The organism is Chromohalobacter sp. 296-RDG (assembly GCF_029889885.1).
Taxonomy (GTDB): Bacteria; Pseudomonadota; Gammaproteobacteria; order Pseudomonadales; family Halomonadaceae; genus Chromohalobacter.
In genome coordinates this window covers 1-57,671 of the sequence record NZ_JARANY010000018.1, presented here as the reverse complement: position 1 = coordinate 57,671, position 57,671 = coordinate 1, and the positions used below count along the sequence as shown (strand labels likewise).

The 57,671-nt window shown below is 57.8% G+C and carries 56 protein-coding genes (1 of these 56 running past the window's edge); 13 read left to right on the top strand and 43 right to left on the bottom strand.

The features are described from left to right. Window positions 1-311: the 3' portion of a YgjV family protein gene (locus OP495_RS09180; RefSeq protein WP_280563432.1), read on the top strand. It extends 217 nt beyond the left edge of the window; the window shows 311 of its 528 coding nt (coding positions 218-528); its start codon lies beyond the left edge, outside the window; it ends in the stop codon at window positions 309-311. A 72-nt stretch (window positions 312-383) separates the two neighbouring features. Here the strand turns inward: OP495_RS09180 and OP495_RS09175 are convergent, their stop codons facing one another. From OP495_RS09175 to OP495_RS09090, 18 genes are all read right to left on the bottom strand, one after another. Continuing rightward, the gene (locus OP495_RS09175; protein ID WP_280568707.1) at window positions 384-1,106 is read right to left on the bottom strand and encodes a FadR/GntR family transcriptional regulator; all 723 of its coding nucleotides are present in this window, start codon (window positions 1,104-1,106) and stop codon (window positions 384-386) included. A gap of 200 nt (window positions 1,107-1,306) precedes the next feature. Next, on the bottom strand, window positions 1,307-2,335 hold the full coding sequence (locus OP495_RS09170; RefSeq protein ID WP_280568705.1) for an Ldh family oxidoreductase: 1,029 nt from the start codon (window positions 2,333-2,335) through the stop codon (window positions 1,307-1,309). Between the two features lie 39 nt (window positions 2,336-2,374). After that, window positions 2,375-3,175, bottom strand: a complete 801-nt coding sequence (locus tag OP495_RS09165; RefSeq protein WP_280568702.1) for an NAD(P)-dependent oxidoreductase — start codon at window positions 3,173-3,175, stop codon at window positions 2,375-2,377. 91 nt (window positions 3,176-3,266) lie between these two features. Next, on the bottom strand, window positions 3,267-4,130 hold the full coding sequence (locus tag OP495_RS09160) for an amidohydrolase family protein (RefSeq protein ID WP_280568700.1): 864 nt from the start codon (window positions 4,128-4,130) through the stop codon (window positions 3,267-3,269). A 2-nt stretch (window positions 4,131-4,132) separates the two neighbouring features. Next, a complete protein-coding gene (locus OP495_RS09155) occupies window positions 4,133-5,269 on the bottom strand; it encodes a mandelate racemase/muconate lactonizing enzyme family protein (RefSeq protein WP_280568697.1) in 1,137 nt (378 codons plus the stop codon). 51 nt (window positions 5,270-5,320) lie between these two features. Continuing rightward, on the bottom strand, window positions 5,321-6,601 hold the full coding sequence (locus tag OP495_RS09150) for a TRAP transporter large permease (protein ID WP_280568694.1): 1,281 nt from the start codon (window positions 6,599-6,601) through the stop codon (window positions 5,321-5,323). Between the two features lie 4 nt (window positions 6,602-6,605). After that, window positions 6,606-7,085, bottom strand: a complete 480-nt coding sequence (locus OP495_RS09145; protein WP_280563439.1) for a TRAP transporter small permease — start codon at window positions 7,083-7,085, stop codon at window positions 6,606-6,608. Between the two features lie 119 nt (window positions 7,086-7,204). After that, window positions 7,205-8,215, bottom strand: coding sequence for a TRAP transporter substrate-binding protein (locus OP495_RS09140; RefSeq protein ID WP_280568691.1), 1,011 nt, complete (start codon window positions 8,213-8,215; stop codon window positions 7,205-7,207). 403 nt (window positions 8,216-8,618) lie between these two features. Next, window positions 8,619-10,208 (bottom strand): ABC-F family ATPase, encoded by a 1,590-nt coding sequence (locus OP495_RS09135; protein WP_280563441.1) that lies wholly within the window; start codon window positions 10,206-10,208, stop codon window positions 8,619-8,621. Window positions 10,209-10,419: 211 nt separating this feature from the next. Continuing rightward, window positions 10,420-11,997 carry an aldehyde dehydrogenase (NADP(+)) gene (locus OP495_RS09130; protein ID WP_280563442.1) on the bottom strand — a complete coding sequence of 526 codons (1,578 nt, stop codon included), beginning with the start codon at window positions 11,995-11,997 and terminating at the stop codon, window positions 10,420-10,422. Window positions 11,998-12,060: 63 nt separating this feature from the next. Further along, window positions 12,061-13,386: an enolase C-terminal domain-like protein gene (locus OP495_RS09125; RefSeq protein ID WP_280568688.1), complete on the bottom strand. Its 1,326-nt coding sequence runs from the start codon at window positions 13,384-13,386 to the stop codon at window positions 12,061-12,063. Between the two features lie 59 nt (window positions 13,387-13,445). Further along, complete coding sequence (locus OP495_RS09120; RefSeq protein ID WP_280568685.1) at window positions 13,446-13,598, bottom strand: hypothetical protein; 153 nt, start codon at window positions 13,596-13,598, stop codon at window positions 13,446-13,448. A gap of 18 nt (window positions 13,599-13,616) precedes the next feature. Continuing rightward, window positions 13,617-14,933 (bottom strand): TRAP transporter large permease subunit, encoded by a 1,317-nt coding sequence (locus OP495_RS09115; protein ID WP_280568682.1) that lies wholly within the window; start codon window positions 14,931-14,933, stop codon window positions 13,617-13,619. Beyond that, window positions 14,933-15,463, bottom strand: a complete 531-nt coding sequence (locus tag OP495_RS09110; protein ID WP_280568680.1) for a TRAP transporter small permease subunit — start codon at window positions 15,461-15,463, stop codon at window positions 14,933-14,935. Before OP495_RS09110 ends, OP495_RS09115 begins: the two co-directional genes overlap by 1 nt. A 66-nt stretch (window positions 15,464-15,529) precedes the next feature. Then, window positions 15,530-16,654 carry a TRAP transporter substrate-binding protein gene (locus OP495_RS09105; RefSeq protein WP_280568677.1) on the bottom strand — a complete coding sequence of 375 codons (1,125 nt, stop codon included), beginning with the start codon at window positions 16,652-16,654 and terminating at the stop codon, window positions 15,530-15,532. A 226-nt stretch (window positions 16,655-16,880) separates the two neighbouring features. Next, entirely contained in the window at window positions 16,881-18,221 is a 1,341-nt protein-coding gene (locus tag OP495_RS09100) for an enolase C-terminal domain-like protein (RefSeq protein ID WP_280568675.1), read from the bottom strand. A 20-nt stretch (window positions 18,222-18,241) separates the two neighbouring features. Next, window positions 18,242-19,159 carry a 5-dehydro-4-deoxyglucarate dehydratase gene (kdgD, locus tag OP495_RS09095; protein WP_280568713.1) on the bottom strand — a complete coding sequence of 306 codons (918 nt, stop codon included), beginning with the start codon at window positions 19,157-19,159 and terminating at the stop codon, window positions 18,242-18,244. 237 nt (window positions 19,160-19,396) lie between these two features. Then, complete coding sequence (locus tag OP495_RS09090) at window positions 19,397-19,564, bottom strand: antibiotic biosynthesis monooxygenase (RefSeq protein ID WP_280568711.1); 168 nt, start codon at window positions 19,562-19,564, stop codon at window positions 19,397-19,399. A 458-nt stretch (window positions 19,565-20,022) separates the two neighbouring features. Here OP495_RS09090 and OP495_RS09085 point away from each other — a divergent pair, with 458 nt between their 5' ends. Further along, window positions 20,023-21,093 carry a beta-propeller fold lactonase family protein gene (locus tag OP495_RS09085; protein WP_280568673.1) on the top strand — a complete coding sequence of 357 codons (1,071 nt, stop codon included), beginning with the start codon at window positions 20,023-20,025 and terminating at the stop codon, window positions 21,091-21,093. Window positions 21,094-21,349: 256 nt separating this feature from the next. On the opposite strand, the gene OP495_RS09080 is transcribed toward OP495_RS09085, so the two are convergent. From OP495_RS09080 to OP495_RS09040, 9 genes are all read right to left on the bottom strand, one after another. Next, window positions 21,350-21,658, bottom strand: a complete 309-nt coding sequence (locus OP495_RS09080; protein WP_280568670.1) for an antibiotic biosynthesis monooxygenase — start codon at window positions 21,656-21,658, stop codon at window positions 21,350-21,352. Window positions 21,659-21,671: 13 nt separating this feature from the next. Beyond that, a complete protein-coding gene (gene sixA / locus OP495_RS09075; RefSeq protein ID WP_280568668.1) occupies window positions 21,672-22,157 on the bottom strand; it encodes a phosphohistidine phosphatase SixA in 486 nt (161 codons plus the stop codon). 2 nt (window positions 22,158-22,159) lie between these two features. After that, window positions 22,160-23,230 (bottom strand): NAD(P)H-dependent glycerol-3-phosphate dehydrogenase, encoded by a 1,071-nt coding sequence (locus OP495_RS09070; RefSeq protein WP_280563451.1) that lies wholly within the window; start codon window positions 23,228-23,230, stop codon window positions 22,160-22,162. 150 nt (window positions 23,231-23,380) lie between these two features. Then, entirely contained in the window at window positions 23,381-24,823 is a 1,443-nt protein-coding gene (locus tag OP495_RS09065) for an NAD(P)(+) transhydrogenase (Re/Si-specific) subunit beta (RefSeq protein ID WP_280568666.1), read from the bottom strand. A gap of 18 nt (window positions 24,824-24,841) precedes the next feature. Beyond that, window positions 24,842-26,413 carry a Re/Si-specific NAD(P)(+) transhydrogenase subunit alpha gene (locus OP495_RS09060; RefSeq protein ID WP_280568664.1) on the bottom strand — a complete coding sequence of 524 codons (1,572 nt, stop codon included), beginning with the start codon at window positions 26,411-26,413 and terminating at the stop codon, window positions 24,842-24,844. Window positions 26,414-27,001: 588 nt separating this feature from the next. After that, window positions 27,002-28,465: a protein adenylyltransferase SelO family protein gene (locus OP495_RS09055; protein ID WP_280568662.1), complete on the bottom strand. Its 1,464-nt coding sequence runs from the start codon at window positions 28,463-28,465 to the stop codon at window positions 27,002-27,004. A 121-nt stretch (window positions 28,466-28,586) separates the two neighbouring features. Next, on the bottom strand, window positions 28,587-29,426 hold the full coding sequence (locus tag OP495_RS09050; RefSeq protein WP_280568660.1) for a glucosaminidase domain-containing protein: 840 nt from the start codon (window positions 29,424-29,426) through the stop codon (window positions 28,587-28,589). Window positions 29,427-29,556: 130 nt separating this feature from the next. Next, window positions 29,557-31,455: a molecular chaperone HtpG gene (gene htpG / locus OP495_RS09045; protein WP_280568658.1), complete on the bottom strand. Its 1,899-nt coding sequence runs from the start codon at window positions 31,453-31,455 to the stop codon at window positions 29,557-29,559. A 152-nt stretch (window positions 31,456-31,607) separates the two neighbouring features. Beyond that, the gene (locus OP495_RS09040; RefSeq protein WP_280563457.1) at window positions 31,608-31,940 is read right to left on the bottom strand and encodes a YkvA family protein; all 333 of its coding nucleotides are present in this window, start codon (window positions 31,938-31,940) and stop codon (window positions 31,608-31,610) included. A 138-nt stretch (window positions 31,941-32,078) separates the two neighbouring features. On the opposite strand from OP495_RS09040, the gene OP495_RS09035 reads away from it, so the two are divergent. After that, window positions 32,079-34,064: a transglycosylase SLT domain-containing protein gene (locus OP495_RS09035; RefSeq protein WP_280568657.1), complete on the top strand. Its 1,986-nt coding sequence runs from the start codon at window positions 32,079-32,081 to the stop codon at window positions 34,062-34,064. A gap of 57 nt (window positions 34,065-34,121) precedes the next feature. Here OP495_RS09035 and OP495_RS09030 read toward each other — a convergent pair whose 3' ends face one another. From OP495_RS09030 to OP495_RS09020, 3 genes are all read right to left on the bottom strand, one after another. Then, entirely contained in the window at window positions 34,122-34,763 is a 642-nt protein-coding gene (locus tag OP495_RS09030; RefSeq protein ID WP_280563459.1) for a LysE family translocator, read from the bottom strand. A gap of 67 nt (window positions 34,764-34,830) precedes the next feature. Further along, window positions 34,831-35,406, bottom strand: a complete 576-nt coding sequence (locus tag OP495_RS09025) for an exopolysaccharide biosynthesis protein (protein WP_280563460.1) — start codon at window positions 35,404-35,406, stop codon at window positions 34,831-34,833. 63 nt (window positions 35,407-35,469) lie between these two features. Next, complete coding sequence (locus tag OP495_RS09020; protein WP_280568656.1) at window positions 35,470-35,892, bottom strand: TM2 domain-containing protein; 423 nt, start codon at window positions 35,890-35,892, stop codon at window positions 35,470-35,472. A 464-nt stretch (window positions 35,893-36,356) separates the two neighbouring features. Here OP495_RS09020 and OP495_RS09015 point away from each other — a divergent pair, with 464 nt between their 5' ends. After that, complete coding sequence (locus tag OP495_RS09015) at window positions 36,357-36,563, top strand: cold-shock protein (protein WP_040242353.1); 207 nt, start codon at window positions 36,357-36,359, stop codon at window positions 36,561-36,563. Window positions 36,564-36,702: 139 nt separating this feature from the next. Here OP495_RS09015 and OP495_RS09010 read toward each other — a convergent pair whose 3' ends face one another. From OP495_RS09010 to OP495_RS08990, 5 genes are all read right to left on the bottom strand, one after another. Continuing rightward, window positions 36,703-37,137, bottom strand: coding sequence for a hypothetical protein (locus tag OP495_RS09010; protein WP_280568653.1), 435 nt, complete (start codon window positions 37,135-37,137; stop codon window positions 36,703-36,705). 96 nt (window positions 37,138-37,233) lie between these two features. Further along, on the bottom strand, window positions 37,234-37,680 hold the full coding sequence (locus OP495_RS09005) for a nucleoside deaminase (RefSeq protein ID WP_280563463.1): 447 nt from the start codon (window positions 37,678-37,680) through the stop codon (window positions 37,234-37,236). Between the two features lie 135 nt (window positions 37,681-37,815). Continuing rightward, window positions 37,816-38,763 (bottom strand): lipid kinase YegS, encoded by a 948-nt coding sequence (gene yegS / locus OP495_RS09000; RefSeq protein ID WP_280568650.1) that lies wholly within the window; start codon window positions 38,761-38,763, stop codon window positions 37,816-37,818. A gap of 72 nt (window positions 38,764-38,835) precedes the next feature. Further along, window positions 38,836-39,126 (bottom strand): YciI family protein, encoded by a 291-nt coding sequence (locus tag OP495_RS08995; protein WP_280563465.1) that lies wholly within the window; start codon window positions 39,124-39,126, stop codon window positions 38,836-38,838. A gap of 59 nt (window positions 39,127-39,185) precedes the next feature. After that, the gene (locus OP495_RS08990; protein ID WP_280568648.1) at window positions 39,186-40,355 is read right to left on the bottom strand and encodes a multidrug effflux MFS transporter; all 1,170 of its coding nucleotides are present in this window, start codon (window positions 40,353-40,355) and stop codon (window positions 39,186-39,188) included. A gap of 229 nt (window positions 40,356-40,584) precedes the next feature. Between OP495_RS08990 and OP495_RS08985 the strand changes: the two genes are divergently transcribed. Both OP495_RS08985 and OP495_RS08980 read left to right on the top strand, forming a co-directional pair. Then, on the top strand, window positions 40,585-41,256 hold the full coding sequence (locus OP495_RS08985) for a hypothetical protein (protein WP_280563467.1): 672 nt from the start codon (window positions 40,585-40,587) through the stop codon (window positions 41,254-41,256). A gap of 14 nt (window positions 41,257-41,270) precedes the next feature. Further along, window positions 41,271-41,837: a FlgO family outer membrane protein gene (locus OP495_RS08980; RefSeq protein ID WP_280563468.1), complete on the top strand. Its 567-nt coding sequence runs from the start codon at window positions 41,271-41,273 to the stop codon at window positions 41,835-41,837. 55 nt (window positions 41,838-41,892) lie between these two features. Here the strand turns inward: OP495_RS08980 and OP495_RS08975 are convergent, their stop codons facing one another. Further along, the gene (locus OP495_RS08975; RefSeq protein WP_280568645.1) at window positions 41,893-42,588 is read right to left on the bottom strand and encodes an MgtC/SapB family protein; all 696 of its coding nucleotides are present in this window, start codon (window positions 42,586-42,588) and stop codon (window positions 41,893-41,895) included. 109 nt (window positions 42,589-42,697) lie between these two features. On the opposite strand from OP495_RS08975, the gene OP495_RS08970 reads away from it, so the two are divergent. Together OP495_RS08970 and OP495_RS08965 are read left to right on the top strand one after the other, a co-directional pair. Continuing rightward, window positions 42,698-43,534, top strand: a complete 837-nt coding sequence (locus OP495_RS08970) for a formate/nitrite transporter family protein (RefSeq protein ID WP_280563470.1) — start codon at window positions 42,698-42,700, stop codon at window positions 43,532-43,534. A 247-nt stretch (window positions 43,535-43,781) separates the two neighbouring features. Then, the gene (locus OP495_RS08965; protein WP_280568642.1) at window positions 43,782-44,762 is read left to right on the top strand and encodes a tripartite tricarboxylate transporter substrate binding protein; all 981 of its coding nucleotides are present in this window, start codon (window positions 43,782-43,784) and stop codon (window positions 44,760-44,762) included. Window positions 44,763-44,829: 67 nt separating this feature from the next. Here OP495_RS08965 and OP495_RS08960 read toward each other — a convergent pair whose 3' ends face one another. Continuing rightward, the gene (locus OP495_RS08960; RefSeq protein ID WP_280568640.1) at window positions 44,830-46,521 is read right to left on the bottom strand and encodes a 2-isopropylmalate synthase; all 1,692 of its coding nucleotides are present in this window, start codon (window positions 46,519-46,521) and stop codon (window positions 44,830-44,832) included. 143 nt (window positions 46,522-46,664) lie between these two features. On the opposite strand from OP495_RS08960, the gene OP495_RS08955 reads away from it, so the two are divergent. The 3 genes from OP495_RS08955 to OP495_RS08945 all read left to right on the top strand — a co-directional run bounded on the left by OP495_RS08955 (window position 46,665) and on the right by OP495_RS08945 (window position 48,696). Next, window positions 46,665-47,174, top strand: coding sequence for an Lrp/AsnC family transcriptional regulator (locus OP495_RS08955; protein ID WP_280568638.1), 510 nt, complete (start codon window positions 46,665-46,667; stop codon window positions 47,172-47,174). A 94-nt stretch (window positions 47,175-47,268) separates the two neighbouring features. Beyond that, window positions 47,269-48,039 (top strand): HpcH/HpaI aldolase/citrate lyase family protein, encoded by a 771-nt coding sequence (locus OP495_RS08950; RefSeq protein ID WP_280568635.1) that lies wholly within the window; start codon window positions 47,269-47,271, stop codon window positions 48,037-48,039. 45 nt (window positions 48,040-48,084) lie between these two features. Further along, a complete protein-coding gene (locus OP495_RS08945; RefSeq protein WP_280568633.1) occupies window positions 48,085-48,696 on the top strand; it encodes a hypothetical protein in 612 nt (203 codons plus the stop codon). A gap of 53 nt (window positions 48,697-48,749) precedes the next feature. On the opposite strand, the gene OP495_RS08940 is transcribed toward OP495_RS08945, so the two are convergent. Next, complete coding sequence (locus tag OP495_RS08940; RefSeq protein ID WP_280568631.1) at window positions 48,750-48,953, bottom strand: putative motility protein; 204 nt, start codon at window positions 48,951-48,953, stop codon at window positions 48,750-48,752. A 261-nt stretch (window positions 48,954-49,214) separates the two neighbouring features. On the opposite strand from OP495_RS08940, the gene OP495_RS08935 reads away from it, so the two are divergent. Beyond that, window positions 49,215-49,508 carry a hypothetical protein gene (locus tag OP495_RS08935; RefSeq protein WP_280563477.1) on the top strand — a complete coding sequence of 98 codons (294 nt, stop codon included), beginning with the start codon at window positions 49,215-49,217 and terminating at the stop codon, window positions 49,506-49,508. 100 nt (window positions 49,509-49,608) lie between these two features. Here the strand turns inward: OP495_RS08935 and pepN are convergent, their stop codons facing one another. The 5 genes from pepN to OP495_RS08910 all read right to left on the bottom strand — a co-directional run bounded on the left by pepN (window position 49,609) and on the right by OP495_RS08910 (window position 56,780). Then, window positions 49,609-52,248, bottom strand: a complete 2,640-nt coding sequence (gene pepN / locus OP495_RS08930) for an aminopeptidase N (protein ID WP_280568628.1) — start codon at window positions 52,246-52,248, stop codon at window positions 49,609-49,611. A gap of 143 nt (window positions 52,249-52,391) precedes the next feature. Further along, a complete protein-coding gene (locus OP495_RS08925; protein ID WP_348521305.1) occupies window positions 52,392-52,871 on the bottom strand; it encodes a YbaN family protein in 480 nt (159 codons plus the stop codon). A 215-nt stretch (window positions 52,872-53,086) separates the two neighbouring features. After that, the gene (locus OP495_RS08920; RefSeq protein WP_280568625.1) at window positions 53,087-54,652 is read right to left on the bottom strand and encodes an AMP-binding protein; all 1,566 of its coding nucleotides are present in this window, start codon (window positions 54,650-54,652) and stop codon (window positions 53,087-53,089) included. Between the two features lie 132 nt (window positions 54,653-54,784). Next, window positions 54,785-55,270, bottom strand: coding sequence for a YajQ family cyclic di-GMP-binding protein (locus OP495_RS08915; protein ID WP_280563480.1), 486 nt, complete (start codon window positions 55,268-55,270; stop codon window positions 54,785-54,787). A gap of 175 nt (window positions 55,271-55,445) precedes the next feature. Next, window positions 55,446-56,780 carry an NCS2 family permease gene (locus OP495_RS08910; protein WP_280563481.1) on the bottom strand — a complete coding sequence of 445 codons (1,335 nt, stop codon included), beginning with the start codon at window positions 56,778-56,780 and terminating at the stop codon, window positions 55,446-55,448. Between the two features lie 181 nt (window positions 56,781-56,961). Between OP495_RS08910 and OP495_RS08905 the strand changes: the two genes are divergently transcribed. After that, the coding region (locus OP495_RS08905; protein ID WP_280568623.1) for a sulfurtransferase at window positions 56,962-57,671 on the top strand (710 nt) is incomplete at its 3' end.

Genomic DNA, 57,671 nt, shown 5'->3' with positions numbered 1-57,671 from the left:
ACCCGGGTAGTAAGCAAGTAATGACTGGCGTGCTTGTCACCAGCGGTGTGGCGGCGCTGTTGACCTGGCAAGGATGGGCGGATTTGCCTGCCATCGTGGCGATGACGGTGGGAACGGTAGGTATGTTTCTATTTCACGGCATATCCATGCGCATCTGCCTGGGGCTCGCAGCATTGTCGTGGTTTCTTAGCCATGCTCTGGTAGGCTCAGTGGGCGGAATGCTCGCCGAGGCGCTGGTATTCGTTACCAACGCCATCACCATTTATCGATTGGAGCGTGCCAGGCGTCGCTACCCACAAGCGTTCGAATGAACATATCGGTCCGGGCGTCATCCGAGACTTCAAGGTCACCGGTTAAGGGTCGCCATGTGCCAACGCACGGTGTCACGCCCGATAGGAAGCATAGGTATTACTCGCACGGCTCAGATGATGACGCATTGCGTCGCGGGCCGCGTCCGAGTCGCCGGTGCCAATCGCCTCGAGAATATCGGCATGCTCCTCGGCGACACGCTCCAGATAACGATGCGTCGCTGCCGTGTCGAGCTCGACGGAAAGCAGCTTGGCGCGTGGAATCGCGCCCAGGTTCAACTGCTCGTACACCGTAGTGAATGCCGGATTATGCGTGGCCTGGGCCACCGCGAAGTGGAACGCGAAATCTTCTTCCCGCGCCTGGGACTGGTGCTGGAACGCCTCGATGAAGCGCCCATGCGCCTGGCGAAGCCGTTCGATATCCGCATCGTCGCGCCGCAATGCCGCCAGGGCAGCGGCTTCTGGCTCCAGGGTCAAACGTAATTCGAGAATTCCTAGAATATCCTCGACCGTGGTCAGGCTGATTTGTTTAGCGGGATACGCTTCCTCCGGTGCCGCACGCAGCACCCGCGTGCCGATCCCGCGACGCGTTTCGACCAACCCCAGCGACTTGAGATGGGTAATCGCCTCCCGAACGACCGTGCGACTGACACCAAACATCTCGCACAAGCCATTCTCTGGAGGCAGCTTGTCCCCCACCGGGATATTGCCCTTTGAAATGATCGCCTCAAGTTGCTGAGAAACCTGCTGAGACAAGCTCCCCTGCTGGGAGACACGTTTAACGTCAAGTGAATTCATAGTGCATATTTCGCATAATGGTCATTTACTCTTGATGCATTCGGCTGATCAACACCAAGCGCGTGAGATCGACTCCCCGCCCCGGAATCAAATACTACATCGCTGTGACAACACTGCACTGCGTGACAGTGAGACTCGCGTAGACGATGGAGCCAGCATCCGTTTTTTTCATCTGCGTGACGAGGGACGCGCGCCCTTGCTCACGCTTGCACGTCACCATCCCTCAACTGAACCAGTTCCGCATACAGCCCAGCGGGAATTGTCACGCCCTCGCTTTGATTACGTTCCCTGGCCGCATGCCGTCGCTGCGATGGTAAGCGAGCGCCTTGGGCGGTGATACCCTCGAACAAGGCTTCGGCCTGCTGTAAACGCGTTTCAGCATCCGTACCGAGGAAAGCCTGAGGGTCCATGACTAGGATGAATTCGCCATGCTGCGGTGTCCCCTCTCCGCTACCATCGGCCGGATGAGTTTGATGCCCCAGTCTGTCACCGATGAGGGGCCCCGCCAGGAGCTCGATCATGATCGACAATGCTGCCCCCTTGTGGCCACCGAAAGGGTGCAGCGCTCCGGCCAACGCCGCCTCTGGATCAGTCGTCGGCTGCCCTGCTGCATCGATCGCCCAATTTTCCGGAATCGACTCACCGGCCCGTCGATGCAGTTCAACCTCGCCGCGTGCGACCACACTGGTAGCAAAGTCGAAGACGAAGGGCACGCCCTCCGGCCGCGGCCAGGCAAATGCGATGGGGTTAGTCCCCAATAATGGCGAGTGGCCACCCGCTGGCGCGACGTAGGCATGGCTCGGCGTCATCGCCAACGCGACCAAGCCCTGTTCGGCCAAGAACTCCACCTCGGGCCACAACGCCGAAAAGTGGAAGGCATTGTTGACAGCAAGCGCCGCCACGCCAGTGGCACGCGCCTTCTCGATCAGAGGTTGCCGAGCGGTCTCGAAGGCCAGTAGCGAACAGCCGCCGCGCGCATCGACATTCACCACGCCCGGCGCCTGGTCAGCCACCTCGGGGACGGCACGCGGATCGACACCACCAAAGCGAACGGTACGTACGCAGTCAAGGAGTCGGTATAAACCGTGTGAATGGCACTCGTCGCGCTGCGCCGCCACTACACTACGCGCAATGGCGGCCGCTTGGTCCTTGGAGAAGCCATTTTGCTCAAGAACATCGACACTCAGCGCCCATGCCTCATCGAGCGACAGCCTTGTTGAGTCATTCATGGACGCCTCCCGTCGGTAGATAGGTCACCATGCAGCATTTCAAGTGTCATCCGGATGTCCGGCCGCAACGAACTTGCCACCCTGATACAGCACCGTCGGGTCATTTGGATCGATCTCGCCGGCCTCTTCCTCGACCTCGATCCGCCAAGGTTCCGAACTATCCTGCGGGGCCCAGCCGAGAAATGCTGATTTGCTGTTATCCCACCACGACTCAGTGTTCGCCGACGCGCCATAAACGACGGTACAACCCAGCTTGGGGGCCACGAAGGCGCGTTTCATCAGGCGCATGAAATCCTCGACGCTCAACCAGGTGGCCATCATTCGCGTATCTTTCGGCTTGGGGAAACAAGAACCGATACGCACGCTGAGGGTCTCGATATCGAATTTGTGGTAATACAGGCTCGCCAGGTCCTCGCCGAAGCACTTGGACAGACCATACAATGAGTCGGGACGACGCGGCACCTCGGTATCGATGCGTGTCGTACGTGGGTAGAAGCCGATGGTGTGGTTGGAGCTGGCAAACACGATGCGCGGCTTTCCGAGGTTTCGAGCCGCTTCGTAAAGATTGTAAGCCCCGATGATGTTGGCCTGGAGAATATCGCTCCAGGGTTTTTCCACCGAGACGCCGCCAAGGTGAATGATCCCATCGCAGTCCCTGACCAGCTCATTCACGGCCTGAGCATCGGCGAGGTCGCAGGGCACCAACTCTTCATGCCCGGCGGCCTCGCCAAGGTCGGCAATATCCGACAGGCGCACTTTTTGTGCCAGTTGATCCAAGTACGGGCGGATCGCTTTACCCACGCCACCGGCCGCACCTGTCACCAAGATTCGATTCAACATGTCATATCCTCCTTCAATATTCAGTCCGCGCGATCAATACACATGAGCGTTACCGCATGCATGCGCGCTCATTCAACGGTGATAGCGATCTCTAGAAGCCGTAAAGACGCGCCGGATTGTCCACGAGAATCCGTTGGCGCTGCTCGGCCGATGCCCACTCGAGCAACACATCGAGTTGCTCGGCGTCGTCGGGGTACTGCTCGCGGGGCACGCCGACATGCGGCCAATTGGAACCCCAGATGATGCGCTCGGGGGCATGTGCGATGACCCGCTTGGCAATTGCCCCGATATCCGCATAGTCGGGACCGCCGGTCTGGCTGGCTTCGTAGCCGGCGCAGATCTTGAACCAGGCATTGCCACGGTCCAGCAGCCGCAGGATTTCGTCGACCCGAGGATCGTCCGGCGCTACGGGTGGCATGAACTTGCCGATATGATCGATGATGTACTCGCCTTCGATACGCCGCAGGTCGTCAAGATAATCGTCCAGCTCGCAGCCGTTGAACTGCACCATCAGATGCCAGCCCAATGGCCGGATGCGCTTCTCGACGGCGAGCATCTCAGCGTTGGTGACCGCACCACCTGGTAGATTCATGATCCGCGCGCCGCGCACGCCCTTTTCATGCCAGGCCTCAAGGTCGCTGTCCGGTGTATCGGGCGTTACCGCAGCAACGCCGCGGGCCGCTTGCGTGCCCAACTGATCGAGCGCCGCTAGTAGAGCGCGATTGTCACGCTGATACGCATTGGGCTGGGTGACGACGACACGCTCGAGCGACAGCCACCGCTGGAGCTTTCGGTAATCCTCGACCGTTGCCAGCTCGGGAATCTTTGGACCACCGGGCTGGGCATCGAAGCCCGGCAGATACAGGTGAATATGACAGTCGGTCGCTCCGGCCGGCGCCGTGAGCTTGGGCGCCGGACCTTCGAGCGGTCGGGTGTTGTCAGGAATCTCTGACACGCTCATGCCTCCTTCAAAGCGAATTGGCGCAATGCATCACGGTCGATCTCAATGCCCAGACCAGGCCCATCGGGGATCTGCATGACACCGCCAGCATGCTCAAGCGGCGTTGTGACGACCGCCTGACGAAATGGATTATGCGTTCGATCAAACTCCATGATCGGCTCCCGAGGGCGACGACGAGGCGGATTAGGTGGCAACGCTGCCATGCTCTGCAGACTCGCAGCCAGACTCACTGCCGTTCCCCACACATGTGGCACCAGGCGAACGCCGAACATCGCCGCCATATCGACGACACGGCGCATTTCCGAAAATCCTCCCACGCTGCAGACATCCGGCTGCACGATATCCACCGCACGGGTTTGCAGCGGCTCCAACATGGCATAACGACCATGCCAATTTTCACCACTCGCCACGGGAATCGGCTGCCCATCACGCACCGCGTGATAGGTGGAAATCTGCTCCGGCAACACCGGCTCTTCGAACCAATCTACGCCCAAGGCCGAGGCACGCTTGCCCACATCTATCGCCTCAAGCAGGTCGTACCCATGGTTGGCATCGATCATCAGGCGCCCCTCGGGACCCAGCGACTCGCGCGCGGCAGCGATGACCTTCAGATCTTCCTCGACATCGAAGCCGATCTTGATCTTCACGCCGTGAAAGCCGTCGCGAACATAACCAGCGACTTCCTCGGCCGTGTCCTGGACACGATCGACACCGTCACGTTTGAACGAGCCAGTGGCATATGCACGTACGGATTCACGAAAACGTCCGCCCAGCAATTCAGATACCGGCGCGTCATAGCGCTTACCCTTGATATCCCAGAGTGCGATATCGATACCGCTTAGCGCCGTCACAGTCAGACCACGTTGTCCCTGATCGCGCAGGCGATTGTAGAGTTCGAGCCACAGCTTTTCCGTTTCCAGCGGATTGCATCCTATGAGTGCCGCCGAATACGCACTCACCACAGCGGCATTGGGCTTGGCAGGTCCCAAGCATTCACCCCAACCGATGGTGCCATCATCACAGACGATTTCGACCAGACAATGTTGGCGTCTGTCAAAACGCATGGACGCGCTTTCAAAGGCCTGTTCGAGCTTATAGTCGAGAATATGTGTATATACTTTTTCGATCTTCATATCGAATAACTCATAAGCGGATAGAAGTAACTCATCACTGGCAGAAACTCACTACTGAAAGAAACTAGGCAACGTCAGCGATATTGACGGCACATAAGTTACTAGCATCAGTACTAGGAAGAGCGCCAGATAGAACGGCCAAATGGTGCGTACCGCGTGTTCGATCTTGATCTTGCCAATCACGCTTCCAACAAAGAGGCATGCCCCAACGGGAGGCGTACAAAGCCCCAACCCTAGATTCATCATCATCATGATGCCGAACTGAATAGGATCCATCCCGAACTGCTGAGCAACGGGCAGGAAAATGGGGGTGCAGATCAAGATCAGCGCCGCCATGTCCATGATCATTCCGAGCCCAAGCAAAAGCAGATTGAGCATCAGCAAGATGACGTAAGGGTTGTCGGAAATCTCAAGCAGCGCATCAGTCAGCAGTTGCGGCACACTGTACAGCGCCAGTAAGTAGGAAAAGGCTGAGGCACATCCCACCAGAATCATGACAAGTGAGGTCGTACGAACGGCCTGATAAACGGCTTGCTTGAAGGACTCCCAACGCAGCTCGCGATAGACCAGCCCTGTCACGACAATGGCATAGATCGCACCAAAAGCACCGGACTCGGTCACCGTCAGAATCCCAGAGAGTACACCACCGACGATGATCACTGCTGTCAGAAGTCCAGGCAACGCTGCCACGAAACTGACGAGCAATGATATCCAGCCAGGGAACGGTTCCCCCTTATAGCCCCGTTTAACCGCCACGAGGTAGGCAGCCACCGCCAATGCCAGACACATCAGTACGCCCGGGACGATGCCAGCGATAAACAGCTGAGTGATCGAGATGCCACCACCCGCCGCGACAGCGTAGAGGATCATGTTGTGGCTGGGCGGAATCACTACGCCAGCAACCGACGAAGTAACGGTCACGTTGACGGCGTAGTCGGCGTCATAACCCTTTTCCTTCATGACCGGAATGAGAATCGAACCAAGCGCCGAGGTGTCGGCAACCGCCGAGCCCGAAATACCGCCAAACAACATTGACGAGCTGACATTGACCATACCTAACCCGCCACGCACACGCCCCACCGCTGCCGAGGCCAGCCGAACCAGACGAGTGGATATGCCGCCATGCAGCATCAGCTCCCCGGCAAAAATGAAGAACGGTATGGCCAGTAACGAGAAGACAGAAATACCCGAAAGAATCCGCTGAAAACCGACGAAAAGCGGTAGTCCCTCGTAAAGGAACGTAACGACTGACGCCAGTCCCACGGCAAAGGCCACTGGTGCACCGACGATCAGCCCCAGAAAGAAAATACCAAACAGAATAATCAGTCCCATGGTGTCACTTCCTCCTGTACTTCATGAGACGTTGGGCGATATTGACAACCGAAAAGAGCACCATCAGTAGGCCACATATCGTCAGCGGTACCGCACGCCAGCTTTCGGAAAGACCGATCATTGGGATTGCACGATCGAGGTTATCCATGACAAGAACCCAACCCTGCCAAGCCATGAATCCCCCGAAAATAGCCACGAAGAAGTCGGCGATATAGCGCATGACTTCGCGCGGCAAAACCGGTAACCCTTCGCGGACGAAATCGATGCTAAGGTGAGTATTATTGCGTACGCCAGCAGCCGCTCCTAAACACGTTACGTAGACGACAATCAGCAGTGAGGACTGCTCCACCCATGTTGGTGTGTCGTTGAGAACGTAACGACCGAATACCAGATAACCAAATGTTACTATCAAAAAAACTAGCAGGATGCCCGAGATAATGATGCACAGCTTCGCAATGCTATCCAGGAGGCGATCTACTGCCATAGGAAGTGGCGGTTCCTCCCCCTGGTCACTCAATTGGTCGGGATATGAGCTCACGGTATTCAATCCTTTCAAGACGCCCCGGAGGAAATACCTCCGGAGCATTTCGTGGAACTAACGGATCACTTCTGGGCGGCTTGGATATCCGTCACCAGCGACTCCAGATCCGGATGCTCCTGGATGAATTCATCGTAAATCGGCTGCATCTTGGCCTGGAATGCCGATTTATCATCTACCTCATTGATCTTCACGTCGGCATCGAGGACCTTCTGCCTACTCTTCTGGACACTTTCTTCCCAGAGTTGCCGCTGCTTTTTGGCGGCCTCTTCAGCCGCTTGTCGTACAGCCTGCTGGTCTTCATCGCTGAGCTCTTCCCAGCTGGCCTTGGCGACACACAAACACTCAGGCAGGATCAGGTGCTCGGTCAGTGAGTAGTACTTTGCCACCTCGTAGTGACCGCTGGACTCATAGGATGGGTAATTGTTCTCAGCACCGTCGATGACCCCGGTCTTGAGCGACTGATAGACTTCACTATAAGCCATCGGCGTCGCGTTACCGCCCATCTCATCGATCATCTGTACATAGAGGTCATTATTCATGACGCGGAACTTGAGGCCCTCGACGTCGTCGGGCGTCTTCACCGGATGATCGGTGTTGTAGAGGCTACGCGCCCCAGAGCCAAACCAAGACAGCGCGATCAGGTTTTTCTTGGCCAGTGCATCGGCGAAGCGGTCACCGATCTCACCATCCATGATGCGGTACATGTCCTCGGGGCTTTTGAAAATGAACGGCAGTGAAAGAACGTTAGTGGCGGGCACGATTGGCCCCATCGGCCCCATATTAAAGTTGGCAAAGTCCAGCGCACCGCTACGAACCTGCTCGATAGCGTCCGGCTGATCGCCCAGCACCGCGTTATGATAGACCTTGGGCTCGACACGACCGTCGGTCTTCTCGGCGACTTCCTTGGCAAAACTTTCCAGGGCTTTACCATTCGGGTAGCTAGGTGGGTGGACATTCCATCCACGCCAGCTGTCCGCTTGTACAGCCGCCGAAATAGAAACACTCAACAGCATACCGATCATCGCTGCTGCTTTTACATGGCTTGTCATCTTGAGTCTTTTGTTGGTCTGCATGACGTTGCTCCTTATGGTTCATATTGTTGCGTTATTTTCAACTGACCATACTGATTAATTAGCGCACTCCTTTATTGCTTAAAACCATCAACGATTAAAAATCAATGCCATCCCGATTTAAATAATTACCTCCCCTGATAAGCTAGGCATTGAGATGTTTCATCTCCCCATAAGTCTAGGTTCTTTAACGCATGTTGTCATACATCATACTGGAATGGCGTATAGACATTAGGCTAAGATAACGAAATGCAGCGTGGAAACCTGGGTTGATATACCCTATCGGCAGTTACGATGCACCAACGCATGCTGCAAGCGGCATGCGTTGGTCGAAAGCTACCCTTTAAGGCCCGTCGTATCCGCTGGTCGCGGGGGAGGGGTGGGGAGAGAAGGACAGCCTTTGCGGTTAAGCGTAGATATCCTGACTGCGCAGATAGTCATCATAACTGCCGCTGAAGTCGGCGATACCGTCGTCCTTCATCTCAATGATGCGAGTCGCCAAGGAACCGACAAACTCGCGGTCATGACTGACGAAGATCAAGGTGCCGGGATAGTTCTCCAGCGCCAGGTTGAGCGCTTCTATCGACTCCATGTCAAGGTGGTTGGTAGGTTCATCCATCACCAGCACGTTGGGTTTCTGCAACGCCAGCTTACCGAACAGCATCCGCCCCTGTTCGCCCCCGGAGATCACCTTGACCGACTTACCGATGTCATCGCTGGAGAACAGCATCCGGCCCAGCGCTCCGCGTACGGTCTGCTCACCTTCCGTGGTCCACTGCCGCATCCATTCGAAAAGCGTCTCACCGCCTTCGAAATCATCGGCGTGATCCTGGGCGAAGTAGCCAACTTCTGCCGCATCGGTCCATTTCACCTCACCCGAATCCGGTGTCATAGTGCCCACCAGACAGTTCAGCAGGGTCGTCTTACCAATCCCGTTGGGTCCGATGATGGCGACTCTCTCGCCGGCTTCGACCTGCAAATCGAAGCGTTCGAATAGCACATTGTCACCCCACGCCTTGGAGAGCTTCTCCGCGTTCAACGCATTTCGATGTATCTTTCTGGTCTGCTCGAAGCGAATGAACGGGCTGACGCGTGACGACGGCTTGACCTCATCAAACTGAATCTTGTCGATCTTGCGTTGGCGCGACGTGGCCTGCTTGGCCTTGGAGGCATTGGCCGAGAAGCGGCTGATGAATTGCTGCAGCTCGGCGATCTCTGCCTTCTTCTTGGCGTTCTCGGCATGCAAGCGCTCCCGTGCTTGGGTAGCCGCGGTCATATACTCATCATAGTTCCCCGGAAACAGCGTCAGCTCACCGTAGTCGAGGTCCGCCATATGAGTGCAGACGCTATTCAAGAAATGGCGGTCATGAGAAATGATGATCATGGTCGAGCTACGTGAACGTAGAATCTCTTCCAGCCACCGGATGGTGTTGATATCCAAGTGGTTGGTCGGCTCATCGAGGAGCAGCACGTCGGGGTCACTGAACAGTGCCTGTGCCAGCAGTACGCGCAATTTCCAGCCCGGCGCCACCACACTCATCGGCTGGGTATGCTGCGCAAGGGGGATACCGAGGCCGAGCAGCAACTCCCCCGCGCGCGCCTCTGCCGTATATCCCTCGAGTTCAGCGTAGCGCACCTCGAGATCGGCGACTTTCATGCCATCTTCCTCGGACATCTCAGTCAGCGAATAGATACGCTCGCGCTCGGCAGTCACCTCCCAAAGTTCCGTGTTCCCCATGATCACGGTGTCGATGACACGCTCGTTCTCGAACGCGAACTGGTCCTGACTCAGCTTACCGAGCCGTGTGGTGGCGTCCTTCATGACCTTGCCGTTGGTAGGCTCCAGGTCGCCACCCAGAATTTTCATGAAGGTAGACTTGCCGCAACCATTGGCACCGATCAGACCATAGCGGTTGCCCTCTCCAAACTTGACGGAGACATTTTCGAATAACGGCTTGGCGCCGAACTGCATGGTTATGTTGGCGGTAGAGAGCAAAATCGGGGTTCTCGCGGGAAACGGCGTGAATGAAGCGACGGCGGAGCCGGTGAAACGAGCCCCAACCTATGTCGAAGCGGCATTGTACGCGCTAGCAACGATCGGCGTCAGCGCCATCCTCCAAGGACACGGTCATGTGGAACGCAAGCAAAAAGGCCACTCCGAAGAGTGGCCTTGAGTACCCGAAGGGCGTCGATAGCGACGCCGGGCATCAACTCTCGCGTTTACCGTCGACCAGGCGATTCAGCTTGAACGGATTGCTCTGCTTCATCGCGTCTGGCAGAAGGCCGTCAGGTAGGTTCTGATAGGAGACCGGACGCAGGAAGCGATAGATCGCCGCCGTCCCCACGGACGTAGTGCGTGAATCCGACGTTGCCGGGAACGGACCGCCATGAACCATCGCATCACACACTTCAACGCCGGTCGGCCAACCGTTGACCAGAATACGACCCGCCTTGCGCTCGAGCGCCGGCAACAACTGCCGCGCCGCATCGAGATCAGCGTCATCCATTTGCAACGTCACGGTCAATTGGCCTTCCAGGTGCTCGGCTACTTTCGCAAGTTCAGCCTCATCGGCACATTCAACGACCAACGAGGTGGAACCAAACACTTCACCCTGTAGCGCTTCGTCGCTCAAGAAGTCCTGCGCTGCGGTCACGAACAAGCCAGTTTGGCACTGGTTCGGACCTTCGCCCTGCTCGCCGCGTGCCACTTCCCTTGCTTTGCCATTACTTACCAGCGCGCGGACACTGTTCTCATAGGCTTCATGAATGCCCGGCGTCAGCATGGTTTGCGGCGCACTGCCCTTGACCGCCTCACCCGCGGCAGAAAGGAACGCATCGAGTTCCGGCCCCTTGATCGCGATGACCAGGCCCGGATTAGTGCAAAACTGGCCCGCGCCCATGTTGAGCGACCCTGCGAATGCCTTGCCCATCTCTTCGCCGCGTGCCTTGAGCGCTGCCGGCAGAGGGAAGACCGGATTGATCGAGCTCATCTCGGCATAGAACGGAATCGGCTCATCGCGCGATTGAGCCGCTTTCCACAAGGCCAGACCACCGCTGCGCGAACCAGTGAAGCCAGCTGCCTTGACGCGCGAGTCAGTGACCAAGGCAGTACCTACCTCGCGGCCAGAACCGAATATCAGTGAGAATACGCCTTCCGGCAGGCTGCACTTCTTGACTGCAGACTGGATTGCGCGGCCAACCATCTCGCTGGTGCCCGGGTGTGCGGCATGCGCCTTGACGATGACCGGACAGCCTGCTGCCAGAGCGGAAGCAGTGTCGCCACCGGCGACGGAAAACGCCAGCGGGAAGTTACTGGCGCCGAAGACGACGACTGGGCCGAGCGCGATGTGGCGTTGGCGCAGGTCGACACGCGGCATCGGCTGACGATCCGGCAGTGCCGGGTCGACACGGACGTCGAGCCATTCACCGGCACGCACGACGCGCGCGAACATGCGTAGCTGACCGCAGGTACGGCCGCGTTCACCCTGTATGCGCGCCTGGGGCAGCCCTGACTCGGCCACGGCGCGCTCGATCAGATCGTCACCGATCGCTTCGATCTCATCGGCGACGGTTTCGAGGAACTTGGCGCGATCCTCGAGCGAGGTCTCGCGATAGGTATCGAAGGCGCTCCAGGCAAGTTCGCAGGCACGTTCGACTTCCACTTGCGTACCGCCCGGATAGGCCGGGTCGAGGCGCTCGTTGGTGGCCGGATTGACCGCTTGGATCGGATCACGGCTGCCTTGGACGAGCTGCTGGCCGATTACCTGCTTTCCTTCTAGATTCATACAGTTACTCCTATCGTAGAGTGCCGAAAGAGGCACCATTCAAATCAAGCTTCACGGAAAGTATCAGCGCACTAGAGCCGGACGCTTGGGATCGAACTCCCACCCCGGAATCAGATACTGCATCGCCATGGCATCGTTGCGCTGTGTCACGTCGAGGCTCTTGTAAAGCTGATGAGCTTCCATCAACTTCTCCTCGTCCAGTTCGATGCCGAGTCCTGGAGTAGACGGCACCTTGAGCTTCCCATCGCGAATCTGGAACGGTTTCTGGGTAATACGCTGTCCGTCCTGCCAGATCCAGTGGGTATCGATGGCCGTGATCTCACCCGGGCAGGCCGCCGCTACATGCGTCATCATCGCCAGCGAGATATCGAAATGATTGTTGCTGTGCGAGCCCCAGGTCATGCCCCACTCATTACACAGCTCGCCGACCATCACCGCGCCCTGCATGGTCCAGAAATGGCAATCCGCAAGGGGGATATCAACTGAATTGAGCTGCACGGCATACTGCAACTGTTTGAAATCAGTGGCGATCATATTCGTCGCGGTAGGCAAGCCGGTGCGCTTCTTGAACTCCGCCATGGTCTCGCGACCGGAGAAACCGCCCTCCTGACCGCAGGGATCTTCAGCGTAGCTCAACAAATGTTTGACCGGCTCCAGCACCCGTACCGCTTCGTCGAGCGACCAGGCGCCATTGGGATCGAGGGTCAGCCGTGCCTCGGGAAATGCCTCATGTAACGCGCGAATGCAATCGGCCTCTTGCTCACCGCTCAGCACGCCGCCCTTGAGCTTGAAGTCCTTGAAGCCATAACGCTCATAGGCGGCCTTGGCCAGATTGGCAACGGCCTCAGGTGTCAGCGCCTCCTTGCGGCGCACGTCATCCCAAGCATCCTGCGGATTATCGGCCTTGGGATAAGGCAAGTCGGTCTTATCCGGATCGCCGAGCAGGAACAGGTACCCCAATGCCTCGACTTCGTCGCGCTGACGACCGTATTGCCCCAATAGATCCGCCACCGGCATGCCCAACGCCTGGCCCAACAGGTCGAATAGCGCGGATTCGATACCCGTGAGCACATGCACTGCCACGCGCAGATCAAACGTCTGACGACCGCGTTCTTCTCGTCCGTTCTTTGCCAAAAGCTGTTTCGCTTGGCTCAGTGTCTTCTTGATATCAGTGACACGCGATCTCTCGACCAGCTCCCGGCACTGCTCCAACCCATTGAGAATACCCGCGCTCGAGGGGATTTCTCCCACACCCTTATTGCCTGCATCGTCTTCGAGAATCACCACACAGCGGATGAACCAAGGCGCGTGGCCACCGCTCAAGTTGAGCAGGAAGCCATCGTAGCCGGCCACGGGGACGATGCGCATGTTAGTCACAATTTGGAGCATGTCTAATTCCTAGCTAAATGGTCCCATGCCGGCATTTAGACTCATACCGACATGAAGAGTTACTGAAAAATCATCCAGACAATAAATAGCGTCATTAAAATCCCGACAACCTCTGGCCAGTAGCCAAACTTGAACGCACTGACTTCTTCCGGAGACTCGTGGACGGCTATTTCGTTATCTTGTCGATCAACCTGATTATCGTCATATTTCATATGCCCGCCTATTTTCACTTAGTTGAACATGAGATTGGGTAACCACAAAGCCAATTGTGGAAAGAAAAGCACCAGCACCATGCCAATCACTTGCAGTGCGATAAACGGCAACACAGCCACAAAAATATGCTGTAACTCAACCCCTTCGGGCGCCACACTCTTAAGAAAGAAACAGGCTGGACCAAACGGCGGTGATAAGTAATAGATCTGAATATTCATGGCAAACAAAACCCCAAACCACACCGGGTCGTACCCTAGACCCACCACTACCGGTGCGAAGATCGGCACAGTAATGAAAATGATCGCAATCCATTCAAGAAATGTCCCTAGCACCATAACAATAGCCATCATGACCGCGATGACTGCCAGGGGAGGCATATCAAGCCCCTTCAGGAATTCCGTCAGGAAACTAACCCCTCCGATTAAATTATAGATACCAACCAGACTTACCGCACCTAATACCAGCCAGATAATCGACCCAACGGTTAGAGCAGTTTGCCTCATAGCATCACGGATCATTCGATAGGAAAACTGTTTCAGAATAACGGAAATCACCATGGCTCCGACAGCGCCCATAGCTGCCGCTTCAGTAACTGTAGTAACCCCTGAATAAATCATCCCGAGCACCATGCCGATCAACAAGAAAGGCAATATCGCTCCCTTGAGATACTTGAGTCGCTTAAGAAATGGTAAGCCTGTCTCAGGGATATCGTTGATCGGTGCCATTGCAGGATTCATCTTGCACCGAACGATAATATAAGTTATGTATATCGTTGCTAAGATCATGCCCGGGACTGCCCCGGCAGCGAAAAGTTTGGTGATTGATACCTGAGCGGCGAGGCCGTAAACAATCATTACCACTGAGGGTGGAATCAACGTAGCCAAGGCACCAGCAGCGCAAATAATGCCGATCGAAAGGTTGCGGTCATAGCCCAAGCGCAGCATCTGGGGTAGCGCGATCAAGCCAAGCATGACTATTTCACCACCCATGATCCCACTCATAGCAGCAAGAATGACTGCTACGATACAGGTCTGTACGGCTACAGAGCCTCGTGCGCGGCCGCCCAAGATCGACATGCTGTCGAAAAGGGCATGCGCGATCCCCGAACGTTCGAGTACGTTGGCCATGAACACGAAGAAAGGCACCGCGACCAACTCGTATTTTTCCAATACGTGATAGACATTGGAGGCGACCAAAAATAGCCCTTTAGGGCCGAAATACAGAAGCGCTGTACACACCGATACCGACAGTGTGGTGACTCCCAGCGGAATACCGAAGGCCATCAAGGCCAATAGTGCCAAGACGATCAACAGCGTAACGACTTCGATACCCATTACTCTTGATCTCCCTGGGCTTCGGATTTCTCACTAGCCCTATCTTCGAACCAGTGAACTACATTGGCCAACAACTGAAGTAGATATAGCGCAGCCCCCACCACCAGCGTCGGCTTGAGATAGGCTGGCAAAAGTGGGTTGAATGAACTGCCACTGCGCTCAGCGCCATGTATGGCCACCATGGCGGGTTCCCAAGTCGCATAAACCAAGGATCCCAAGGCAGCAATCGCGACAACCAGAGAGACCAGTTCCATTTTTTGCCAGACGTGAGTCGGCACCAGTAACTCGACCATGGTGATGGCGATATGGCGTTTACGTTGAGTGACGTATCCACTTGTTAATACCCAACCCGTGGCGCACATTGCCATCACAGTTTCAAAGGTCCACTGGGTAGGAGAATCAAAAATATAGCGCATAACCACTTCAAAGGCAGACAGCGCTATGCAAGCAAAAAAAAGTACGGCACAAGCATACCCAATAAAGGCGCTGACTCGATCCATGCCAGCAGCTAACCGGCTGAGTAATCGCATAGCAAACTCCGGTTATTATCAGAGGGTCACGACCTCACCGCATCGCGACCCCAAGCGGAAAAACGCTTAGCTTTGTGTGTCTTCGGATTTATCATTGTCCGTTTGCGAGGAAGCGTTCTTGAGCAAACCATGTTCCTTCATGTAGGTAACATGTGCATCAAGTGCTTCTTGAGCTAGCTCGCTCTTTTGCGCGTAAGCCTTCCAAGCGTCTCGTGCAACCTCGCGAAACTTGTCACGTTCGGATTGAGGCCAATCGATAACCGTGATGTCCCCCTCAGCCTTGTCACGCGCTACAAGCTGTTCATCCTTCTGATGGACGGCATCAGCCAAATCATTAAAGGCGTTATAAAACCACTTATGTAGTGCCTTCTGATCATTCTCGCTAAGCGAGTCCCAAGTACTCTGGTTCAGTGTAAACTGCTGCGAAGACATGCTGTGGATGCCCGGATAGATCGGATATTTAGCGATGTCATTGAGACCAGACGCATCGTTATTGACGTAGGCGGAGGCATCGGCAGCATCCACCACGCCCTGCTGCAGCGAGGTATAGACTTCTGAGAACGGAATATTAACCGGCGTTGCTCCAGCACGCTTAAAGACGTCAGCTGCCAGACCTTCCGGCGAGCGAATTTTCACTCCTTCCAGATCATCGACACCACGAATAGGCACAGCAGCAACTAGCGCCTCACGCTTGTATGGACCACAACCGACCACATGTACTTTATTGCCAACCTCGGCATCGATAGCCTTTTGAAGCACATGCTCACCGCCTCCATTCTTGCAGAAGTCAAGAAACTGAGAAGGCTTATCGTAACCGGCAATCAAATCCCCCATCAACGCAAAGACCGGATCTTTTCCAGTAAAGTAGGACGGTGCTGTCAGATCACCATCCAATAGCCCCATGGCTACGGCATCCATGGTTTCCTTGTAGGGCACGACACTCCCAGTTGGCATCAAGTTGAGCGTTACATCCCCTCCGGTAACTTCCTTAACTTTAGGTACCCAGTTTTCCTGAAGGTAGTGGTAAGCGTAGTCACCAGAGTTGAAAGAAGTCTGAACTCGAAGCTCCTCTGCTTGAACAGTAGTAGCTGCAAGTAGTGTGGCAGAAGCCAGAGAAATTGAACAAACCAGCGTGCGCATCTTCATGTTTATTACCTTTTTAGCTGTTGTCGTATTCAAAATAGTTGTCATACCGCTCTCTAAGCGGCTTTAGAAGTTCGAAGACTGTCCTTGCCAGCTCGGATCGTACGCCTTCACTTCCATTTCATTATTGCACGAACTAACATCAAACTCTTGGTATCTACGAGATATTACCGAAGACAATTTTACAATAGAGCTAGATTAAAATTCGCGGAATATCAAACTTAGGGTCCAACCTCATCATGAATTAATATATTCGTTAAACTAATTTTAATTTTTAGCGTACCAAAGCAGGACGCTTCGGATCGAAGCTCCAATCATTAATCAAATACTGCATCGCTGTAGCGTCATTACGCCCCCCAGCCGGCAAGCTACGGTAGAGTGCATTGGCCTGTTCGACCTGATCCATATCGATTTCGATACCGAGACCCGGTGCATCAGTAACCGCAACTCTGCCGTCGACGATCTGTGGCGGATTGCGAGTCAAGCGGGTGTCTCCTTCCTGCCAGATCCAGTGAGTATCAAGCGCTGTCGTACGGCCTACCGCAGCTGCACCTACCTGCGCGAACATCGCCAGCGAGATATCGAAGTGGTTGTTGGAATGTGATCCCCAAGTCATGCCATGATCCTGACATAGTTGGGAAACACGCACTGCACCGGAAAGTGTCCAAAAGTGTGGATCAGCTAACGGAATATCCACTGATCGCAGCATCAACGCATGAGCCATCTCGCGCCAATTAGTAGCCACCATGTTAGTGGCCACTGGCAGCCCAGTGGCATGACGAAACTCAGCTAGAATTTCGCGGCCGGAAAACCCCTGTTCCGCGCCGCAAGGGTCTTCAGCATAAGCAATAACATCATGCAGGTTCTTGCAGAGTCGGGTTGCCTCATTCAACGACCAAGCGCCATTCGGGTCGATGGTCGTACGTGCCTTAGGAAAGGCGTGATGAAGAGCGGTGACTGCTTCAATTTCCTTCTCGCCCGGCAGAACTCCGCCCTTGAGCTTAAAATCCTCGAAGCCATAACGATCTTGAGCAGCTTGAGCTTGTTCAACGATACGCTGCGGAGTCATCGCCGCTTTATCTCGCTGGCGATACCAATCGTGACTAACACTTTCAGTCCCTCGGCGGTAGCCCAGCGGTGTGTCCTGCCCATCACCGACGAAGAATAAATAGCCTAATACATCGATACTGTCGCGCAGCTTGCCATTACCCAAGAGTTCCGCTACTGGCACGCTGAGAAGCTTGCCCATAAGGTCGAGCAACGCTGCTTCGAGCGCAGCGACTGCATTGATACGTAGTTCAAAAGTCCAAGAACCTTTCCCAAAATCCTCGAAGTCAGCGCTGCGGCCAGTACTTTGCAACGACGCAACCATTGAACGTAGATTGCCAATCGATTGGTTAATGACGAGTTCACGTGCTTGCTCAAGCGAATGCTGGATCGTCTCGCCGCCCGGCGCCTCACCGACACCGGTGTGGCCGGCACTATCCTTAAGGATGAGCAGATTGCGTGTGAAATAGGGTGAATGTGCCCCACCAATATTGAGCAGCATGCTGTCACGACCAGCGACCGGAATGACTCGCATGTCAATTATCTTAGGAGTCTCATAATTAGGCATAAGTAGTCTCCATCAGTCCTTTAAAGCGTCTTGGACCTGTCGACAAGCACTTTTAACGTGCCCAACTCATCCTCATCAGGCATTGTCAGCGGTTTACGTACACCCCCCGCCGGCATACCAATGATGTCAGCTCCTGCCTTCACAAGGCTGACTGCATAACCTTTCTTGCGATCACGCAGATCGACGAAAGGAATAAAAAACTCTTGAGTAATTTTTTTCACCGTGGCGCTATCGCCTGCACGTAAGGCGCGGTAGAACTTCAACGCCAACTCTGGCACGAAATTGAATACAGCGGAGGAGTAGGTATTGACACCGATGGATAGATACGCCTCGGCGAATATTTCAGCCGTCGGCACGCCACCAACATAGATCAGGCGATCGCCTACTGTCTTGACGATCTTGTTGAGAAGTTGCATATCGCCCTTGCCGTCCTTCAACCCAACCAGGTTAGGGCATTGATCGGCAAGCTGTTGGACCGCCGACGCTTCGAGGACACCATTGCCACGGTTATAGTAAATGACATTGACCGACGTGCTGTCGCAGATCTGGCGAGCGTACTCGACCAGCCCTTCTTGTGGGCATTCAGTCAGATAGGGTGGCATCAGCAAGATGCCGTCAGCACCAGCCTCTTCCGCAGCGCTGGCAAAGGCTTTGCCACTTTCTACACTCAACCCGGCACTCGCGATGACTGGCACCTTGCCGCCGACTTCATCGACCGCGACACGCACGATGTGACGAAACTCATCCAAAGAGAGATTGAAGAATTCACCAGTGCCTCCTGCCACAAAGATGGCGGAGATATCATGGCTTACGAACCATTCAAGCCGTTTACGATAACTACTTTCATCGAATCGACCTGCTGCATCGAAATCCGTGACTGGGAAAGAAAGCAGGCCATCACCCACTGCTTCTACCGTTTTTTCTTTGGAAAAATGCACCGCCATTCCCTCGCATCTGTCTTGTTGAGCGTAATGACATAAAGGCACTATGTCATACATCATACAAGAAAAAAATATAGAGGCATGCTTTCTGTCACACAACATCAACGATGGTCGATAAAACTAAGGTATAAAGAGTTAGCGGTGAGAAGGAACAACGAGGCTCAGCGCATGCAACCGCTGCTACCGGGAACGGAGGTAGCAGCGGGCAATTACGGGGTTAGGCCTGGGTGCCTTCTACAATCTCGAATTGCTCGAGACCACCGCCTCCGAAAAAGCCTCGGCACACATGGGATTGGCGTAGGTTTGCTTGCAGCCATCGCTTTCCACCCAGGCGCGGAAGGCATCCTGGTCTTCCCACTCCGTCTCGACGAGATAGAGGCCTGATTGCTCTGAGGCAGCAATACACGCATGGTCTATCGCCTGGACATCGTGCAGCCTAACCAGCCCAGCTTTATCAAACCGCCCATTGGATCATCAACGAATTGACGATACTTGTCTTGAATATCCCCGGCCGTGTGGCTGGAGTGATTCAGTTGATGTTGAGATGCACCAGTCCTCGCCCTACCGCAGCAGCGATATCGCTCAGGCTGTTAAAAAGCACTCATCATGAGAAAAGCAAGCCAGCGCTAACTGGCTAGCATTAGTAGATCGATTCCCAAGCTTTCGAGAAACCATCAAAGCGCCCAAACATGACCATACGCCAATAGTCTAATTGATGAGTAATAGCAGCGTACTAAGCTTCTTAGTTGTATGATGTATGATATATAAGTTCAATAACCAGCGAGTAAAAGGTAACCATGCAAAAGACAACTAGATTGGCGAGTACTCTACTTACGAGCGTTGCAATCTTCGGAGTAAGCTTGGCTGCCCAGGCAGAAACCTATGTCTACGTATCCAATGCCGATGACGCAGTTATCACAAGCTATACGCTGAACCGAACTACCGACACACTGGAGCCGCTAGAAACCACTAAAGCTGGTGATGCCGTCATGCCAATGGCAATCAGTCCTGACCAGAGGCACCTGTACGCTTCTATACGTAGCAAACCCTACCGAGCCTTAACTTACCGTATTGATGAGGAAACTGGAAAACTGACCCAGCAAGGTAGCGGGTCGTTGCCCGCCAGCATGGCCAATATTGATACAGGCCAGAGTGGGTCTTATCTCTTTTCCGCCTCCTATGCTAGCGATGTCGTCAGTGTCAGCCCAATCGACGATAACGGAATCGTTCAAGACTCTCAACAGACCGTCAAAACAGGACATCATGCTCACGCCATGCATGCTTCGCCGGATAATCATTATGCCTTCGCCTCAAATCTCGGGGATGACCAGATCGCCCAATTCCGCTTTGATTCCGATAATGGACATTTGGTATCAAACGATCCCAGTACAGTTAAGACGCCCGAAAATACTGGACCGCGTCACTTTATCTTTTCACCGAATGATAACTATGTATATGTTCTAGGTGAATTTACTGGCGCCGTCACTACCTACGCTTACGAAGCCAGCACAGGCACATTGACTAAAAAGTTCACCGAGCAGGGCATTCCGGATACTCTTAATCTCACACAGGGTGTAGCGCGCGAGACGATAAAGGAAGGAGATGACACGCCGCGCATATGGTCAGCGGATATCCATATCACACCAGACGGGCGCTATGTCTATATTTCAGAACGAACCAGTAGCACTATCAGCACTTTCAAAGCCAATCCTGAAAACGGAAAACTAACTTATCTACGTAACCAAAAGGTGGAAACTCAACCTCGCGGATTCCAAATTGATGACTCCGGACACTACATGGTCGTCACTGGTCAGCTTGATGATAGCGTAGGCCTTTATCGCATCGACCCTAAAAGCGGGAAGATCAACCGCCTCGATGAGGCACCAACCCGGAAGAATGCTAATTGGGTAGAGATCGTTTCTTACGACTGATACCACTGGGACCATCATTACTAATGGTTATCTTGGACCGCATTAGCCGGAGTTTTATCTCCGACTAATGCAATAAAACCAAAGTTCTATGAAAGAATTTCATATCCAAATCAATCTCGATAACCACGTACCTATGTGCGTGTCAGAACTTGTCACAAGGAATCTGTGGAATAAGACCTTATCTACTATACATCCTCACTGCCTTTCTGAGCTCGTCCATCATTTGAACAACATCGTATATCGGTTGCATCGCTACTCAAACCTGAGTGCCTTCTACAATCTCGAATTGCTCGAGCCCACCACCCTCGGAAAAGGCCTCGGCGGGCATGGGATTGGCGTGAGCTTCTTTGAAGTCATCACTTCCCACCCAGGCACGGAAGGCATCCTGGTCTTCCCACTCCGTCTCGACGAGATAGGGGGCCTGGTTGCCCTGAGGCCGCAATACCCGCATGGCTTTGAAGCCCGGCTGTTTGTCGACCTCGCTGGCACGTTGCTGAAACCGACGCTCGAATTCGGCTTCATACCCCGAATTGACGAAAACACGGTTGATGACGATATAGCTCATCCGATTTTCTCCTTTAGCCAAGTAGTTCATGAGGTGACTGCCAGTGTTTGAGCGTCGCGCACCCCGCCGCCCAGATGTCGGCTTCCAGCATGGCGATGGTGGCCGTCGGCATGGGCTGAGACGCACGCATATCGCCTTCGACCAGACGCCCGACCAGCGCGCCGACCAACGGCATGTGGCTGACCAGCAGGCACGGCGTGTGCGCGACTTCACGCTGCAACCAGTCGATGAGCGGCTCCAGCGGATCATCCGGGGTGATGATCGGCAGCGTTTCGACGGGGCGCCCCAAGGGATCCGCCATCCACTGCGCAGTCTGTTGAGCACGTCGGTAGGGACTGGCGACGATACGCAGTGTCGTACGCATGTCACCGGCAAGCGCCTTGTTCAGCCATGTTCCCATGGCACGCGCTTCCGCTTCGCCCTGGCTTGTAAGTGAACGTTCACTATCCGGCATGCCTGGCACGGCTTCGCCATGACGCATGATATACAGGTTCGACACGATTAAGTCTCCTCAGCGCCGGGTTCCATCCGACGTGCCTCGGATACATCCTGTCGCGGCAGCACGAACTCAACGTCGCTGCTCTGCTCTTGCTGCATGAGCATTTGCGCCATCTGCCGCGCCGGCACGCCGTTGAACAGCACTTGGTAAAGCCCTTCTGCCAGGGGCATGTAAATATCTTCACGGCGCGCTTTCGCACGTACCAGACTGACTGTATTGACGCCTTCCGCCACTTGACCCAGCGACTCTATGGCTTCCTCGAGCGTTTTATTCTCGCCCAGCGCGAACCCGACGCGGTAATTGCGCGAGAGCTTCGACGAGCAGGTCACGATGAGATCTCCCACGCCCGCCAGCCCGATGAAGGTCATCGGATTGGCGCCCAACGCCACTGCGAAACGGCTCATTTCCGCCAGCGCCCGGGTCATCAGCATGCTGCGCGTGTTTTCTCCCATGCCAAGCGCCGCCGCCATCCCCGCGGCGATGGCATAGATGTTTTTCAGCGCACCGCCCAATTCGACGCCATAGCGGTCGTTGCTGGCATAGACGCGGAAATAATCGCAGCCGAGTGCCGATTGTACCCGCGCCCGGGTATAGGGATCGTCGCTGGCGATGACCGTCGCCGTAAGGTGCTTGTCGGCAATCTCGGAGGCGAGATTGGGCCCTGAAAGCACGCCGATATGGGGGAACCCGGTCTCCTCCTCAAGGATCTGGCTCATCAGTTTGAAGCCTTCCTCATGGATTCCCTTGGTGGTACTGACCAGAATTTGCGAAGGCTCGAGCCATGCCCGAGCCTGACGAACGACGGCGGAAAAGGCGCTCGAGGGAATGGCGATGAAGATCACCTCGGCATCCTGTAGTACCGCACGCATATCGTCGGAAGCGACCACCGAAGGATTGATGGCGTAATTTGGCAAGTAGCGTGGATTGCGATGCTCACGGTTGATCTGCTCGATCAAGGCCGGGTCGCGCAACCACTGGCGCACACGGGCTCCATTGTCGGCGGCAATGCTTGCGATAGCGGTGCCAAAGCTGCCGCCGCCAAGCACGGCGACTTGAAGACGTTCGTCGGTCATGGACGTTTCCTGGTGGCCTGCGAAATGACGCCATTGTAGCGAACCTGACGTGTCACGCACGCCCGATCGTCATCTGCCTGCAAACGACGACACCGCCCGTGGGCGGTGTCGTCGCGCTACTCGCTCTGCTCTTGTCATACAGCAGGCCGATCAATCGATCATCGGCAACAAGGCATCGATGCTCGATTTGGCATCGCCATACAGCATACGCGTGTTTTCCTTGACGAACAGCGGGTTCTCGATACCCGAGTAGCCCGTCCCCTGGCCACGCTTGCAGACGAAGACGTTCTTGGCTTCCCAGACCTTGAGCACCGGCATGCCGGCGATGGGACTGTTGGGGTCCTCCTCAGCGGCAGGGTTGACGATGTCATTGGAACCAATGACGATCACCGCGTCGGTCTCGGCGAAGTCGTCGTTGATCTCGTCCATCTCCATTACGATATCGTACGGCACCTTGGCCTCGGCCAGCAGCACGTTCATGTGCCCCGGCAAACGTCCGGCAACCGGATGAATACCGAAACGCACGGTCTTGCCGGCGGCGCGCAACTTGCGCGTCAGTTCGCTGACCGCGTTCTGCGCCTGCGCCACCGCCATACCATAGCCGGGTACGATGATCACGCTGTCGGCCTCGTTGAGCGTACTGGCCACGCCACCGGTATCGATGGCCACCTGCTCGCCTTCGATCTCTGCGGCCGGCCCCTTGCTGCCACCGAAGCCGCCCAGAATCACGTTGACGAAGTTACGATTCATCGCCTTGCACATAATGTAGGAGAGAATAGCACCGGAGGAGCCCACCAACGCCCCAGTGACGATCAGCAGATCGTTGGAGAGCGTAAAGCCGATGGCCGCCGCTGCCCAGCCGGAATAGCTGTTGAGCATCGACACTACCACCGGCATGTCGGCGCCGCCGATGCCCATGATCAGGTGATAGCCGATGAAGAATGCCAGCAGCGCCAACAACAGCAGCGTCCAGAAGCCAGCACCATTGAGGTAGGCGATTGCCAGCAGTAGCGAGGCGATCGCCGCCCCGGCATTGAGCAGATGGCCGCCCGGCAATTGACGCGGCTTGCCGTCCACCTTGCCTGCCAGCTTGCCGAAGGCAATCACCGAGCCGGTAAACGTCACCGCGCCGATGAACACTCCCAACACCACCTCGACCTGCAGAAAGGTCAGCTCGGCCGGTGTCTTCTCAGCCACCAGCGCTGCGAAGGCCGAAAACCGCTCGCTGGCGTCTCCAGCGAGTTGCGCCGCCATGACACGTCGACGTTCCAGGTCAGCGTTGAAGCCGATGAACACCGCCGCCAAACCGACGAAGCTATGCAATGCCGCCACAAGCTGGGGCATCTCGGTCATGTCGACCTTCTTGGCCAGGTAGCCCCCGATCCCGGCGCCGATCACCATCATCGGGATCATCCACCAATAGCCGCCCACATTGGGGCCGAACATGGTGAAGACTACCGCCAGGGCCATCCCGACAATGCCATACCAGACGGCACGCTTGGCCTTTTCCTGATTACTCAGTCCCCCCAGCGAGAGGATGAACAACACACTTGCCGCCACCGCTGCGGCGGACACCAATCCTTGACTCAACATCGTCTTTTCTCCGCCGCGTTAGGATTTCTGGAACATGGCGAGCATCCGGCGCGTCACCAGGAAACCACCCACGATATTAATGGTGGCAATCAGCACCGAAATGCCGGCCAACACGCCTACCAGCCAACTGCCCGACCCGATCTGCAGGACCGCGCCGAGGATAATGATGCCCGAGATGGCGTTGGTCACCGCCATCAGCGGCGTATGAAGCGAGTGACTGACATTCCAGATCACCTGGAAACCCACGAAGCAGGCCAGTACGAACACAATGAAGTGCTGCATGAACGACGTCGGCGCCACCAGGCCCAGTAGGCCCATCACCACACCACCGGCTACGAGCATGCCCACTTGGCGCTTGGTCTGAGAAAGGAAGTTGGCATGCTCAGCAGCCTTCTTCTCTTCAGCAGTGGGCTCCTTGGGCTTCTCCTTGGGTGCCGACTGTCCGATGGCATTGACCTTGGGCGGCGGGGGCGGAAAGGTAATCTCGCCATGATGCGCCACGGTGACGCCACGAATCACGTCGTCTTCCATGTCGTGAACGATCACGCCATCCTTTTCCGGCGTCAGATCGGTGAGCATGTGGCGGATATTGGTGGCGTAGAGCAACGATGCCTGCGTCGCCATGCGCGAGGGGAAATCGGTATAGCCGACGACGACCACGCCGTTGTCGGTGACGGTACGTTCGTCGGGTACGGTGAGATCGCAGTTACCGCCCTTCTCGGCCGCCAAGTCAACGATCACCGACCCCGGTTTCATGGCCTGGACCATGTCCTCGAGCCACAGCTTGGGCGCCGGCTTGCCCGGGATCAGCGCAGTGGTGATAACGATATCCACCTCGGGCGCCTGCTCGCGGAACAGCGCCAGCTGCTTCTCGCGAAACTCGGGGCTGGAGGGGGCGGCATAACCGCCAGAGCCCGAGCCATCCTGGCTGTCCTCGAAGTCGAGGAACAGGAATTCGGCGCCCATCGACTCGATCTGCTCGGCCACTTCGGGGCGTACGTCGAAGGCACGTACCACGGCGCCCAGGCTGGTCGCGGTGCCGATGGCCGAGAGCCCGGCGACGCCCGCGCCTACGACCAGCACCTTGGCCGGCGGCACCTTGCCCGCCGCCGTGACCTGGCCGGCGAAGAAGCGCCCGAACTGATTGCCGGCCTCGATCACGGCACGGTAGCCGGCGATGTTGGCGGTGCTGGAAAGCGCATCCATCTTCTGCGCCCGCGAGATACGCGGCACCATGTCCATGGCCAGAACCGTGGCGCCGGTCGCCTTGCAACGCTCGAGCAAGTCCTCGTTCTGAGCCGGCCAGAAAAACGCGATCAGCGTTTGCCCTTCGCGTAGATAGCCGACCTCTTCTTCTTCGGGTTCGCGTACTTTGATGACAACATCGGCCGTCGACCACAACGCCGTGCCGCCATCGACGACCTCGACACCCGCATCGCGATATGCATCGTCGTCAAAACCAGCCGACCGCCCGGCGCCCGACTCGACGACGCATTCATGGCCGAGTTTCTGGATGTGCTGAGCACTTTCCGGCGTCAGCGCCACGCGCGCCTCGCCCTGGGCACGCTCCCTGGGAGCCCCAATTCTCATGCCGCACCTCCTGTTTCGTGTCGGATGGCACCTTGCCAGGCACCGCTTGTCATATATTCGGTAATGTTCATCCTTGACCCCTTGCTCGTCGCATAGAACTCTCCCTCATGGAATCTTGTTCATGTCGATACATTGGAACGTGGCCATGCAAATAACGTCGTCATACACCGGGAACATCGATGTATCTCGAATAAAAGATCTTATTTATTTAAAGAAAAACATCTTGAAAATCAATAGGAAAAACAAAATTTCCCATCATAATCATTGAGTTATAACAAGCATAACACAGCTCTTATGCTTCATGATTACTCACAACTCCTTGTTTTAGCTTGAAATTATTTTATAAACACGACCTATTCATTCTCTTATAGACATCATAAACGATACATTATTTGCACTCTTCTTCAGTTAAGACTCGCGCATATCGAAAGCACGAACGTCGCTTTTCCGATAACGACATTCAACAATCACGACACAGCTCCTCCACGCTCAGCACCTCGACGCCCTGGCGTTCGAGAAGCGCACGTAGCCCATGCGTTGGTCGAGCAACGGCTATCGCGAGACGCCGTCATACGGCGTCTGACGATGTCACGATGAGCAGGAAAGACAGATGACCGAGGCCTCCGGCGCCGGAGCGGCCGCCCAGTGCTCCATGCCCGGCTGCGGCGTAAAGGGATCTTCGAGCAAGGCACGGAATTCGGACAACGGCGCTGTATCGCCAGCTTCCGCCGCCTCGATGACCTGCTGAATGAGGTGCGTGCGCGGCACATAGAGAGGGTTGACCGCCTGCATGGCATCACGGCGCGACGCGGCATCGCGTGATTCGTCCTCGAGACGCTTTTGATAACGCGACAGCCAGGCCGCCAGACCATCCGCCGGTACCTCTTCATGCAGCCACGCGCCCTCATCGAGGGCCCATTCACCCAAGGCACGAAAGGCGCGATGATAGTCGGCACCGGCGTCGGCCAGCAGCGTCAGCCAGTCCTGAACCAGTTGGGCGTCGCCATCTTGCACGTGCTCAAGCCCCAAGCGTGCCCGCATCAAGCGCGCATACTCCTGTTGTAGCGCCGGTTCGTACTCCGCTAACTGCGTACGTAGCGCTTCTGGATCGGCCAACGGCGTCAGCGACTGGCCCAGCACCGAGAGATTCCACAACCCTACCCCGGGTTGTTGATCGAAGCCGTAACGGCCAGAAGTATCAGTATGGTTGGGTACCAAGGTCGGATCATAACGGTCCATGAAGGCATAGGGCCCGTAGTCCAGCGTCAATCCCAGAATCGACATGTTGTCGGTATTCATCACTGCATGCACGAAGCCATACGCTTGCCAGGCAGCGATCAGGCGTGCCGTGCGCACGACCGTATCGCCGAACAGCGCCTCTGCCGGTGCCTCACATTCCGCCAAGGCTGGACGGTGACGCGTAATGACATGCTCGACGAGACGCTGAAGGTCCTCGGTGCGACGCGCCTGATACAGCCATTCGAAGTGCCCGAAGCGCACATGACTGGGCGCCAGGCGCAACAGGGTCGCGCCGGGCTCGACCCGCTCACGCTGGACCTTCTCGTCGTTAATCGACAGGGCCAGCGCCAACGTCGTGGGAATACCCAATCCCGCCATGGCCTCACCGGCGAGATATTCACGAATCGTCGAACGCAGCACCGCGCGGCCATCACCGAAGCGCGAATACGGCGTTTGTCCGGCTCCCTTGAGATGTAGGTCCCAGAAGCCGTCATCGGCCTCCACCTCTCCCAGCAGCAGTCCGCGTCCATCGCCCAAGGCGGGGTTATAGACCCCGAACTGATGGCCGGTATATTTCTGTGCCAGAGGGTCCATTCCCGATAAGACGGTTTCACCCCCCATGACTTGGCGCAATGTCTCTCGTGATGGAGAGTCGTCGTTGAAAAGCGCAGGGTCGAAGCCTAGCGCACGGGCACCTCGCGGACTGATATCCACCAGTCGCGTGTTTTTCCAGGCGGCGGGGCTGACCCGGGTAAAGAAGTCATTGGGCAAACGCGCCCAAGCATTGTCGAAGCGCAGCGCATCGAGTGTCATGGCGACCTCGCGAAGGGGCATATGGAGCTACTTTACACGCCCGGCAACGACCGATAAAAGCGTGCCGAGCGACCAAAAACGCCGCCCGAAGGCGGCGTCGAAACGCGGCGGAGGCAACGCCTCAGGCCGGGCTATCTTCGGCGTCGCCGCTGCTGTGTTCGCGAATCAATTCAGCATTGGTGCGCAGCAGCGCCAACAGCACGTCGAAGTAATTATCACGCACCGAGTAGCTGTCCAGTGTGCGAATCAAGGACTCGGCACTGGCGGACTCGCCTTGTTCTTTCTGCGCAGCCCGCGTTTGACGCATCGCGAGATAAGCACGGTGCGTGTTCAAATTATGCAGGTACGCGCCGATACTTGCCTGGACGCTATCGAAGTGTTGATAGCGACGCTGGCTTCCTTCTTGAGCCAGACCACAGCCATCACCGAAGCAGCGCAAACCGAACAGGTTGTTGCCCTTGCGTGCGAAGCGCGACGTTCCCCATCCCGACTCTTCGACGGCCTGGATGACCACCATTTCCAACGGCAAAGTATCGACACGCGAGAGAAGGTACTCGAACGTGTTGGATGTGCCGCATTCGATCTGGTAGCTATCGCACAATCGTTGCAGATGCGACCGCTCGGCATCACTCAGCGAATCCCGGCGCTCACGCGCGTCGAGCAACCAATCACGCTGGGCCTGGATGTTGGCGTTTTCGGCTTCGACCAGCGGCACCAGCAGCTCGAGAAATGCTGTCTTGCGCTCGGGACCGGCCGCATATTCGCGCAGGTCCGGCATCTCCTCGACGGGATCGAGAGCCGGCGTATCGACGTTGCTTTCGAGCGTGCGCACGTCCCGCGTGGGAGACGCGGCGTGGGCATCCAGGGGTGGCGGCGCCGTCACGCCAAGCCCCCCCAGCAATACCACCGCGATAACGCCACGCCACCGCCGAGAAAAGAACAAGTCGTGCCGAATCGGCATGAGACGACTCCTTGAACATGACGGCGCCAGCCTAGCAACAACGAACGTCCATGTTGAGTCAATATTGCTGGCATCAAAATGAAACGGGCCAGCCCATGCGGCCGGCCCGGTAAGCGAACGTCAACGCGACTCAGTTGCTCAGGAGCTTGTTGAGACGCTGGACATAGGTGGCGGGGTCCTCGAGATGTCCGCCCTCGGCGATGATCGCCTGATCGAGCAGGATCCGCGCGAGATCATCGAACCCGGCGTCGTCGGCGCTTTCCAGGCGTGTCACCAACCCATGCTCGGGGTTGAGTTCGAGGATAGGCTTGACTTCCGGCAACGGCTGTCCGGCCGCTTCCATGAGGCGGCGCATCTGATAGCCCATATCGTGTTCGGAAAGTACGACACACGCCGGCGAGTCGGTCAGACGATGGGTGATGCGCACTTCCTGCACCTCGTCGCCCAACGCAGTCTTGACGCGCTCGAGCAGCGACGCCTTGGCCTTGGCCGTTTCTTCCTGTGCTTTCTTCTCTTCCTCGTCAGCCATCTCGTCAAGATCGAGATCGCCCTTGGCGACATCGACCAGGGCCTTGCCGTCGTACTCGGTGAGATGGCTCATCAGCCACTCATCGATACGGTCATGCAGCAATAGTACCTCGATGCCCTTCTTGCGGAAGATTTCCAAATGCGGGCTGTGACTTGCCGCATTGAAGCCATCGGCCACCAGATAATAAACCTTCTGCTGGCCTTCCTTCATGCGTTCCACGTAACCGGCCAGCGACCGATCCTGAGTCGCACTGTCGGTATGCGTGGAAGAGAAACGCAACAGCTCGGCGATCTTGTCACGGTTGGCAGTATCTTCCGCCAACCCCTCCTTGAGCACGTTACCAAAGGCATTCCAGAACGTCTGGTAGACGTCATCATCTTTGGCCAGCTTCTTGAGCATGTCCAGCGAGCGTTTAGTCAGCGCGGACTTGAGCTTGTCGACCTGGGGATCTTTTTGCAGCAATTCACGCGAGATGTTGAGCGACAGATCCTTGGAGTCGACCACGCCCTTGATGAAACGCAGATAAAGCGGCAGGAACTGCTCGGCGTCGTCCATGATGAACACGCGCTGCGCATACAGCTTGAGCCCACGCACGCCCTCGCGCTGATTGAGATCGAATGGCGCGCGACCCGGCACGTAAAGCAAGCTGGTGTATTCGAGCGTGCCTTCGACCTTGTTGTGGCTCCAGATCAGCGGATCGCTGAAATCGTGTGCTACGTGCTTGTAGAAAGCTTTGTATTCGTCATCGCTGATTTCTTCCTTGGGCCGCACCCACAGCGCCGTCGCCTCGTTGACGGTTTCCCAGGTGACGGTTTCGCTCCCCTCGATCTCGTTGCCTTCTTCATCGTGGGCCTTCTCGACCTTGGGCATGCGCACCGGGACTTCGATATGATCGGAGTAAGTGCGTACGAGATGCTTGAGACGCTCGGCGTCGGCGAATTCCTTGGCGTCTTCCTTCAAGTGCATCACGATTTCGGTGCCACGTGCGGGCTTGTCGATATCCGCGATATCGAACTCGCCTTCACCACGGGAATGCCATTCTACGCCCTGTTCCTGATCGACTCGGCGCGTGCGCACGGTGATTTCGTCGGAGACGATGAAACCGGAATAGAAGCCCACACCGAACTGACCGATCAGCTTGGCATCTTTCTGTTTTTCGCCGGAAAGCTGCTGGAGGAATTCCGCCGTGCCGCTGCGTGCGATAGTCCCCAGGTTCTGGATGACCTCGTCGCGGCTCATGCCGATGCCATTGTCACGCACGGTGACGGTGCCCGCTTCAGCATCGTGCTCGATCTCGACGCGCAACTCGCTGTCATTGCCGTACAGCGTATCGTCATCCAACGCCTCGTAGCGCAACTTGTCGCAGGCATCCGCAGCGTTGGAAATCAACTCGCGCAGGAAGATCTCCCGGTTGGAATACAGGGAGTGAATCATCAACTGCAAGAGCTGTTTGACTTCGGTCTGGAAGCCCATTGTTTCGGCTTGAGCGGCGGTGGTCATGGTCGAAATTCCCCTGTGGCCATAACGGATGCATGTTAAACGGTGAAAAATGCGACGACAGATGTCGTCATGCGCATCGATATGGGGGCCGCGCGAGACTTTTCAAGCGTTTGCGGCCCAGCCATAGTTTTCCATGGTCAAGGGCTACAATCTCAGGACGTGGTATCGGGCGGATCGATGCCTTTCCAGCGGCGGTAAGGCGCAAGCGAATGGTCGACGCGGGTCAGCAACCAGCCGACGATGAAGACGTCATCGATCACTCCGATGAGCATCAGGAAATCGGGAATGATATCGAATGGCAGGATCAAGTAGGCCACCGCCGCCGTCATCCAGCCGCACGCTGCCCAGGGCACCGGGCGATAACGACCGGCAGTCACGTCGCCCAGCATGGGCACGAACACACGCAGCGCGCGGGCGATGCGCATCAATGCCCCGCTGCGCTGTTTGAGCCGCGACCATAGGGCCAATCCTCGCATGAACTTCATGGCATGCCTCCTTGGCGTTGCGTGCCTGCTGGCGTCATCATGCAGAGTGTCGCCATTCGACAACACTACCCAAGGCGTGTCCCCTGAGCGAGGATGATCACATCATTATCCCGCCAGGCAAGCAAGGAGACATGGAAGATGCTCGCATCGCGGCTTCGCCAACGCTGGCTGACGCTATTATCGGTGGCTTCGCTAGGACTTGCGTTACAAGTCACCGCCGCCCAGGCACACTCCGACACTCAGGCGCTAGACGCCGCAGATCGCGCCATGAAAGACGCACTCGATGCCGCCCGCGATCACCGCTGGTCACGCATCGATAACGCCGCCATCGACGATCATGTGCTGGCCGGCTACGTAGAATATCACCGCCTCAAGGCGCATCTGTCGAGCGCCCCTGCGGTGGAGGTAGAAAGCTACATCGCACGCCATACCGACTCGCCCCTATCGGACTGGATGCGCGGCCAGGCACAGATCGCATTTGGCCGCGACGGCCGCTTCGACGATCTGCTGGCCATCAGCGATGGCAAGCCCTCGGGCACCATCCGGCAATGCTATTACTACACCGCCCTGCTTGATCGCCAACCACAAGAAGCCGCGCAAGGCGGACGCGAACTATGGCGGGTTGGCCATTCGCAACCTAGCGCCTGCGACCGGTTGTTCGACACCTTGCGCGAACGCGGCGATATTGACGAGGGCGATATCTGGACACGGCTGACGCTGGCCTGGCAAGGCGGCGAGAGTCGCCTCGTCGGCTACCTGGCAGACCAGCTCGACGGCGACTGGGACACGGGTATCGACGCACTCGAGCGCCTGCGCAGTAACTATGCGGCAATTACCGAAATCCCCACCGATATCGGCCCCCAGGGGCAAGGCAGCGGCGCACTCTTCACGGCCGCCATGCACAATTTCACGCGCGCCGACACGGAGGCCGCGCTCGAGGCCTGGCGCAAGATCGCCCCCCACCTCTCGTTGAGCGACACGCAACGCCATACCATCGAGCACGATCTGGCGTTTTATTCGATGGTACGCGACGTCGATAACAATCTTGGCTGGGCCGACGACGCCTTGCCCCGTCTCGCGGATGGCGACCTATTCGAATTGCGGGTACGCAATGCCCTGGCCGATCAGGACTGGGGCGAGGTCATCGACTGGATCGATGCGATGCCGAAAGCCACCCGCCAGAAGGCGCATTGGCAATACTGGCTGGGCCGCGCACTCAATCAGCGTGGCGACACCGAGTCCGCGCAAGCCGCTTGGCAACTTGCCGCCCAGGAGCGCGGATTCTTTGCCTTCGCAGCCGCTGACAAGCTCGGCCAGCCCTATGCCTTGAATATGAATATGCCCGACGTCACGCCACTGCAAAGCGAGCTGGCCGCCATGCGACCCAGCGTCCAGCGCAGCGAGGCTCTGCGGCGCATCGATGAGCCAGGGCTCGCACGTAGCGAATGGTTCCACGCCATCGACCAGGCCAGTGCATCCGATACCGCCGCACTCAACGCCTACGCGCTGGAGCGGGGCTGGTACGACCTGGCCGTGCATGGAGCAATCATGGCCCAGCAATGGGATGCCCTGGCGTGGCGTTTTCCTTCAGCGTACAAAGCGAACTTCGATCAGTGGGGCCAACGCAACGGCGTCGACCCCTACCTGCTGATGGCGATTTCTCGGCGGGAGAGCGCATTCAATCGCCAAGCGGTCTCGCCGGTCGGCGCACGCGGGCTCATGCAGCTCATGCCGGACACCGCATCGCATGTCAGTCGCAACCTGGACATCGATGCACCAAGCCGCGGCGAGCTCTTCGAGCCGACCACCAATATTCGCCTGGGGAGCGCTTATATTCGCGACATGATGGAGCGCTATCGAGGCAATCGCCTCGCCGCCGCTGCGGCTTACAACGCAGGTCCCGGAAGTGTCGACCGTTGGCTGCGCGAGGCTTCCGGTAATTTCGATCTCTTCGTGGAGCGCATCCCATACCACGAAACCCGCGCTTACGTGCAAGCCGTGCTGACGTATCGCGTCATCTTCGAGAGCCTCGCCAAACAAGGCGATTCGCAAGGCGTCGCACTGCTGACCCAGGCCGAACGTGAAGGCATTTACGACACCACGTTGCTGGCCCAGAACCCGTAAACGCAAGCGCCGACGCTCCTCAGGGCGTCGGCGCATCACTAAGGCCTGCGGACTTTCTCAGGGGCGCTGAGCCAGCGCCAGCTTGACACCGAAAAGTACCAGCACAGTGCCGGTGGCCCCTTCCATCATGCGCGATACCCAGCGTTTGGCTAGCCATCTGGCGGCACTTCCCACCATCAGTACCACGCCCATCTGCCATATATTGGCAAGTACGAAATGCACGCTTGCAAGCCACAATGACTTGGCCAACGCCGGATCACCCGGCGCAATGAACTGCGGCAGAAACGCCATATAGAACACGACAGTCTTGGGATTGAGCACATTGGAGAGAAAGCCTTCACGCAATGACACCCAAGTGCTGACCCGCTCCTTGCATACGCCCATTTCGGCTACTGGTAAACCGCTACCTCTGCGGGCGCTAACCAGACTCCTGAGCCCCAACCAGATCAAATATCCCGCGCCGAGCAGCTTGAGCGCGTTGAAGGCCCATGCCGATTGCAGCAGGATCAGCGAGATCCCGAGCGCCGAGACGGTGGCATGCACGAACAGGCCAGAGCAGATCGCAACGCTGGTCAAGATGCCATCGCGCACGCCCCCGCGCGAGGTGTTACGAATGACCAGAAGCGTGTCCACGCCCGGCGTCAGCGTCAGCAGTGTGATCGCCACTAGAAACGGCCAAAACTGGGCGTCGAAGAACATACCTGTTTCCTGAGTAGAAGCGTGAAAAGACGCAGTATAGAACCGGACGCGCCAGGCGGCGCGCTGCCTACCAGACCCAGAAGGCAAATACGGCCGTGCCCACGGTCAATAACAGACCGATCAACAGCAGCAGCCCATCGTCCGCAGTCATTCCCAGCCCGATGACGGTGATCGCCAGCGCCGGCATCGCCGCCGCAAAGGGGAGCAATTCCAGAGGAATCATGCCTATCGCAAGCACGATGACCAACACCGCGACGAGGCGGCGCGCGGCCGGTTGCAACAATATGTCCAGGCGCTGTGCCAGCAGCTTATCGATACGTTGCGTCCAGGGACGAACGCGTTTGACGGTGCGGTGCAGCTTGTCATGGCTGATACCCCGCTCACGCAATTTCCTCGGCAACCAAGGCGATTGTCGCCCCAGCAACTGTTGCATCGCCATCAAGACGATGAACACGGCACATAGCGTGGGCACGCCGGGCACACCGCCAGTGGGCAAGAATGCCAGCAATGCAGGCAAGGTAATCAGGGGGCCGAAGCCCCGCGAACGAAACGTCTCAACGATATCCTGCAGGCGGATGGTCTTGCCATCGTTGGTCTCGTCAAGCGTTTCCAGCAACTGGGTCAAACTGATGCGCGACTCCATGCGCGATTTCTCCTTGGGAGCGATTGTCGATGATGGCCTTGCACGGTGGAAGACCGCATACTATCAGCCAAACAGATCACGCCTGGCATGTTTCATCGAAATCTGGTCATTGAGCGTCCAGAAATCGTACAGGATACCCAACATGAACAACCCACCGGTGACGAGATACAACAACCCGGTCAGCCATTTCCCCATGTACATGCGATGCAGACCGAAGATGCCCAAGAAAGTAAGCAATATCCAGGCAAGGGTGTAGCTGGTGGGTCCCGCCTGAAAACGCAGGTCCGCCTGACGATCCATCAACGGGATCAGGAAGAAGTCGACCAACCAGCCGATGCCCAGCAGGCCTAACGTGAAAAACCAAATCGTGCCGGTAATGGGCTTGCCGTAGTAAAAACGGTGCGAGCCGGTAAAGCCAAATATCCACAACAGGTAGCCCACGACCTTGCTATGCGTATCGTTCGCAGCGACGGCGGTATGGGACACGTGACAACTCCTCCAAAATTGAACTGGCGTGATCCGCCCCAACTCCAGGATGCGATATCACCATGACAGACGCCCAGGCTGCGCCAACGTTCCCGCCGCGTCGTTGACGATTTTGCATGCCAGGCGACGACGCTCGTCAGACAGACTCCAGGCAGCAATATGATGCCTTCGATCAAGGCGCCATGCTTTACCCACGGCGTACATACCGACGCTCTGGACGCCCCCCCGAATTTTCGATCTATTGTGCATAGACGGTGCATGGTACCGGGAAAGGCCCCTCGGCAATAACTTGACGCCTACCCTAGGCTAATGCATTTTCCGCTGCGTAGGTTGGCAAGTCGAATGTCGTCAGCTGTTAATCGAATTCTCGATGTCCCTTGCGCATTCCCTCCTCGTCTTACCCACGTACCATGGCCGCCCATGGGTCGGCCCGCATCATTACTTCGCCAGTTAAGGAATTCAAAATGGCAACTGGCACTGTCAAGTGGTTTAACGACACCAAAGGCTATGGCTTCATCTCTCCAGAAGATGGTGGCGATGACCTGTTCGCACACTTCTCCGAGATCCAGGCTGAAGGCTTCAAAACGCTGCAAGATGGCCAAAAAGTGAGCTTTGAGGTCACCCAGGGCAAGAAAGGCCTGCAGGCGTCCAACATCAAGGTGGTCGGTTGATTCCGATACCCCAGCGATCGTGAGATCGATAGCAGGCTCCGAACGCATGAGAGCCCACCGTTAGGTGGGCTCTTTTATTTCCATAGACGTTATAGCTAGCCCCTATAGTGGGCGCCTACCAACGCCCTCAGAGCCGATATCAGGACTGATTGTCACCATCAGCCGCTTGATCCATTTCGTCGGCGGCTTGATCCATTTCATCCGCCGCTTCGTCGGTTGCTTCGTCGGCTGCCTCTTGTGTTTCGTCGGCGGCATTATCCATTGTATCGCCAGCCTCATCGGCAGCGTCTGAGGTGGCGTCTTGCGCTTCGTCGACCTGTTCGCCCGCTTCGTCCATGGCGTTGGAAGTTCCTTCGGCGGCTTCGTCTCCCATTTCTTCCATGTCGTTGCTGGCTTCGTCGCTCATCTCGGCCATTTCATCGCCGGACTCATCAGCGGCTTGCTGGGTTTCTTCAGCCGCCTGTTCGCTATTGTCTGAAGTCTCCTGAGCGGGATCGTCACCGCTATCGCAGGCCGTCAGGCCAAGTGACATCACCAATGCCAACGCACTCATCGTCCATTGCTTATACGTCATCATTTCGCTCCTTGAGTCGCTTATTTTGCCGGGGGCCGGCACTTTCCTAAAAGCCCATGAGGCCATCCAGGCCTCATGGTACAGGGTTGGCAAGCCCTACGTGCCGGGCTCGCCAATATCTTCGTACCAAATCTCGGGACGTTCGGCGATGAACCGTTCCATCAGCGCCTTGCACTGCGGATTGTCGTATACCGTGAGCGTGACACCACGTTGGCGTAATAATGTTTCCTCCCCTTGAAAAGTCGAGTTTTCGCCAATCACGATCTCGGGGATGCCATGGAGCAAAATGGCGCCACTACACATGACACAAGGTGACAGTGTGGTATAAAGCACCGCTTCACGATACACATGCGCCGCCAAACGGCCAGCATCTTCCAAGGCGTCCATTTCACCGTGCAGAGTGGCACTGCCACGCTGCTGGCGTTGGTTATGGCCACGCCCGATGATAACGCCCTGATGCACAAGCACAGAACCGATGGGGACCCCGCCCGCGTCGTATCCTTTGCGCGCCTCGTCGATGGCTGCCTGCATAAATGGGTCCATGTCGATCCTCTTGTCATTCACCTTATGCACCACGTTAAGCTCGTTGGCTTTTGGCACTTACGCATTAATTAATTTCAAGCGTAAGCATCTCGAAGGGCCCTGGGCAAACGAGCACGCAAGACAGATCATCGCGCCTCACCCCTCATCGTTTTGACATGAGTACAGTGCAGACGACGAAGGCGCCGCCAAGGAAAGCGCTCCGGGTATCAACTCAGCGCGAAAGCGCGCGTGGCAACAAGGCTCGCCATCAAGATTCAGCGGCAGGGCCGCTTCACTTGCGAATTCGACCCAAGGCACCTGCAAGTACTCGACGAACTCGCCGCTTTCGGGGAGGTTTTCCAGCTCGTCGATAAGCTGCTTCATCTCCCTGAGCGAGGTGAAATGACGCACGATAAGCAGTTCCAGTAGGCCATCATCTACCTTTGCCAGGGGAGTCAACTGCTGGCCGCCTCCCGCGTGAGAGCCATTGCCCAGAGCGAGCAGGAACAAGGGAACGTTGCGCTCTCCATCGGGGAGCCGCAAACGGCCTTGGTATGGTTGGTAATTCCAGGCCTTGAGCATGCCCATCAACGAATAGGCGCCCCCCCCTAAAAGGCGCTTGAGGGGGGCCGGCGTCGAATTGGTGATCTGGGCGCCGAAGCCGCCCGAGGCAAGGTTGATGAAATAATCCCCCCCCAGACTGCCCACGTCTATATCGTGGGGGCGGGCCTCCAACGCCACGCGCAACGCCTCGAGAGGGGCCAATGGCAATTCCAGGCCACGTGCGAAATCGTTGGCACTGCCCAGCGGAAGGATGCCGAGGGTCGGCCTTGCAGCTTGGGTCAGTTGCATCAAGCCGCCAACGACCTCGTTGACCGTTCCATCGCCGCCGCCGGCGATGATACGTTTAATACCCGCTTCGCTGGCTTCCCGTGCCAAGCGCACGCCATCACCGACTTCCCAGGTCACCCGCACCGCCAGGGGGTGACCCTCTTCACGCACACGCTCCACCGCCTCTCGGATCTCCGGAAGCTGGGCGGATTTACCATTGAGAATTAGCCATGCATCACCATCGCTTGCGGCAGGCTGGAGTGTTTCACTCATCGCTTTATCATCCTCGTTCCCTGAGACACGCCGGCCTCTCGTCTCGCTCTATACACATGGCACCAACAGGCCTCATATTCCCTTGAGCACCTCGAAACCATTGCCTACCGTCGTCGGCAGAAATTCCTCGACATGATATTGCGCCACGCCGGCGACGATAAATGGGTCTTCATCAAGCCAGGCCGTTAAACGCTCCCGCGACGTCGCTCTGGCCAAAATGATGCCACCACTCGGTGGCGATTTACGCCCCGACGCGATGAACACGCCACGCTCGATGCCTTCCCGCACCCATGCCATATGAGCCATTCGATATGGCTCGACCGTGTCCGGATCGACCACATACTCCAGTGATACGATGAACATGGCTGCTCCTTGATGTCTGCCGCCTGGCACGTCACGTTGCCTTGCGTATATTTACAAACTCATGCCGTCGGCGCCACTCGCCAGGAAAGCCACAGCAAGGGCGACACCAACACAACGCCGACCAATGCCAGGGCCCATTGCGGCGATAACGGCATCGCCAGCAATAGCGTAGCCAACAACGCACCGCCGCCCAACTGCAAGGCGCCCAGCAAAGCAGCCGCCGTCCCGGCACGCTCACGAAACGGCTCCAGCGCTAGGCTCGAGGTTGCCCCCAACGCCAGTGAAAAGCCCACGGAGAGCACCCCTACCGGTCCCATGAAGCCGACTGACGACAGCGGCAATGCCGTAACGATAAGCGCCTGCAAGACGCCCGAGACGATGATCAACCCCAGCCCTAGACGCACGGTCCCGACGCGCCCGAGGCGGTGAATGAGGCGGGGTGCGAAGAAAAACGCCAGAATATTGACTACAGCGTTGGCGCCGAACCAACCGCTGAATGCCAGTTCCGAAAGTCCCAGCCGGTCTACCAGTATGACCGGTGCGGTCGACACATACACCAGGATTGCCGACATGATCACCCCGGCCAGCCCCGCGAAATAGACAAAGCGAACACTCGTCAGCACCGGTCGGTAGCGGGCCCAATGATAAAGTCGCCGTTCGGGAACCGTGTCCTGAGGCCGTGTCTCGGTGAAACGCCATAAGGCGACCACTCCCAGCACCGCCGCGAAGACGAACATGAACGCAAAATTGCTGCGCCAACCGAAGGTCACCGCTAAGCTCCCGCCGATGACTGGTGCCAATGCAGGAATGATGCACAGCGCTCCATTGAGATAACTGTAGAGTTTCGCGCCTTGCTCGGCCGTGAAGCAATCACGCACTGCGGCAAAGGCCACCGTCATGCTCGCGCAAGCCCCCAGGCCTTGCAGCACACGCGATACGTAAAGCGGCCCGAGACTGGTCGCCATCATGCCCAGCAGTGCCCCCACCATATACACCACAGTGCCGCAAAGCAGCACCGGGCGACGTCCGAAACGATCAGTCAGCGGGCCGACTAACACCTGCCCCAGACCAACGCTTAGCAAGAGTAATGTCACGGTGAACTGGAGTCGACTGAACCGAACGTCGAACTCATGCGCCATGACCGTCAGTGACGGCAGGTAAATATCGATCGCCAGTGGCGACAACATCACACAGCCCACCAGCAAGGGAAGCAAACGGGCACCCGACATGATACCTCCACGGCGACAAAAAAACGCCACCTTACCCCGAACACGCAAAGATGCAACTGGCCAATGACGCGAGTGTTTTCCTGCTGGGACGTCGCCTGAAAAGTCAACACGCATGGATACCTTCAGAAAAAGGCCTAAAGCTCATGCCCACCCCGCCGATATTTCCTTTCAGGGCAAAACTCCATGCAATGCCTCGTGTCCGCCGATCATCCATCGCACAGGAAACGCCATGCCATTCCGCACCTGGGGGGTCGTGCTAAGCGCCGTCCTATTGGGCGGCTGCTTCGGGGTCAATACCTCGCAGGCCCCCATCGCCACGACCTATCCGATCAGTGAGCAGCAACGCATGCAGGCCGCACACCATTGGGAAGTGCTTGCCGAACACGAGGCAGACGAGATCCTCGCCAAGCGTGATTTGTGGGGCAAGCCGCTCTATGTCGAGGAGCATGAACAGGAGACCGCCTTCAGCCGCGGGTTTCGTTCATTGCTGACCAGTGAACTGGTCGAGCAAGGTGCCATCGTTCGCACCCAGTCGGATGGCGCCGCCCATGTCAGCTTCGACGTTCAGGTGATCACTCACGAGGACCGCGGTTTCATGCGGCCTCCCCAGGGTGCTTTGACTACATTGGCCGCTGGCATCGCCGTGGCGACCATTCCTTTCAATCACTGGACCGAACCCGCTCTAGGCTTGATTCCTGCAGCTGCCTTGGCCGATACGTTCAGCGGTAGCTGGAGCACTACCGGCCAGCAGGAAGTCATCATCACGACCCAGGTCAGTCAGCACGACACACTGCGCTATTCGTCCTCGAACATGTATTACATCAACGCGGGCGATAGCGATCATTACGGTGCGTCCGACACCGGCGATTCCGCCGGATTACCGCTATCATCCGACTGGTGAGGAGAGCGCTCGACATGTCATTCAACCAACGCCACACCAGGTACGTCACATTACGCCTGCTGACAATGGCCATACTGTTGCTGGTTCTCTCCGGTTGCAGCCTTCTTCAGAACCGTCAAGCAACGGCCCCCGAGCCCAGCATGCTGACGCGCGTAGATGACGCCGCTGCTAAATTACTCGCCACCAGCAGCGAGCAGCTCGGCAACCAGGCACCGATCATCGCCACCACGTTCGTCGACATCGACCAACTCGATCAATCGTCGACTCTCGGGCGCACGCTATCCGAGACCTTTACCTCGCGTCTCGTCCAGGGCGGCATGAATGTCATCGAAGTCAAGATGCGCGACAGCCTGTACATCGAGCAGAATACCGGGGAACTGATTCTGTCCCGCAACGTACAGCGCTTGAGCGATAACCACGATGCCCAGGCCGTATTGCTGGGCACCTATGCGCAGGGCGAAAACAAGCTGTTCGTCAACGCCCGTCTGGTACGCATCGCGGGCCGCCAGATCTTGGGTGCCGCGAGCTTCGAAGTACCAATGGACAACGACATCAGGGCATTGCTGCCTTCCAACTGGTAAACGCCTTTCCTGGTAAACGTATCGCCCCTTGTGACTGGCCCCGTCGCGGGCTGCATCAATCACCGGTCGGCGACAGCTGAAATTCCAACAGCGTCTCATGGTTGCGCAAGTCGGTGGCCAATAACGGCAGGTAATGGCGGTCGTGCGTCCGCAGCATCATGCGGTATTCGAATTGGCGCCCTTCGTCACGCGTGCGATAGCTGAGGCTTTCGATATGGCATCGGTGCGCTTTCATTAGCGCATTGATCTCTGCCTCATCGAGTATCCGCTGGCTATCGAAGCGTAGAATGCAACGCGCGAAGGTACGGCTCGGCATACGCGCCTCGACCAAACGAAACAACGATAGCGTCAGCAAGGTCACTCCCGTCGCCAGCAACCCCGGCATCCAGAAGCCAATGCCATAGAGTATACCCAGCGCAGAGGTGATCCATATCGAGGCCGCCGTCGTCAGTCCGCGTACTGTCAGTCCTTCCTTGAAGATCACCCCGGCGCCCAGAAAGCCGATGCCAGTCATGATGCCCTGCGCCATGCGCGTGGGATCGGTTCTGATCGTTTCCTCGGGCACATCGCTGCCTAGCCACTGCCACTGGTAGACCGTCACCATCATCAACAATGCCGACGCAACGCAGACCAGCGCATGTGTCCGAAACCCCGCAGGGCGCCCATGGAAAGTACGTTCCAACCCGATCAGGCTCCCCGCCAGCCAGGCCATGCCCAGGTGCACCACTATCGTCCATGAGATCGTCGACATTCGCCTCTTCCTTCTCCAGCGTTATCGTCTATCGTGTCAGCATAGCGTCTGCCACTGTATTCCACAGGATCCACGACGATTTCCCACTTTTCGATAGAAGGATCGCTGCGTGAGCCACCCGTCCAACCTCACGCCACCCAGTCGGGTGGAAGACGACGAATATGACCTGCACCTCAATGGCGGTCCCAGGCCATCGCGTGCGGCAGCCGTCCATGAGTCGATCCGGGAAGAAGGGGAGACAGAGCTCAAACGCGCCGCATCGGCCTTGTTCTGGTCGGCGATCGCCGCTGGCCTGTCGATGAGTTTCTCGATGCTTGCCAAGGGGCTGCTGCACGCGCGCCTACCGGACAGCGACATCGGCTATCTCGTCGAGTCGTTCGGCTACACTATCGGCTTTCTGGTCGTCATCCTCGCACGCCAGCAACTCTTCACCGAGAATACCGTCACCGCAGTGCTACCGGTCATGAGCACGCCACGCATCATGCAATTTCTCAAGCTATTGAGGCTATGGGGCGTGGTACTCATCGGTAACCTCGTAGGGGTGGCGGTTTCCGCGTACGCGCTCCTCTACATGCCCGTGTTCGATGCCGAGACACATCAGGCCTTTCTCAGCCTGGGGCATCACATCATGGAGAACACTGGTAGCCAGATGTTCGCCAAGGGCATCATCGCCGGCTGGATGATCGCCACCATGGTCTGGTTGCTCCCCGCCGCTGGCAGCGCCAAGATCTGGGTAATTCTGATCGTCACTTATCTCGTCGCACTAGGCGGTTTCACGCACATCATCGTGGGGTCGACGGAAGTGATGTACTTGATGTTCGCCGGCCAGGCCAGCCTGGTTGAGTACCTCCTCCACTTCGCCCTGCCGACGCTAGCCGGCAACCTGATTGGTGGCACTTTCATCTTTGCCCTCATTAGCCATGCACAGGTGCGCAGCGACACCTGAAGGAATATCTTGCAAATACCTGATTCGGTACGCCCTCACGCGTGCCGATCTTGTCCATTCGTCTATGCCGTTTTATGCGCTCTCACGGACGAGATACCGAATAAAGCCCAACACGCTCTCTTGATAACCAATTTTTATCGGCATGCCTGGTTTCGGAATTAGCGAAGGGCCCGAATGCCTGTTAAAGCTTAAGTGGCTCATACCATCCACCCGGCTTGTACCGGATCCATGACGAGGGACAATAACAATGGGACACGCCACATCACGCACCCCCTATTGGCTTGCCGCAGCGCTGATCATGGGACTCGCTACCCCCGCGCTCGCCGACTATCCTGAGAAACCCATCACGCTGATCGTCCCCTGGGCCGCCGGCGGCGGGACCGATGCCACGGCGCGCATCATCGCCAAGGCTCTGGAGGAAGAGCTCGGCGAGACCATCAATGTGGTCAACCGCACGGGCGGCAGTGGCGTCGTGGGGCATACCGCCATCGCACGAGCTAAACCCGATGGCTACACCCTCGGGCTAGGCACAGTCGAGATCAACATGATGCATTGGCAAGGCCTGACCGATCTCACTTATGAAGATTTCACTCCCATCGGGCAGATCAACTTCGACGCCGCCAGCATTAGCGTCGCCGCAGACGCCGACTACCAAGATCTGGGCGAACTGATGGATGCGATCCGCGAGCAACCCGACGGCCACTTCAATGCCTCCGGTACCGGACTCGGGGGTATCTGGCATGTCGCGCTGGGTGGACTGTTGATGGATCTCGACATGCCCGCCGACAAGGTCAACTGGATCCCCAGCCAAGGCGCCGCGCCAGCCATGACGGAGCTCTCCTCCGGGGGCGTCGACATGGCCGCCACCTCGCTCCCCGAAGCGCGTTCGATGATCGAATCCGGCCGCGTGCGTAGCCTGGGCGTGATGGCCGAGGAACCTCTGGAAAGCTTCCCTGATGTGCCCACCGTGGCCTCGCAGGTAGACAGCGATTTCACCACGGGCGCATGGCGCGGCGTCATCGGGCCACAAGGCATGGACGCCGACATCGTCGAGACGCTGGAAACCGCCTTGCACGCCGCCTACGAAAGTGACACCTATCAAACCTTCATGACCAAGCAAGGCTATGGGATGCAATGGAAGGACGCGCAAGCCTTCGGCGACTATATGCAGAAAAGCGACGCCGAATTCGGTAAGATCATGAAGGCCATCGGGCTCGCCAAAGAATAAGCATCAAGCGATACGCTACGACCGCATTGCTATTCATACGGTCGTAGCACATCGACTCCTTACCCTGCTAGGCCGGGGCTTGCGCCTCGGCCGCTAACTCCGACATCGTGTCTTGATGCCCCGCGCGATTGAGCGCGCTCAACACCGCCTTGAGCGAGGCACTGACGGTGTCGCCGTCCTCAGCCATGCCGCTGATGCGCTGCCCCGCCACATTGAGTTGCACGAAGGCGATCGCCACGGCGTCGCTGCCCTCGCCCAGCGCGTGTTCGCTGTAATCGACGACGCTCACCGATTGCCCTGTATGGGCTTGCCAGGCAGTCATGAACGACGAAATGACACCGTTGCCCTGGCCACTCAAACGCACCGCACGACCGGCATCGTTGAGTGACACCGTCAAGCATTCGTCAGCGTCACGATCCAGCCGGTATCCGGTCAACGAGAGCGGTTCATGCCGGGAGAAGGTCTCGGTCAGCACCTCGCGAATGCGCTGGCTGGATAACTCGCCACTTACCGTCTCGCTCACTGCCTGCACCGCCGGGGCCAGCTCCAGCGCCATCCAGCGCGGCAGGCTGATACCGTAATCGCGTTCGAGCAGGAACGTCATGCCGCCCTTGCCGGACTGGCTGTTGACACGAATGACCGCCTGATAATCACGCCCGATGTCGCGCGGATCGATCGGCAGGTACGCCACCTGCCACGGCTCGTCCGCTTGCTGCTTTCTGAGCGACTTGCGGATCGCATCCTGATGACTGCCCGAAAACGCGGTATAGACCATTTCCCCCACCCAAGGATGACGCGGGTGCATGGGAATCCCCGTGCATTCCTGCACCACCTCGATGATTTCGTCGGGACGCGACAGATCGAGCTCGGGATCAATGCCCTGGCTGTACAGATTCATCCCCAAAGTGACGATATCCATGTTGCCGGTGCGTTCGCCATTGCCCAGCAACGTGCCTTCGACACGCTCGGCGCCGGCCAGCAAGGCAAGTTCGGCGGATGCCACCGCGCCACCGCGATCGTTGTGCGTATGCACCGAGATGATCACGCTGTCGCGGCGGCTGATATGCTGGCAGAAATACTCGATCTGGTCGGCGTGATGATGCGGTCCGCCCACCTCGACCGTGGTGGGTAGGTTGAGAATGCACTTTTTCTCCGGCGTCGGCTGCCAGACGTCCATCACCGCTTCGCAGATCGCCAGCGAGAAATCGATCTCGGTACTGGAAAAGCTCTCGGGCGTGTATTCGAAGCGCCAATCGACGTCGGGATAGCGCGCGGCGTGCGCCTTGACCCAACTCGCCCCTTGTACGGCGATGTCGATGATGCCCTGGCGGCCCATCTCGAACACGCGTTCACGCTGCACGGTCGAGGTGGAATTGTAGAGATGCACGATGGCGCGCTTGGCACCGACCAGCGATGCGAAGGTTCGCTCGATCAAATGCTCGCGGCACTGCACCAACACCGCGATGGTCACATCGTCGGGAATCTGATCTTCTTCGATCAGCCAGCGCACGAAATCATAATCGGGTTGACTGGCCGACGGAAAACCGACCACGACTTCCTTGATGCCGACCTTGATGATCTGGTGCCACAGACGCTGCTTCTGTTCGACGCTCATCGGCTCGAGTAACGCCTGGTTGCCGTCGCGCAGATCCTCGCTGACCCAGGTCGGTGCCGCCACTAGGTCGCGCTCCGGCCACTGACGATCGAAGGCCGGCACACGCGGCGCCGGGCGATATTTGCGATGGTCGAAACAACTCATGGCAACAGTCCTGTGCAGATGAATGAGCTTGTAGCAATAATCACAGTCTACGCCGCCACGCCCCGCAGGCGATTGCAAACTCAGCCTCGAAAAAGGTAATTTTTAGCATATAATTCCAATATCAAACTAAAAAGAGAACGTTAATGCCAAAAGAGAACGCAACAGTCGGCGAGGTAACACTTGACCGCTACGATCGTCAGATACTCGATATCCTCCAGCGCCATGGACGTATCAACAATCAGGAACTGGCCGAGCGTATCGGCCTGTCGCCCTCACCTTGCCTGCGGCGCATGCGAGCGCTGGAAGACAGTGGCCTGATCACTGGCTATCGTGCCCTGGTGGACGCCAAACGGCTGGGCCATAGCCTCACAGCGCTATTGCACATCTCCATGGATCGCCACACACCGGAGCGCTTCGCCAATTTCGAGGCCAAGGTCGCGGCGCTGCCTCAAGTGCAAGAATGCTTGCTGATCACCGGCCAGGAGGCCGACTATCAGCTCAAGGTCGTCGTCCACGACATGGATGACTACCAAAACCTGCTGCTCAATCAGATCACGCGTATCGAAGGCGTCACCGGCGCGCACTCCAGTTTCGTCCTGCGCCGAGTCCTCGAGCACCGCCCAGTCCCGTCGCATACGGACGCGTCACACTGACACCGAGCATTAGACACTGGTGCAATGGTGGACTCGCCGAAAGACTGTTACGTTTTTTGCATGCAATAGTCATCTATCGAAAAGGACATATGCCATGCAACTGCCGCGCAACCCTTTCAAGGCGTCACTGACAGGCGATATCCGCTATGGATGCTGGGCCGGTTTCGCCACGGGCTACGCCACGGAGATTCTGGCCACCACAGGGTTCGATTGGCTGTTGATCGACGGCGAACATGCACCCAACACCGTGCCCACCATCCTCGCCCAATTGCAGGCCGTTGCCGGCTATCCTTGTGCCCCGGTCGTGCGCACCGTCAACCATGATCCGGCCTTGATCAAGCAACTGCTCGATATCGGCACCCAGACATTGATGATTCCCATGGTCGAAACCGCCGAGCAGGCAGCCCAGTTGGTCGCCGCCACACGCTACCCGCCGCAGGGATTTCGTGGCGTGGGCGGTGGCCTGACGCGCGCCACACGCTGGGGCGAGGTGGAAGACTACATGACAACGGCCCATGAAGAGTTGTGCCTGATCGTGCAGGTAGAGTCTCGCAGCGGGGTCGACAATGCCGACGCCATCGCCTCCACCCCCGGCGTCGACGCCGTGTTCGTCGGCCCCTTCGATCTATCCACCGACATCGGGCATATCGGCAGCCCCAATCATCCCGAGGTCCAGGAGATGATTCGACACACACTGGACGCCACCCACGCCGCCGGAAAAGCTGCCGGCATCCTGGCCCCCGTCGAGGCGGACGCCAGACGCTATGCCGACTGGGGGTTCGATTTCATCGCCGTGGGCATCGATATCAGCCTGTTGCGACAGGCCGCCAAGGAGACCGTGTCACGCTACAAGGGCGACCAATAGACTGATACGGTATAAGTGTTAGCTATTAAACAAGGAAATTCGCGCATGAAACGGATATTCATCGCCACCACGATAATGGCCACGCTCGGAGCCGCCATATCGCTTGCGGCTTGCACGCCCGGGGCCCGTGAAACGCCGTCTACCCCAGCCAACGAAGACACCACGAACTATACGCTGGCACCCTACCCGGTCACACTGCGCGCCGATGCCTCGCTCGAGCGTATCACCGCGCCACAATCGGGTTACTTCGATACCGGCAGTTGGCAGATTGCGGATGAAGCATCTGGCGAGCGCCTGATCACGCTGGCACTGCCGGGGTCCAACGAGGTCACGGCCGCACACTGGCGAATGGGCGCGAGCCGCGACGCTGACGCGATCTCCAACTGCCTGACACCGCCGCCCAACGCCCATTCGCAGTCCACGGCACGTATCGCTGATCATGACTTCCAGGTCTTCACGCTCGGCGACGCCGGCATGAGCCACTTTCAGCGGGTCAGGGGGTACCGGGCCGTGATCGACGACACCTGCTATGCCATCGACCTGATCGTCAACGGCACTCGCGGCGAAGTCTACGATCCTCCTCGCGAGCCACCATTCTCTACAGAACACGCCATGCAGCGCCTGCGTGAGATCAACGACGGGCTCTCGCTGCAATGAAAAAATGCCGTGACGCTTGGCGCCACGGCATTCTTGACCAGTCACTCCTGAGCTCAGGCGTGGGTATTGATCTGCGTACCCACGGTACCGGTCGTCGCCAGAGACTGCTGGGGGGAAACCGCTTCCATCAGTTGCGACACGTGTGACGCCTGATTGTTGAGCGACTCCTTGAGCAGGCCCGCCTGCGCCTGCTGATCGGCGTTATGCTGTTGCAACGCCATCGCATTTCCCACGGCTGCGTTCACGGATGAATCCATGAAGCTCCTCCCTTCAAGTGAATGAATGCGCTTTACGCCCTCTAGTTATCGGCTAGGGCGCAACAAACTTTCATCGCCCACGACCGACAGCGCACGCACTACACCTTCAGCATGCAAGAAGAAAAGCATAAAGGCCACCCCATCCTAAGGCGCCCCCTGCCATCCTGGCGCCTCGCCGCATAGAATGACGGTCCACGGCCATGCGCCGACAGTACATGGGGCGCTACGCTCATCTAAGCACGCTCACAAAAAGGATGTGACATGCAGATCGATAGATTCTTCCACTGGCTCGGCGAGTTCCTCGGTGACGCCTTGCGCGCCATCATCGATGCTCTCTCTACGCTATTCGCGGGGTTGTGGGTAGCCATCGACCGCTTTTTCGACGGCCTCGCCCGTTCATTGGGCGTCGATCCCTCACTCATCAACCTGGTAGTGCTGATCATCGGCGTTTGGATGCTTTACAGGGGGATTCGCGCACTTCTTCGGCGTGGCTTCGTCGGCGGTCTCGTATGGCTATTCCTCGGCTTGCTGGTGCTCGGCTGGCTCATCCGCTGAGGCGCTTTGCTGCAACGGCTCATACGACACCCACCCACGCAAAAACGCCGCTGCCCAGACAGCGGCGTTTTGCCGTCACTTTTTCCTGCAAAGTCGGCTATCAGGCTTCGGCCAGCGCCCGCTCAATCATTTCGTAGACATTGGGCGACAGTTCCTCGGCACGAATGCGTTCGAGTTCGGCCTTCATCAACGCCTGGCGCTGCTCGTCGAAACGCTGCCAGCGCGTCAGCGGCGTAATGATGCGCGCGGCGATCTCGGGATTGAGGCTGTTGAGCTCGATCACCACATCCGCCAGCAGGCGATAGCCCTCGCCGTCGAGGCGGTGGAAGTTGATGCGGTTCTGCGCCGCGAAGGCACCAATCAGCGCGCGCACCTTGTTGGGATTCTTGAGCGAGAACAGCGGATGCGCCATCAGGTATTTGACGCGTTCCAGCACATCCTCCTGCGGACGCGTGACCTGAATGGTGAACCACTGGTTCATCACCAGCGGATCGTGCGCCCACTTCTCACCGAACGCCTTGAGCGCCGGTTCCGCGATATCGCTGCGCGAGCTGTGCACCAGCATCGTCAAGGCGGCACGTACATCGGTCATGTTGTCTTCGGCGTCGACCTGCGCCTCGGCCAGCGCCACGCCCTCTTCGTCTTCGATACTCATCAGGTATTCGAGCGCCACATTCTTCACCCGACGCCGCGCGATCTGAGTCGGCTCCGGCGCGTAGGGCTCATCGCTCCGATGAGCTTCATGAATGGCCAAGAATTCGTCGCGCAAGGCCGTGGCGAGCGACTCCTTGACGAAGACGCGCGCGGCGTGGATGGCATCCACATCAACCATCGGCTGCTGCTCGGCGATATAGGCCTCCGAAGGCAGCGTCAGCATCTCGGCGAGCACGGCCTTGTCGTCGGTCTCAGTGGTCAAAAGGCGCCGATACGCGTCAATGACGCGCGTATCCATGACCTTTTCAACCCCGTTGCGATGCGCCGCGATGAGGTCGTCGAGGGCCAGCATGGTCAGCCGCTGCCCCGCATCCCAGCGGTTGAAATCGTCCGCGTCATGGGTGAGCAGGAACGACAGCTCCTCACGCGAATACGGATAGCGCAGATAGACCGGCGCCGAGAAACCACGCAACAGTGACGGCGTCGGCGCCTCGTCGATCCCGGTGAAGACATACGTCTGTTCAGTGTCGCGCAGGTGCAGCACCGTCTCATGACCCAACGACTCACCGTCCAGGGTCAACGCCATGTCGTTCCCGGACTTGGTACCTACCAGCCCCATGCGTACCGGAATGTGCAGCGGCTGTTTCTCCGCCTGGCCGGGGGTGGGCGGCGTGCGCTGGGAGAGCCGCAGATGATACTCGCACTTGGCGTAATCGTATTCACCATGAGCGTCGATCTCCGGCGTGCCCGCCTGGGAATACCAGCACATGAACTGGTTTAGATCGAACCCCGAAACTTCTGCCATGCAGTCGACGAAATCCTCGATGGTGACCGCCTGACCGTCGAAACGCGCGAAGTACAGGTCCGACCCCTGACGGAACGTCTCCCAACCGAGGAGATGACGCAGCATGCGCACGATCTCGGCACCCTTCTCGTAAACTGTCAGGGTATAGAAGTTGGAGATCTCGATGTAATGGTCGGGACGCACGGGGTGTGCCGTCGGGCCAGCATCTTCGGCGAACTGCGCGGTGCGGAAGAAGGAGACGTCCTCGATGCGTTTGACCGGCGCCGAATTGATGTCGGCAGAAAAGCTCTGGTCGCGGAAGACGGTGAAGCCTTCCTTCAGCGAGAGCTGGAACCAGTCGCGGCAGGTCACGCGGTTGCCCGACCAGTTATGGAAATACTCATGGGCGACGATACCCTCCACGCTCTGGAAGGCCGCATCGGTAGCGGTTTGTGGATGCGTCAGCACCGCCGCCGAGTTGAAGATGTTGAGCCCCTTGTTCTCCATGGCACCCATGTTGAAGTCGTTGACGGCCACGATCATGAAGCGGTCGAGATCGTATTCACGACCGTAGGTCTCTTCATCCCACTGCATGGCGCGCTTGAGCGAGGCCATGGCATGCGCGGTCTTGTCGAGATTCTCCGGCTCGACCCAAATCTGCAGCGTGACATCGCGACCGCTCATGGTCGTGAAGCGGTCCTCGACCTTTTCCAGTTTCCCGGCCACCAGCGCGAACAGGTAGCTCGGCTTGGGGTGCGGGTCTTCCCAGGTCACGAAATGCCGTCCCTCCGGCAGCTCGCCGCTTTCCACCGGATTGCCGTTGGAGAGCAGCACCGGCGTATCGGTCTTGTCACCCACCACCGTGGTGGAGAACGTCGCCATCACATCCGGGCGGTCGGGATAGAAGGTAATGCGACGAAAGCCTTGTGGTTCGCACTGAGTGCAGAACATGCCGCTGGACACATAGAGACCCTCAAGTGCTGTGTTGGCGGCCGGGTCGATCGACACCTCGGTATCCAGCAGGAAGCGCTCAGGCACGCTGGTGATGGTCAGCCCCTCATCATCGACCTCGTACTCATCGGCTTCCAGCTCCTGTCCATCCACGGCGATACGCACCAACGACAGCTTGTCACCGGCGAAACGTAGCGGGAGCCCCGCCTCGCGCTCGGGGTGGCGCTCGACATGCAGGCGCGCCGTTACGGTCGTCGCCGAGGGGGCCAGGTCGAATTTCAGCTCGGTGTGCGTCACCCGATAGGCGGGCGGCAGGTAATCCTTGAGATGGGTCGCTTGCGGTTTGGACATCGATCGACGCTCCTTGAGATCGGGGCATGCCTTCGCCCCAAGACATCGCCTCGCGCTTGAAGCACGAGGCACATGCCGAGCATTGTACGGCGTCCGGTGGAGTCGGCTCAAAAGTGCGGCAACGCCGCGCCTCTATCGCGCGCTCAGCGAGACTCCTGGCGCTGGCTGGGGGCAGATTCCTCGAAGGACGACAACACCGGGCAACGTCCCAGCGACGGCGTCGGGCGGGTCAAAATCCACACCGCGATGCCCATCAGGCCAATGATCAACGCCACACGCAGCACGAGGGAGCCGACCGTGAAGGCGATCACGCCCATCGAAACAATCAGCATGGCGCATGCCATCCACTTGGCGTGGCGGGGAATGGCACGTTCGCGCTCCCAGGCGAGAATGGAGGGACCAAAGCGCGGATGACGACGAATCCAGTTGGCGAAACGCGGCGAGCTTTTCGAGGCCGCCCAGACCGCTACCAGCATGAAACACGTCGTGGGCATGATCGGCAGGAACAAACCGACCACGCCCAGAGAGAAGCTGACGCCAGCCAAGCAGATGAACAATAGCTTGCGTATATCGTACATGCGCCGCGCCACCTTGCCATGATAGAGGGGAACGCCGGACTTCATGCTAGATCGCTGGCAGGCATGGCGAAACCCGACGCTACCTCATTCATTGAAGCCCGAATAGCGTATCCAGAGAAATCGTCCCTTACTATCGAGGCGATTATGGCCAAGGACTGGACACGTACGTTCATTCTAGCGCAAAGCAAGGGGCCAAGACCAAGACGCAGTCTCATCAGCGCCCTGTCACGCGCCGCGCGCCCTCACTGCCGCATTGGGCATTATCCTATGGTGACGTTGGCCTCCCGGGTCGGTGCGTTCTGTACACCAGGCGTCGCGGTCGACGATACACGCAGCATGCGACGCAAGACCTTACCCACCGGCGACTTGGGTAGTTCTTCGATGAAACGATAGCCGCGCGGACACTTGAAACGCGTCAGCCCTGCGTCCAGACAATAACGCCCGAGTTCCCGCTCATCGACAGCGCTACGTGCCTTGATGAACGCTGTCACTATCTGGCCCCACTTATCGTCGGGAAGTCCCACCACCGCGACTTCCTCGACCTGCGGATGTAGCGAAAGCACATTCTCGATTTCCAGCGGGCTAATGTTCTCACCGCCGGAGTTGATCAGGTCGTCGACACGACCGGTGACGAACAAGTCCCCATCGGCATCGAAATACCCGGTGTCCCCGGTGAAATACCAGCCGTCCCTGAGGGCTTTTCCATCCGCCTCGGGGCACTGCCAGTAGCCATCGAATGCCTCGTCCCCGCTCATGTCGGCGATGACTTCGCCTTCCGCGCCTGGTGATACCCACATCTCCGGCGACGTGGCCCCGACCTTGACCACCCGCAACCGTTGGTTGAGCGCCGCACGTCCCGATGAACCAGGCTTATGGTTAGCATGCTGGTCGACGGTCAACGCATAGAGTTCCGAGCAACCATACTGATTGACGAAAAGACTAGGCTGGAAGGCCGCCTCGACGCGCTCAATCAATCCCGCACTCATGGGTGCACCAGCGAAACCGATCTTGTCGATGCTGGCAACCCGATGCGGGGCGAATCCCGGTGCTTCGAGCAGCATGTGATAGAGCGTCGGCACCAGGTTGAGACTAGTGACTCGCTCGCGCTCGATAGCCTCGAGCGTCGCCTCCGGCTCGAACTTGGGTATGCACACGAAGCGCCCGTCGACCATGGCCATCGCCTGTAGCGCGCGTATCCCCGTGGCGTGATAGAGCGGCATCACGCCCAGCATGGTCTCATCATGGCGATACAGGTTCTGAGCCACGTATGCGGCCGTCGCGGCCCGCTCGATACGATGACGACGCGGCACTCCCTTGGGCCTGCCAGTGGTACCCGAAGTGTAGAGCATCATCGAGTAATCGTCGGGCGTCGCCATCAGCAACGTCTCACCGGTCGATCCGAGCAGTGAGTCGAAGGCAATCGACCCCGGGGGCGTTACATCGCCGACCACGATTCGCGGTATTTGATGGGCCTCGGCGCACGCCTGCACTGCCTCGACGGTCGCATCGTCATGGGCGATGGCGCCAGCACCAGAGTTCTTCAGATAGTAACGAATATCCAGCATCGTGGAACGCCAGTTCACCGGCGTGGCGATGATGCCCGCGAACTGGCATGCCCAGTACAAGGTGGCCATCTGCCAGCAATTGTGCATGGCCACCAGCAGGCGGTCGCCCTTGACGAGCCCCAACCGCCGGAGATGGCGCGCCACGCTCTGGATGTCCACATACCACTGAGCGTATGTCTTTTGCGTTTGGCCATCACTGATAGCAACGGCGTGTGGGCGCCGCTCGACCGTGGCAAGAAAGCCGCGTCCCAGATCAAACATCTTCGTTCTCCTGTCGCTCGTTTATTGTGTTGTCGCGGTTGTCTTAGCGACAGGATCGAGCGCACAGGCGTGGGTAGCAACGCTAACCGACCACAAGGATGATGCGTATCAAGGTAGTAGGACGAATCCTCTTCAATCGCGAAAATTCGTGTACTGCAGGGCCAGCTCGGGGCCAGCATCGCTCTTCAACAAGGCGATTGCCTGCTGCAGTTCGTCACGCTTCTTGCTGGTGACACGCACCTTGTCGCCCTGGATCTGTGCCTGCACCTTGAGTTTGGCTTCCTTCAGACGCTTGACGATGTCCTTGCATTCCGGCTGTTCGAGCCCCTGCTTTAACACTACGTCCTGGTGGGCACGCACGCCGCTGGCAACAGATTCCTTGATGTCCATGCAGCGTGCATCAATACCACGGGTAATGAGCTTGTTGCGCAGCACATCGAGCATCTGCTTGAGTTGAAAATTCACCTCGGCTTCGAGGGTCACCGTCTCGCCCTCCAGAGTGAAACTCGCGGTCACGCCCCGAAAGTCGAATCGGGTCTGGATCTCGCGATTGGCTTGATCGACGGCGTTGCTGGCCTCGTGCTTGTCGAACTCGGAGACGATATCGAAAGATGGCATGGCGCTTTCCTCACTCAGGTAAAATCGGGCGTGATTCTAGCAGTATGAAACACGTGCACGCTTCTCCACGACCACACGTCATGGATGCCTTCCTGGCGCGTATGGAGCGTCATACGGCATCGGAAACATGCTGACGACACCCCCGAGTGCCGGCACGGACGCCGGAACGCCCCGTTCAGCCTTCGAACAGCAGCAGCAACGAGAGCGCGGCCAATACCCACATGGTGGGCTTGATCTCTTGGGTCTTGCCCACCGCCAACTTGACGATGACGAACGTTAGAAAACCGAAGGCGATCCCGTGCGTGATCGAATAGGTGAAGGGAATCAATACCATGGCGACAAAGGCCGGAATCGCATCGTCGAACTGGTGCCAATGGATCTTGCGAATGGGATCCATCATGAACACGCCGACCAGAATCAGAGCCGGCGCCGTGGCAATCGCCGGCACCAACGACAGCAGCGGCGAGAGGAACAGAAACGGCAAGAACAACACCGCCACGACCACCGCGACGAGCCCGGTGCGGCCACCCTGGCTGATCCCCGCGGCGGATTCTACATAGGCATTGGCCGGGCTGGTTCCCAGCGGCCCGGAGATCAACGCGGCACTGGCATCGACGATCATCGAGCGACGAATGTTGCGCGGATTGCCATCGGCATCCTTCAAGTCACCCGCCTCGGAGACTCCCATGAAGGTTGAAAGCGCATCGAAGAAGGTCGTGAACAGCAGCACGAAAATGAACGGCCAGTAGGCCACTGATAGCGAGCCCCATAGATCGAGCGCCATCAAACCGCTTAAATCCGGCATGGCGAAGACCCCGCTGAAGTTGACCAGTGTCGACGACGCCATATCCTCGGGAAAGTAACGGCTCCCGTCGCCCCACCAGCGGCCGATCGGCACGCTGGCCAGCGTGGTGAAGACGATCCCCAGAATCAGCGCGCCGGGCACATTGCGCACCACCAGCCAGGCAGTGACCGCAAAGCCGATGAGAAACGTCACAAGCACCGGATCGAGCGAGGCCATGCCCACCACGGTGGCCGGGTTGGGCACGATGAACTGCGCATTGACCAAGCCGATGGTGGTAATGAATAGCCCGATGCCGCAGGCAATGGCGTAACGCAATTGCGCCGGGATAGCATCAATCACCAACTGACGTGCATTGAACGCCGCCAGCAACGCGAAGATGACCCCGGCCCAGAACACGCAACCCAGTGCAGTCTGCCATTCCATGCCCGCCCCCAACACCATGGTGTAGGCGAACAGCGCGTTGATACCCATGCCGGGCGCCACCAGAACCGGATTCTTGGCGTAAAACCCCATCATCACACTGCCGAAGAAACTGACCAGCACGGTGGCGGTCAGGGCACTGGAAAAGGGGACGCCGGCATCGCTAAGCACCGTCGGATTGACGACGATGATGTACATCGAAGCCAGGAAGGTCGCGATCCCCGCCAGGATCTCGGTGCGCGGGGTGCTCCCCTGGGCCCGGATGCCGAAAAGTCGTTCGAACACGTCGCGTTCTCCACACAGGTTGGATTGGGATGAGACGTCGCGCAGTATAGCCAATCCCGCCCCCCATGCTCATCCCCCAAACTTGTCTGAAAAATGCCCGTCACGTCATGACTGCATAAGGCCGCTTGCCTGTGCCATGATCTGACAAGCATTCACGCGCACCCTCACGCGGGAGAAGACCATGAGTTCAGAAGACAACCTGCTGCCGCTGATCGTCGAGCCCGAGCAGCTCGCCGAGCATCTCGGCGCCCCCGAACTATTGATCGTCGATATACCGCTCAAGGCCGAAAGCTACAGCGAAGGCCACGTACCCGGCGCGGTGTTCCTCGATCATCGCCGCCTTCTCGTCGGCAGCGGCACGGTGCCCAACGACATTCCCGACGAAGAGACGCTTTCCGCGCTGTTTTCCGAACTCGGCCTGACCCGCGACACGCACGTCATCGCCTACGACGATGAAGGCGGCGGCTGGGCCGGGCGCCTGCTATGGACGCTGGAACTCATCGGCCACACCCGGTATTCCTATCTCAACGGCGGCATCCATGCCTGGCGCGCCGACGGGCAACGCGTCGAGCGCGAACCCAGCACGCCCACGTCCAGCGATTACCAGGCGAGCATTCATCAACCCCAGGCTCAGATTCGCCGCGAAGAGCTCATCGACCGTCTGGATGAACGTGAACTCGCGGTCTGGGACGCCCGCTCACCGGACGAATATCGCGGCGAAAAAGGCAAGAACGCCCAAATGGGACATATTCCCGGCGCCGTCAATTTCGAATGGACCGACGCCATGGATCCCGAACGCCACCTGCGCCTGCGCGATTACGCCGAACTCATCGCCGAGCTCGAAGCGAAAGGCCTGACACCGGATAAAGAGATCGTCACCCACTGCCAGAG

Bases quoted from the DNA above. Each gene is read 5' to 3' on its own strand.
- OP495_RS09175 (WP_280568707.1), bottom strand. From the start codon at position 1,106: ATGAATTCACTTGACGTTAAACGTGTCTCCCAGCAGGGGAGCTTGTCT.
- OP495_RS09170 (WP_280568705.1), bottom strand. From the start codon at position 2,335: ATGAATGACTCAACAAGGCTGTCGCTCGATGAGGCATGGGCGCTGAGT.
- OP495_RS09165 (WP_280568702.1), bottom strand. From the start codon at position 3,175: ATGTTGAATCGAATCTTGGTGACAGGTGCGGCCGGTGGCGTGGGTAAA.
- OP495_RS09155 (WP_280568697.1), bottom strand. From the start codon at position 5,269: ATGAAGATCGAAAAAGTATATACACATATTCTCGACTATAAGCTCGAA.
- OP495_RS09150 (WP_280568694.1), bottom strand. From the start codon at position 6,601: ATGGGACTGATTATTCTGTTTGGTATTTTCTTTCTGGGGCTGATCGTC.
- OP495_RS09145 (WP_280563439.1), bottom strand. From the start codon at position 7,085: ATGGCAGTAGATCGCCTCCTGGATAGCATTGCGAAGCTGTGCATCATT.
- OP495_RS09140 (WP_280568691.1), bottom strand. From the start codon at position 8,215: ATGCAGACCAACAAAAGACTCAAGATGACAAGCCATGTAAAAGCAGCA.
- OP495_RS09130 (WP_280563442.1), bottom strand. From the start codon at position 11,997: ATGAATCTAGAAGGAAAGCAGGTAATCGGCCAGCAGCTCGTCCAAGGC.
- OP495_RS09125 (WP_280568688.1), bottom strand. From the start codon at position 13,386: ATGCTCCAAATTGTGACTAACATGCGCATCGTCCCCGTGGCCGGCTAC.
- OP495_RS09120 (WP_280568685.1), bottom strand. From the start codon at position 13,598: ATGAAATATGACGATAATCAGGTTGATCGACAAGATAACGAAATAGCC.
- OP495_RS09115 (WP_280568682.1), bottom strand. From the start codon at position 14,933: ATGGGTATCGAAGTCGTTACGCTGTTGATCGTCTTGGCACTATTGGCC.
- OP495_RS09110 (WP_280568680.1), bottom strand. From the start codon at position 15,463: ATGCGATTACTCAGCCGGTTAGCTGCTGGCATGGATCGAGTCAGCGCC.
- OP495_RS09105 (WP_280568677.1), bottom strand. From the start codon at position 16,654: ATGACAACTATTTTGAATACGACAACAGCTAAAAAGGTAATAAACATG.
- OP495_RS09100 (WP_280568675.1), bottom strand. From the start codon at position 18,221: ATGCCTAATTATGAGACTCCTAAGATAATTGACATGCGAGTCATTCCG.
- OP495_RS09080 (WP_280568670.1), bottom strand. From the start codon at position 21,658: ATGAGCTATATCGTCATCAACCGTGTTTTCGTCAATTCGGGGTATGAA.
- OP495_RS09070 (WP_280563451.1), bottom strand. From the start codon at position 23,230: ATGACCGACGAACGTCTTCAAGTCGCCGTGCTTGGCGGCGGCAGCTTT.
- OP495_RS09065 (WP_280568666.1), bottom strand. From the start codon at position 24,823: ATGTTGAGTCAAGGATTGGTGTCCGCCGCAGCGGTGGCGGCAAGTGTG.
- OP495_RS09060 (WP_280568664.1), bottom strand. From the start codon at position 26,413: ATGAGAATTGGGGCTCCCAGGGAGCGTGCCCAGGGCGAGGCGCGCGTG.
- OP495_RS09055 (WP_280568662.1), bottom strand. From the start codon at position 28,465: ATGACACTCGATGCGCTGCGCTTCGACAATGCTTGGGCGCGTTTGCCC.
- OP495_RS09050 (WP_280568660.1), bottom strand. From the start codon at position 29,426: ATGCCGATTCGGCACGACTTGTTCTTTTCTCGGCGGTGGCGTGGCGTT.
- htpG (WP_280568658.1), bottom strand. From the start codon at position 31,455: ATGACCACCGCCGCTCAAGCCGAAACAATGGGCTTCCAGACCGAAGTC.
- OP495_RS09040 (WP_280563457.1), bottom strand. From the start codon at position 31,940: ATGAAGTTCATGCGAGGATTGGCCCTATGGTCGCGGCTCAAACAGCGC.
- OP495_RS09035 (WP_280568657.1), top strand. From the start codon at position 32,079: ATGCTCGCATCGCGGCTTCGCCAACGCTGGCTGACGCTATTATCGGTG.
- OP495_RS09030 (WP_280563459.1), bottom strand. From the start codon at position 34,763: ATGTTCTTCGACGCCCAGTTTTGGCCGTTTCTAGTGGCGATCACACTG.
- OP495_RS09025 (WP_280563460.1), bottom strand. From the start codon at position 35,406: ATGGAGTCGCGCATCAGTTTGACCCAGTTGCTGGAAACGCTTGACGAG.
- OP495_RS09015 (WP_040242353.1), top strand. From the start codon at position 36,357: ATGGCAACTGGCACTGTCAAGTGGTTTAACGACACCAAAGGCTATGGC.
- OP495_RS09010 (WP_280568653.1), bottom strand. From the start codon at position 37,137: ATGACGTATAAGCAATGGACGATGAGTGCGTTGGCATTGGTGATGTCA.
- OP495_RS09005 (WP_280563463.1), bottom strand. From the start codon at position 37,680: ATGGACCCATTTATGCAGGCAGCCATCGACGAGGCGCGCAAAGGATAC.
- yegS (WP_280568650.1), bottom strand. From the start codon at position 38,763: ATGAGTGAAACACTCCAGCCTGCCGCAAGCGATGGTGATGCATGGCTA.
- OP495_RS08995 (WP_280563465.1), bottom strand. From the start codon at position 39,126: ATGTTCATCGTATCACTGGAGTATGTGGTCGATCCGGACACGGTCGAG.
- OP495_RS08990 (WP_280568648.1), bottom strand. From the start codon at position 40,355: ATGTCGGGTGCCCGTTTGCTTCCCTTGCTGGTGGGCTGTGTGATGTTG.
- OP495_RS08985 (WP_280563467.1), top strand. From the start codon at position 40,585: ATGCCATTCCGCACCTGGGGGGTCGTGCTAAGCGCCGTCCTATTGGGC.
- OP495_RS08980 (WP_280563468.1), top strand. From the start codon at position 41,271: ATGTCATTCAACCAACGCCACACCAGGTACGTCACATTACGCCTGCTG.
- OP495_RS08975 (WP_280568645.1), bottom strand. From the start codon at position 42,588: ATGTCGACGATCTCATGGACGATAGTGGTGCACCTGGGCATGGCCTGG.
- OP495_RS08965 (WP_280568642.1), top strand. From the start codon at position 43,782: ATGGGACACGCCACATCACGCACCCCCTATTGGCTTGCCGCAGCGCTG.
- OP495_RS08960 (WP_280568640.1), bottom strand. From the start codon at position 46,521: ATGAGTTGTTTCGACCATCGCAAATATCGCCCGGCGCCGCGTGTGCCG.
- OP495_RS08955 (WP_280568638.1), top strand. From the start codon at position 46,665: ATGCCAAAAGAGAACGCAACAGTCGGCGAGGTAACACTTGACCGCTAC.
- OP495_RS08950 (WP_280568635.1), top strand. From the start codon at position 47,269: ATGCAACTGCCGCGCAACCCTTTCAAGGCGTCACTGACAGGCGATATC.
- OP495_RS08945 (WP_280568633.1), top strand. From the start codon at position 48,085: ATGAAACGGATATTCATCGCCACCACGATAATGGCCACGCTCGGAGCC.
- OP495_RS08940 (WP_280568631.1), bottom strand. From the start codon at position 48,953: ATGGATTCATCCGTGAACGCAGCCGTGGGAAATGCGATGGCGTTGCAA.
- OP495_RS08935 (WP_280563477.1), top strand. From the start codon at position 49,215: ATGCAGATCGATAGATTCTTCCACTGGCTCGGCGAGTTCCTCGGTGAC.
- pepN (WP_280568628.1), bottom strand. From the start codon at position 52,248: ATGTCCAAACCGCAAGCGACCCATCTCAAGGATTACCTGCCGCCCGCC.
- OP495_RS08925 (WP_348521305.1), bottom strand. From the start codon at position 52,871: ATGAAGTCCGGCGTTCCCCTCTATCATGGCAAGGTGGCGCGGCGCATG.
- OP495_RS08920 (WP_280568625.1), bottom strand. From the start codon at position 54,652: ATGTTTGATCTGGGACGCGGCTTTCTTGCCACGGTCGAGCGGCGCCCA.
- OP495_RS08915 (WP_280563480.1), bottom strand. From the start codon at position 55,270: ATGCCATCTTTCGATATCGTCTCCGAGTTCGACAAGCACGAGGCCAGC.